Here is a 56,471-nt window from a genome sequence, read left to right as displayed (position 1 = left end):
TCGGGGAACGGCATCAACTCGGCCAGGTGGCCCCGCACTCCGTGCACCACGGGCACGGAGTCGGCGGGGGTGAACCGCAGTCGCGGATCGACCGCGAGGTACGCGGCCCATACGACGGCGACGGCGACCAGCGCCGCCCCCGCCGCGTGCGCAGCCCCGAGGGCGAGCCGCCCGCGCCGGGTGCCGCCGCGGGCGTGCCCCACCGACAGGACCGTCAGGGCGAGCAGCACCGGAACGGCGGGCAGGGTGCTCATCTTCGTCGCCAGCGCGGCCCCGAGCGCCAGTCCGGCGAGCGGCACATACCGTCCGGGCCGCCGACGGGCCCGCCACACCAGCCACACCGACGTCAGCAGGAAGCCCGCCGCCGGCACGTCGAGCGTCGCGAGTGAACCGTGGGCGATCAGGTCGGGGGAGCAGGCGTAGAGTGCGAGGGCGGCCAACCCCCTTGCGGTGCCCATGAGTTCACGGGCGAACGCGAAGGTGACCAGGCCGAACAGCAGGGTCAGGACGATGACCGGCAGCCGCGCCCAGAACATCAGCCGCCAGGGATCGTTCCCCGACTCGTAGAGCAGGTGCCGGCCCACCTCGCCCTGGTCGCCGTGGTACGAGGTGTCGTAGTGCGGGCGGGCGAGCGCGACCCCGGCGGCGATCACCAGCTTGCCCAGCGGCGGGTGTTCGGGGTTGTAGCGCAGGCTGTGCTCGCGGAGGTAGTCGGTGGCGGTGGCCACGTAGACGGGCTCGTCGATGGTGGGTGTCTGCTGGACGGCGGTGGTGACCATCGCGGCGGCCATCTGTGCCAGCAGTACGACCACGAGCAGCGGCGGCAGCCACCGGCGCCGGCCGCGCAGCCGGGCGGCGAGGCGCGCGGAGCGGCCCGTGTCCGCGGTCGGACGCGGCTGCCCCGCGCCGTCGAGCGTGCCGGGGTCGAGGACCGAGTGCTGTTCGCGCGCCATCATCCGCCCTGCGGTGCGCCCGGCCGTACGGCGACGGGAGCTGTCCGGGCCCGGGCATGGTCCCGCTGTCACTCGCTCCCGCCACCTGGGGCGTCACCGCTTCAGGAGTCGTACCGACAGACCTTCCGCCGTATACACCGGTACGGCCCGCAGCCGGTCGGAGTTCAGCTCCACGCGGTCGAACTGGCCGCGCAGGACCGGAGCGCCCAGGACCCGGACCGTGGAGCCCGCGGCCGGCGGCCGTGCCGTGTCGAGCCGCAGGGCGAGGACGCTGCCCCGGCCGAGGGCCGCCCGCCGCGTCACGTCGAGCGCGGGCCCGTGGCCCGAACGCAGCGTGACCTCCAGGGTGGCCGACTCGTGTGTGTACGCGCCGTGCACCTGGACCGACTCGGTCACCCGCAGCGTGCCACCCCCGACGCGCACGTCACCGTGGCCCAGGGCGTGCGCCGAACCCGCCACCAGGACACCGGAGTCGAGGACGGTGCCGCCGGTGTAGTCGTTGTGGCCCGTCAACGTGAGCGTGCCGGTGCCCCGCTTGGTCAGGGCGCCCCGGCCGCCGATGTCGTTGCGCCAGGCGTCGGCCGCGCCGAATCCGCCGGCCGCCGTGTCGAGGGTGACCTCGACGTCCGCGTCGAACGCGCCGTAACCGTCCGCCGCGGTGAACAGGTCGAGCCGGCCCCACTGTTCGTCGCCGTCCAGCAGGACGTATCCGGCAGGCAGCGCGGTGGTGCGCAGCACCTCGCGCCGCTGGGCGGCGGAGAGGTAGGGCTGCCGGGTCTCCAGCAGCACCTCGGCGCCCTTGGGCACGGTCAGCGGCTCGTCGCGGCCCTGCCGGGTCAGCACGTAGGTCAACCGGGGCCTCACGGCACGGGAGTTGGCGGCCCGGTCGGCGTAGGGGTCGGTGGCGGTGCCGGCCGAGTGGGCGTAGGCGTAGAGGGTGTCCGCCGTGGTGCCGGTCCGCGCCTCGAAGTAGGCGAGGGCCTGGGCGCGGGCGGCGGCCTTCAGCGCCGCGTTGGCCGGGTCGGCGAGCGTCGCGGCGGCCAGCGCCGTGGCCATGACGCGACCGCCGAGTACGTCGACGGTGGAGTGCATGCCGGCCATGATGCGGGTGTGGCTCAACTCCAGGGCCCGGGTGACCAGTTCCTGGAAGCGCTCGGGCACCGCGTAGGCGTACGCCAGGCCCGCCAGGTGGAAGGCGTTGGTGTGGCCGCTGGGGAAGCCGCCGTCGTCCACCGGTGACATGCTGCGCTGGCGCAGGAGTTGGGGGGCGACGAGCACCTCGGAGTCGTAGACGGGGTAGCCGAGGTCGTCGACCCCGCCGGTGTCGACGACCTGGCTCTCCTCGTTCATGCGCCACGGACGCGGGTACTGGTAGGCGTACTTGGAGGGGTTGCCCGAGGCGTAGGTGCCGCGCACGGTGTCGACCAGCTCGGCCACCTTGCCGAGCGCGGAGCCGTGCGAGCCCGCGCCGAGCGCGGAACCGGCGGGCGCGTCGGCGGGGACGGCGTCGCTGACGGTGGTGGCGGGGGTGCCGTCCGGGGCGCTGGTGATCGAAGTGACCGCCAGGGCGCCGGACTTGTAGAGGTCGGCCAGCGGGCCGAGGCCGGCGATCATCGCGTAGCTCTGGTGCTGCCGGTCGTAGAGGAAGGCTTCCTTGGCCTGCGCCGGGGTGCGGCCGGCGGTGAGGCGGGCGCAGTAGCGCATGTTGGCCCGTAGGAGGTCGGGCCGCAGCGGGGTGCCGGTGTTCCAGGCGGAGCCCGTCTTCCACACGTCGGCCATGCCGCCGAGGATCCGGACCACGGCGTTGGTCTCGGGCGTGAGGTTGGTGGAGATGTTCGTCCTGTAGTCGTCGACGAACGCGAGCGCGGCTGTGGCGGCCTTGGCGTCGGCGGCGGCCATCCAGCCGACCACGGTCGGCGCGGCGACCAGCGCGGCCGAGGCGCCCAGCGAGGTCCGGAGGAATCCACGTCTGTTCACGGCGAGTCGACCGGTGTGCGTGCGCTGCCCGGCGGGTGACGGCATGGGTGTGCCTCTTTCGGATTCTTCGGCCGTGCGGCCGGGGAGGTGGTGCGATCGGCGGTGTCCGGGGGTGCGCGTACGACACGGGAAAGCGCCCGCGTCGTGCGCCGCGAGTGAAGATCTACGGCCGGGCCGTGACCCCGCGGAGTGGGCCCGGCGTCCGTGACGTGACTCCCGGGTGAACGGGGGCCCCGCGGTTCACAGGAGCGTGCGGGCCAGTGCGAGCGCGCCCTCGACGGGCGGTACGCGCAGCGGCTGGGGCCGGGCCCCGGGGGTGCTTCCGGCGAGTGCTGTGGCGAAGGCGTCGTAGAGGCGCGGCTGGGCGAGGACGGTGGTGCCGGCGACGACCACGTCGTCCACGGGGACCCCGCGTTCGGCGAGCCGCCGCACGAGCGCGGCGAGTGACCGGCCGCCGTCGGCGATCACCTCGCGCGCGAGCGCGGAGCCCGCGTCGGCGGCGGCGAAGACGACCGGCGCGTGCCGCCCCCACTCCGCGGAGACGTCACCGGCCCGCTCCAACGCGTCGCCGAGCGCTGGTACTTCGGCCACGCCGAACGCCTCGACGAGTCCGCGGGCGAGCGCGTCCGGCGGCTCGCCCCGGTCGTGCGCGGCCCATATGGCGCGGGCCGCCTCGCGGACGAGCCCGGCCGCGGCGCCCTCGTCACCGAGTACGGCACCCCAGCCGCCGACCTGGAGCGGGCTGCCGTCGGCGAGCCGGCCCACCGCGACCGAGCCGGTGCCGGCCACCAGACCGACCCCGTCGGCCAACCCGGCGGCGGGGACGAGGAGTTCGGCGTCCCCCACCACCAGGACCCGGGTGTCGAGACGCGTCGCGAGCGCGGCGCTGATCCGCGCGCACTGCCGGGGTGTCTCGCAGGCGTGTCCGCCGACGGCGAGCGCGGCCGGCCGGGCCTCGGCGGGCAGTGCCTCCCGGACCAGTCGGGCCAGCCAGTCGGCGGCGGCCGCGGGGTCGTGCGGTCGCCAGCCCTCGCTCGCGCGGAGGTGTTCGGCGAGGCGGTCCGGGCCCGCGCAGGCACGCAGATGGGTCTTGGTGCCGCCCACGTCGATGCCGACCACGAGGGGTGCCGGGGCCGCGGAAGGCGCGGAGGATGCGAGGGATGCGGGAGACGCCGAGTCCTGCACGGAACCTCTTTCGTCGTTGCGCTCTGCTGCGACGGCGGGCGAACCGTGGGCGGGGTAAAGGGAGTTGATGCGCTAGGGAAGCCCCGGGACGGGCCTCTGGCGGGACACGGCAGGCGAGTACCGTGACGTTCGTTAGGAAGTTAACTAACGAAGTACAGTGCGTCAAGAGGTATCACGCACCCGGTGACGGGACGACTCCGCGGCCCCCGCTCGCCCGGAACGCGTGACGCCAGGACATCCCGTCGCCGCATCCGGACCCGCTCCGCGCGTGCGGCCAGCGAACCGTGGGGGAAGTGTGGAACACGTCGTGGCAGCGGCCCCGCGTCTGACCGAGAGCGCGAGCGCGGTGTTCGCCGTGCTCGCCGGGGCGGGCAGCGCGACCCGGCCGCAGCTCGCGAGTCTGGCGCGCCTGTCCAAGCCGACGGTGTCCTCCGCCGTCGCGGAGCTGGAGAGCGCCCGCCTCGCCGCCCACTCCGGCACCGCCTCCGGCGGCACGGGCCGCAACGCCGCCGTCTACCGGCTGGGCCCGGCCGCCGGAGCCGTACTCGCCGTCGATCTGGGCCCCGCCCTCACCCGGGTACGCGGCTGCGCCCTCGACGGCACCCTGCTCGCCCAGGCCACCGGCGACCGCGAGGACGCGGCCGGCGCCGTACGCGAGGCGCTCGCCGCGCTGCCCGCCGACACCCCGCTGCGTACCGTCGTCGTGGCCGTGGGCGATGTCACGGCGCGGGACCGGGAGGGCAGTGGCATGCGCCCCGCCACTGCCAAGGCGGGCCCGGTCTTCGACGCCATGACGGTCGCCCTGCCGCCCGGGGTCCCCGTCCACCTGGAGAACAACGTCAACTGCGCCGCCCTCGCCGAACTGCACGAGGGCGCGGCCCGGGGCCGCCACACCTTCGGCTATCTGCGGATCGGCGTGGGCATCGGCCTCGGCATCGTCGTCGGCAACCAGGTGCTGCGCGGGGCCAACGGCGCCGCCGGCGAACTGGCCCGGCTGCCCTACCCCTGGGATCACGGCGTCGAGCCGCGCCGCGAGGCCCTGGAGGAACACATCGGCGCCCGCTCACTGCTGCGCCGTACCGCGGCGGCCTGGCGGGAGGGGGACGGACCGTGCCCGGGCACCGCAGAGCGGCTCTTCGCGCTCGCCGCCGAGGGGCATCCCACGGCCGGCGCCCTCGTCGGCCGGCACGCCGCCGACGTGGGCCGGCTGGCCGCCGCGGTGGCCGCCGTCCTCGACCCCGGGGTGATCGTGCTGGGCGGCAGCACCGGCGCGGACCCGCAGCTCCTGCCCGGGGTGCGGGCCGAACTGGCGCGGCTGAGCTGGCCCACCGAGGTGGTCAGCAGCACGGTCGGCGAGCTGGGTACCGTGGTGGGCGCCGCCCGGCTCGGGGTGGCCCGAGGAGTCCAAACCGTGACCGATGCCGCGGGGATGAAGGATTGACGGCCTCCGACTCGGTCTGCCAATGTCCGGACAAGCGCTTTCTAAGCCGGTCGGGACGCCGGCTTGGGGTGAGCATTCCAGCCGTACGCCAGGTACGGCAGCCGCACGAGGGTGTGCTTGTGCGGTGACGGCCGAGGCGGCCGGGGAGCCCACCCGTGAGGACGGCTCGGCCGGGCGAGGCCGTGACCCCGGGAAGCGCGCATCCCAGCACATGGACCCGAGCCGCAGTGTTCGGCCGGGCATCCGTCACGCACATCCAGGGAGGACCCGGTGGGTCACCACATCTCGCGCAGGACCATCTTCCGCACCGCGGGCGGTCTCGCTGTCGCCGGCACGCTCGGCAGCGCGCTCAGCGCCTGCGGCGGCGGCACCGGAGCCGGCAGCAGCACCAGCAAGCTGACCATGACGTGGTGGGGCAGCGACGACCGGCACGCCGCGTACAAGAAGGCGCTCGCCACCTTCCAGACGAAGAACCCGAAGATCAAGATCCAGGAGACCTACTCCGGATACGACGGCTACTTCAACAAGTTCAACACGCAGATAGCCGGCGGCAGCGCCCCCGACCTGCTCCAGATGGACACCGCGCTGGTCGCCCAGTACGCCCGCAAGGGAGTCCTCGCCCCGATCGACTCCTACGTCGGCAAGACCCTCGACCTGACCGGCTTCTCCAAGACGCTCCTGGCCGCCGGCACCGTCGACGGCAAGCTGTACGGCGTCCCCTCCGGCATCGGCGTCAACCAGCTCACCGTCAACCGCAGCGGACTGGAGAAGCTCGGGCTGACCTTCCCCGACCCGGAGTGGACCTGGGCCGACCTGAAGAAGATCTCCGTCGACGTCCACAAGAAGAGCGGCGGCAAGATCTACGGCACCGACGACGTCGGCGGCGGCACCCTCCAGGCGTTCGAGGTCTTCGCCCGCGAGAAGGGCCAGCAGCTGTACGCCACGGGCGGCAAGAAGCTCGGCTTCACCTCGGACACCCTCCAGGAGTGGTGGGAGTACTGGGTGGAGATGCGCAAGGCCAACGCCTGTCCGCCGGCCGCCATCACCTCCGCCGCGCACAACGACCTCACCAAGAACGCCGTGGTCATCGGCAAGGCCCTGTTCACCTTCGACATCGGCGTCTACGGCGCGGGCGGCTCCATCACCTCCGCCACCCTCGACTTCCTGCCGAGCCCGCAGGGCGACTGGTCCGGCGCCCGCGAGGGCAACTACGTCAACGGCGGCGTGTTGCTGAGCGCCACCAAGGCCAGCAAGAAGATCGCCGACTCCGTGAAGATCATGTCGTTCTTCGCCCAGGACGCCACGGCGATCAAGGACATGGAGCTGTTGCGCGGCATCCCGCCGACCGACAAGGCCCGCTCGCTGATCTCCGCCGGCCTGAACGCCACGGACAAGCGGAACATGGCGTGCGCGGACTACATCTCCAAGCGGGTGGCCAAGGCCACCGACGTGCTGCCCGCCCCGCAGCCGCCCCCGCAGGGCGCCGACCAGATCGCGGACCTGCTCTTCCAGTCCAACCTCGCCATCGCCTTCGGCAAGAAGTCGGTCAAGGCGCAGCTCGGCTCGTTCTTCGACCAGGCGGCCGGAATCCTGGCCAAATAGGCCGCGCCGTACACCAGTTGCACCGGGAAAGGGCCAGGGAGATGAGTATGACCACCACCAAGACCGACGAGGTCGTGACGGAGCCGCCGGCTCCCGAGACCCCGTCCGACCTGCGCGAGCGCGAACGCATGCGCCGGCGCGCCGCGAGACGGCGCGGCGGAGGCTGGTGGCCGTTCCTCTTCCTGGCCCCCTGGTTCATCGGCCTGTTCGGGCTGACGATCTACCCGATGCTCGACTCGCTGTACCTCTCCTTCACCGACTTCGACCTGCTCACGGCGCCGAAGTGGGTCGGCACCCAGAACTACTCGACGATGTTCACCAAGGACCCCGTCTTCTGGGACTCGGTGCACGCCACCCTGCTCTACGTCGTCGTCTCGGTGCCGTTGAAGCTCGCCCTCGCGCTCGGGGTGGCGATGCTCCTCAACCGGCCGCTGAGGGGCATCGGTTTCTACCGGGCCGCCTTCTATCTGCCGTCGCTGCTCGGCGGTGCGGTGGCCGTCGCGATCGTGTGGCGGCAGGTGTTCGGCGGCGACGGCCTCTTCAACGACTTCCTCGGCTGGTTCGGTGTCGCGGGACAGGACTGGATCTCCAGTCCCGACACCTCGATCTACACGCTGGTCCTGCTCGCCGTCTGGCAGTTCGGCACCCCGATGGTCATCTTCCTGGCCGGACTGAAGCAGCTCCCGAGGGACGTGTACGAGGCGGCGGCGATCGACGGCGCCGGCCCGTTCACCCGGTTCTTCCGCATCACGCTGCCCCTGCTCACCCCCATCGTCTTCTTCAACGTGATCCTCCAGATCATCGACGCGTTCAAGACGTTCACCCCCGCCTACGTCGTCAGCAACGGCACCGGCGGACCCCTCAACTCGACCATGCTGTACTCGCTCTACCTGTACAAGAAGGGCTTCGCCGACCTGCAGATGGGGTACGCCTCCGCGCTCGCCTGGGTGCTGTTCCTGGTCATCGCCGGATTCACGGCCGTCAACTTCATCGCCAGCCGCTACTGGGTTCACTACGACGACTGACGCGTCGTCAGAGTCCACTTCGACGTCCGAGCGTCGGTGAGGAGCACGTCACACCATGTCCGTCATCAGCCCGGCCGTGAGCCCGCTGCGCAGACTGCGCGACGTCAAGGGCCCCCGCCGTATCCTCCTGCACACGCTGCTCATCGGCGTGGCGCTGTTCATGCTCTACCCGCTGCTGTGGATGCTCAGCAGCTCCCTCAAGCCCGACACCGAGATCTTCACCCACCCCGGGCTCGTCCCGCACGCGTTGCGCCCCGGCAACTACTCCGAGGGCTGGAGCGGCTCCGGCAACTCCTTCTCCCTCTACATCACCAACTCGCTGATCGTCTCGATCGGCGCGGTGATCGGCAACGTCATCTCCTGTTCGCTGGCCGCCTACGCCTTCGCGCGCTTCGAGTTCCGCGGCAAGAAGCTCTGGTTCGGCCTGATGCTCGGCACCCTGATGCTGCCGATGCAGGCCACGCTGATCCCGCAGTACACGATCTTCTACAACCTGACCTGGATCAACACGTTCCTGCCGCTGATCGTGCCGAAGTTCCTCGCCACGGACGCCTTCTTCATCTTCCTGATGGTGCAGTTCATCCGCTCCATCCCGCGCGAGCTGGACCAGGCGGCCATGATGGACGGCGCCAACCCTCTCCAGATCTACTGGAAGATCATCCTGCCCCTGATGCGGCCGGCCCTGGTCACCACCACCATCTTCACCTTCATCTGGACGTACGACGACTTCCTCAGCCAGCTCGTCTACCTCCAGCAGAACGCCCGCTTCACGGTGCCCCTCGGCCTGACCCTCTTTCTGGACAAGACCAGCGGCTCCTCCTACGGCGCGATGTTCGCCATGTCGACACTCGCCCTCCTGCCGACACTCGCCTGCTTCCTCGTCTTCCAGAAGAGGCTGGTCGAAGGGCTGGCGACCTCGGGCATGAAGGGCTGACCGGCACATGCACCTCCCGCACCAGCGCGGCCCGTTGCACAACCTCCCCGACACCCCGGACGCCTACGACGCCGTCCTCGCCGACGTCACCGAACAGGCCCTGGCCCGCCTCACCGAGGCCGGCAGCCTCGAACACCCCGACGCCGTCGACGACATGGGCGACACCTCACTCGGCATCACCTCCCTGCTGGCCCTCGCCTGGCAGCGCGGCAAGGACCCGCGACTGCCCGAGGCGGTCCGTCGCAGCCTCGCCTTCCACCTCCGGGAACGGGTCCACACCGAGGACAACCCCGGCTACCCGAACCTCACGGTGCGCGACTCGGGCCTGCCGTACGCCCGTTACGTCCTCGCGCCCGGCGCCCACCCCATCGGCGACTGGCCGAGCACGGTGTGGGCGCTGCTCCAGGCGGTCAACCTCCTCGACCTCGCCGACGGACTTGTCGAGGACGAACAGCGGGCCCGGCTGCTGGAGTTGGCGCACGGATACTGGCGCTGGCTCACCGAGGCCACCTTCTTCAACCCGCAGGAGGCCGGCAACCAGGCCATCGGCTGCGTCGTCGGCGGCCTGATGCTGGCCCGCCGACTCCCGCCCGGCGAGGGCGAGTCGGTGCGCGCCCGCGCGCTCGCCCTGTACGGCGAGAAGATCCGCGCCCACCGCGTACGGGACCGCGGCGCCCTGCTGCCGCCCGAGCACGGCGGTGCCTACGACAACAACTACGGCCCGATCTCACTCTCCTTCCTCGCGCAGGCCCACCGCGTCAGCGGGGAGCCGGTGTTCGCCGAGGACGGCGAGGCGCTCGCCCGCTACCTCGACGCACGCCTGACCAACGGCGGCTTCGACAACGGCGGCCCGCGCTACAGCGAACAGCACTCCGCCTTCGAATCGGTGCTGGGGCTGCGCTACTTCGGCGAGCGCGTCGGCGCCGACCTCGGCCGCTACCGGGGCGACTCCCGCTGGGCCCGGCACGCCGTCAAGGCGGACGGCGGGGTCGACGGCCACTTCGCGTGGATGCTGGTCTGGCAGATCCAGGACACCGCGCGCTGGCACCGCACCCCCTCGGCACGGACGGCCCGTCACCAACTCCGGTCCGGCACGGTCTCGGTGGCCTTCGACGACCGGATGACCCCGTCGGTGGTCGAGGCGGACGGCACCTACTACCTGCCCGCCGCCGTGCACCGCCAGCACGGCTTCGGCCCGGTGCTCGACGGCTTCCTGCTCTGCCGGCCAATGGGCGAGATACGCGTCCGCGACGTCCAAGTCGCGGGACTGACCGCCAAGTTGGTCACCAAGCCGGTCGTCGGCCGCGACCACGTCCTGCGCCATGTGCGGTCCCTGTACGTCACGGACGGCACCACCCTGTGGACCACCGTCGCCGTGCAGCGGCTCGACGGCACGCCCTACCTGCTGGCCGGACTGCCGTACGCGGCGGACGACGGCGACCGGGTCTGCCGGATCGCCGAGGGCGCGGTCGCCTCGGCGGGCACCCTGCGCCTCACCCATCCGCCCGAGCAGGGTCGCGACCACTTCGACGCCCGCTCCCGACTCACCCAGGAACAGGCCGCGTTCGCCCTCGCCGCCGACCCGCGCGGCTACGGCAACCCCGACGAAGGCTGGCGCCACCTGTTCTCCTCCACGGCGTACGAGGCCGGTCCGGCACCGGACGCGCCGGAGGACCTGCACGTCTTCGCCGTGCGGTACGGCCCCGGAGGCGCGTTCACGCCCACCTTCGTGAGCGGTGAGCGCGGACTCACCGTCCGCACCGAGGCCTTCACCGCGCTACTCGGCGACCCGGCGGGCGACACCCACGCGGAACCCGAACTCACCCTGCACGTCTGAACGTTGCCGACCAGGGCAGGCCGAGCGGCATCCTCCCGTACCGCTCGGCCGCGCCCCCCCGCCCGCGCCCGCCCTACGGCCGCGGCAGCGCCGACGCGGGGACCACCAGGTCGGCCAGGTCCCGGGTCGCCGCGACCAGGTCGGCGTTCCGCTGATCCGTCTCCGCCACCCAGGCCACGGCCGAGGCGTGCGACTTGCCGAACTCCTCGTGCCGGGCCACCAGTCGGCGTACCCGCTCCGCTTCGTCGATCTCGCAGAACCACACCTCGTCCAGGAAGCCGCGCACCCGCGCCCACGAACCGGCCCCCAGCAGAAGGTAGTTGCCTTCCGTCACCACCAGCCGGGCCGCCGGCTCCACCGGGATCGCGCCCGCGAGGGGCTGTTCGAGGTGCCGCTCGAAGCAGGGCGCGTAGACCACCTCGCCGCTCTCCTCGCGCAGCCGGCCCAGCAGCGCCGCGTACCCGCCCGCGTCGAACGTGTCGGGCGCCCCCTTGCGGTCGCGCCGGCCGAGCCGGTCCAGTTCCACGTCGGCGAGATGGAAACCGTCCATCGGGACATGCGCCGCCCGCCGCTCCCCGCCGGCGTTCAGCGCCCGCACCAGGTGCTCGGCGAGCGTCGTCTTGCCCGCGCCCGGACCGCCCGCCACCCCGAGCACGGCACGCCGGCCGGGACGGGTCAGGGCGGCGGCACGGCGCAGGAGGTCGTCGAAAGTCAGCGGCATCCGCCCGAGTGTGCCATCCGCCACTGATCCGCGGACGGAGTGATGATGCCGGAAGACCGGGGGAGCCGACTCGGAGCACGAGAACAGGAGCCGGCACCATGCCCGACGACACGACGCAGATCCGCACCCTGATCACCCGCTGGGCCGAGGCCGTCCACCGGGGCGACCTCGACGGCGTCCTGGCCCACCACGCGGAGGACCTCGTCATGTACGACGTCCCGCCGCCCCACGAGGGCATCCACGGCCTCGCCGCGTACGCGGCGAGCTGGCCGCCCTTCTTCGCGTGGCAGGCACAGGGCGCCCGCTTCGACATCGACTCCTTGGACGTCACCGCGGGCGCCGACGTCGCCTACGCCCACGCCCTGCTGCGCTGCGGCACCCCCGACGAGTACGCCGCCTGCCCCACCCTGCGGCTGCGGCTGACGTTCGGCCTGCGCAAGGAGGGGGACCGCTGGCTGGTCGCCCACGAACACCACTCGTTCCCCCACGACTGACCGCTGCCGCCCGCCCTGCCGCCGATTCTTGACCTTTCCTGTGGCGAGCGACACCCCGTGATTCCGCTTTCATGGGGCAGGGTGCTTGTATGACAGTGCTCGGTCTGCCCGACTCCATCACGGCCTGCCTCTTCGACCTCGACGGGGTGGTGACCAAGACGGCGGTGATCCACGCGGCCGCCTGGAAGGAGACCTTCGACTCCTTCCTCCAGGCCCGCGACGGCGCGTCGTACCGGCCCTTCGACAAGACCGCCGACTACGACGAGTACGTCGACGGACTGCCCCGGGCCGACGGAGTGCGCGGCTTCCTCAAGTCCCGCGGCATCGACCTGCCCGAAGGCACCCCCGAGGACCCGCCGGACGCCCAGACCGTCCAGGGCCTCGGCAACCGCAAGAACGACCTGGTCCTCGCCAAGATCCGCAGCGGCGGCGTGGAGGCCTACGACGGCACTCTGCGCTACATCGAGGCCGTCCGCGCCCAGGGGCTGCGCACCGCGATCGTCTCCTCCAGCGCCAACTGCCGTGACGTACTGCGCTCGATCGACGCCGAGGCACTCTTCGACGTACGGATCGACGGCGTGGTCGCCACCGAGCGGAAACTGCCGGGCAAGCCCCGCCCCGACACCTTCCTCGCCGCCGCCCGCGACCTCGGTGCCGAGGCCGCGCAGGCCGCCGTGTTCGAGGACGCGCTGGCCGGCATGGACGCGGGCCGGGCCGGGCGTTTCGGGTACGTCGTCGGCGTCGACCGCGTCGGCCAGACCGACGCGCTGTACGCGCACGGCGCCGACCGGGTCGTCAAGGACCTCGCCGAGCTGGGAGGCAACGCGTGATCCCGCAGCGGTCGTACACCGTCGAACCCTGGGCCGTGCGCGAGACCTCCCTCGACCTCGACCTCCTCGCGCAGAGCGAGTCCGTGTTCGCCCTCTCCAACGGCCATGTCGGCTGGCGTGGCAACCTCGACGAGGGCGAACCGCACGGCCTGCCCGGCTCCTACCTCAACGGCGTCCACGAGGTGCACCCGCTGCCGTACGCGGAAGCCGGCTACGGCTACCCCGAGTCCGGGCAGACGGTCATCAACGTCACCAACGGCAAGATCCTGCGGCTGCTCGTCGACGACGAACCGTTCGACCTGCGCTACGGCCGGCTCGTCTCCCACGAGCGCACGCTCGACCTGCGGCGGGGAGTCCTGGAGCGGACCTGCGAGTGGATCTCCCCGGCCGGTACGGCGATCAGGGTGCGGGCCACCCGGCTGGTCTCCCTCACCCAGCGGGCGATCGCCGCCGTCGCCTACGAGGTGGAGGCCGTCGGCAGCGAGACACGCGTGGTCATCCAGTCCGAACTCGTCGCCAACGAACAACTGCCGGGCCCCAACGGCGACCCGCGCGAGGCGGCGGCGCTGCACTCGGTGCTGGAACCCGAGCACCACTTCGCCTCCGGCCGCCGACTGCGCCTGGTGCACCGCACCCGCAACAGCGGACTGCGGGTCGGCGCGGCGGCCGACCACGTGGTCAGCGGCCCGGAGCGGACGACCACCGACAGCGAGAGCGACCGGGACATCGCCCGCCTCACCGTCACCTCCGTGCTCGCCCCCGGCGAGGTGCTGCGGGTGGAGAAACTGGTCGCCCACGGCTGGTCCGGCAACCGTTCACTGCCCGCGGTGGCCGACCAGGTCGACGCGGCGCTCGCGGCGGCCTCGGCGACCGGCTGGGCGGGCCTGGCCGAGGACCAGCGCACCTACCTGGACGACTTCTGGGGGCGCGCGGACGTCGAGGTGGACGGCGACGAGGAGATCCAACAGGCCGTCCGCTTCGCCCTGTTCCACGTGCTCCAGGCCGGCGCCCGCGCGGAGCAGCGGGCGATCCCCGCGAAGGGGCTCACCGGATCCGGCTACGACGGGCACGCCTTCTGGGACACCGAGATGTTCGTGCTGCCCCTGCTGACGTACACCTCGCCGGACGCGGTCGGTGAGGCCCTGCGCTGGCGGCAGAGCACCCTGCCCGCCGCCCGCGAGCGCGCCACCCAACTCGGCCTGCGCGGCGCCGCGTTCCCCTGGCGCACCATCGAGGGCTCGGAGGGCTCGGCGTACTGGCCGGCCGGCACCGCCGCCTTCCATGTGAACGCCGACATAGCGGACGCGGTCGTGCGGTACGTGTCGGCGACGGGCGACACGGACTTCGAGCGGGACACCGGGCTCGAACTGCTGGTGGAGACCGCCCGGTTGTGGCGTTCGCTGGGACACCACGACCACCACGGCGCGTTCCACATCGACGGCGTCACCGGGCCGGACGAGTACAGCGCGGTGGCGGACGACAACACGTACACCAACCTGATGGCCCGGGCGAACCTGCTGGCCGCCGCCGACGCCGCCGAACGCCACCCGCGGCAGGCGGTACTGCTCGGTGTCGACGAGGAGGAGAGCGCCGCCTGGCGGGACGCCGCCGAGGCGATGAACATCCCCTACAACGACGAACTCGGCGTCCACGAACAGCACTCCGGGTTCACCCGCTACCAGCGCTGGGACTTCGCCGCCACCCGCGCCGACCAGTACCCGCTGCTGCTGCACTTCCCCTACTTCGACCTCTACCGCAAACAGGTCGTCAAGCAGGCGGACCTCGTGCTCGCGATGTACACCTGCCCGGCCTTCTTCGAGGAGGACCAACTCGCCCGCAACTTCGCCTACTACGAGCCGCTGACCGTACGCGACTCCTCGCTCTCGGCCTGCTGTCAGGCGGTGATCGCCGCCCAGGCCGGCCATCTGCGGCTCGCCTACGACTACACGGCCGAGGCGGCGCTGATGGACCTGCACGACCTGGAGCACAACACCCGCGACGGACTGCACATCGCCTCCCTGGCCGGCACCTGGATGGCGCTGGTCGCCGGGTTCGGGGGCATGCGCCGGTCCGGCGACAGCCTGGCGTTCGCGCCGTGCCTGCCGGAGCGGTTCAGCCGGCTCGCCTTCACGCTCCAGATCCTGGGCCGCCGGCTGCGCGTACAGATCGAGCCCGGGAAGGCGACGTACTCGCTGCTGTCCGGGCCCGCCCTCACCATCCGGCACCACGGCAGCCCGGTGACGGTGCACACCGACGGCCCCGCCGTACGGGCCGTGCCGCCGCCGAAGCTGCGCCCCAGCCCCCAGCAGCCCCCGCACCGCAGCCCGGGCGGCGAGTGAGGGCCGGGCCGGGAGCGGTCAGCCGCGCTCGGCGTTCCGCTGCTTGATCCGCTCGGCTTCCTTGCGGACCTCGGCCTGAGTGGCCCGCTCCTTCTCCAGCCACTCGGGCCGTTCCTGCTTGAGGGCGTCGATCTGCTCCGTGGTCAGCGGCTCGGTGACTCCGCCGCGGGCGAGCCCCGCGATGGAGACGCCGAGCCTGGCCGCGACCACCGGGCGGGGGTGCGGACCCTTGGCGCGCAGTTCGCGCAGCCACTCGGGCGGACTGGCCTGGAGCTGGTCGAGCTCGGCACGCGAGACGACACCCTCCTGGAACTCGGCGGGGGTGGCCTCTAGGTACACACCCAGCTTCTTCGCCGCCGTGGCGGGCTTCATCGTCTGGGTGGTCTGCTGCGACTTCATGCCGTCCAGACTATCGACCGTGTACGGGGCCGCCGACCACGCCCGGTAACCTGGCGGGGTGACAGGCTCGGAAGCATCCCCCTCGTTCCGGCTGGCGTACGTCCCCGGGGTGACGCCCGCGAAGTGGGTGCGGATCTGGCACGAGCGCCTGCCCGACGTCCCCCTGACCCTCCTCGCGGTCCCGGCCGCCGACGCCTCCGGCGTGCTGAGCGGGGGCGGCGCGGACGCGGGGCTGGTGCGGCTGCCGGTCGACCGTACGGTCCTCAGCGCGATCCCCCTCTACACCGAGACCACGGTCGTGGTGGTCCCCAAGGACCATGTGGTGACGGCCGCGGACGAGGTGACCGTCGATGATCTCGCCGACGACGTGGTGTTCCATCCGCTGGACGACGTCCTCGACTGGGAGCGGCGGCCCGGCCGGCCGGCCGTGGAGCGGCCCGCCACCACGGAGGACGCCATCGACCTGGTCGCGGCCGGGGTGGGCCTCCTCGTCCTGCCCCAGTCCCTGGCCCGTCTGCACCACCGCAAGGATCTCACCTACCGGACCGTCGCGGACGCGCCCGCGTCGAGCGTCGTCCTGTCCTGGCCCGAGGAGGCGACGACCGACCTGGTCGAGGACTTCATCGGCATCGTCCGGGGCCGCACGGTGAACAGCACCCGGGGCCGTACGCAGCCCACCGCCGAGCCGAGCGCCGAGCGCAAGAAGGCGGCGCCGCCGCGCCGGCAGTCCCCGGCGGGCAGGTCGGCCGGCAAGAACCCGAGGAGCAGCGGCGGTGGCGGCGGTGCGAAGCGCGGCAGACCACGCCGTCGTTCCTGACCGTCACCGGATCACAGAGCGGCCGGGGGACCTTCAGGCCAGCAGCTCGCGCAGGGCCTTCTCCTCGTCGGCGCTGAGACCGGTCACGAACTGCTGGAGCGCGGCGATCGGGTCCGGCCCGCGGTCCAGGGCCTCGCGCATCGCGTCGGCGGTCAGTTCGGCCGCGTTCTTCACCGGCCGGTAGGCGCCGCGCCGCCCGTCCGCGTCCCGCAGCACGAGCCCCTTGTCGTAGAGCCGTCGCAGGATGGTGTGGACGGTGTTGTAGGCGAGTTCACCGCCGATACCGGTCTGCACCTCGGCCGGGGTGAGCGGTCCGTCAGCGGCCCAGAGCATGGCGAGAACCTCGCTCTCCAGCTCCCCGGCGCCGCGTCGCTCCACCCGTCTGTGCGGGCCCCTGCCAGCCATGCCCTCAACCTTACAGCGCGTAGGACGGTCAGTCGCCTGGCCGAATCAGGCACCGGCGCCGACCTCGGCGCGGGGTACTTTGTCATTGTTTCCGTGGTTTTTCTGCCTCTGCGGTTTTTAAGCTTTTCACCTTTTGTCCGGGCTTCCCCGGTTCCGCCCCACGACTCCGTGCGTTGTAGGGTGCCAGTGACCCTACAACGTGTAGGGGGAAAGGGGTGGACGGACGATGGCCGGCAGCGCGCACGTCACACTGGCCGGGACCCGACGGCTCCAACCTCCGGCGGCACCCGGCCGTCCGGGGCTCGCGCGTCCCGAAGTCCCGCTCGGCATCGTGGCGGTCGCCTTCACCCTGGCTCAACTCCTGTTCGTCCGACCGGGGTTGGGGCTCGGCTGGGACGAGACCGTCTACGTCAGCCAGGTCAGTTCGCACGCCCCCGCCGCCTTCTTCAGCGCGCCCCGCGCCCGCGGCATCTCGCTCCTGGTCGCCCCTGTCACCTCCTGGTCGTCGTCGACCGCGGTGCTGCGGACCTACCTCGCCGTCCTGTCCGGGCTCGCCCTCTTCCTGTCCCTGCGCGCCTGGCGCGGCCTCTTCCCGGCCCGCGTACTCGCCCTCGCCGGCGCCCTGTTCGCCTCCCTCTGGGTCACCCTCTACTACGCCCCGCAGGCCATGCCCAACTACTGGGTCGCCGTCGGCGCGCTGGCCGGCACGGCCTGCTTCCTGCGCGCGTGGGCCGACCGCTCCGACCGGGCCGCCCTGTGGGGCCTGACGGCGAGCGCCTGCCTGATGGCGTGGATGCGCCCCACCGACGCCGTCTGGGCCACCCTTCCCCTCCTCGTCCTCTGCGTGGCCGTCCGCCAGTGGCGCCCCCTCGCCGCCCTCCTCGCCGGACTCGCCGCCGGCGCCGCCGAGTGGGTCATCGAGGCCTACGTCGCCTACGGCGGCCTGGGGCAGCGGCTCTCCGACGCCTCCGGCATCGAGGGCGGCCTCGGCTGGCACGTCGCCGTCGTCAACCAGTTGCGCGCCCTGGGCGGACGCACCCTGTGCCGGCCCTGCACCGGGGCGGTGCCCCATCCGTGGGACACCGCCTGGTGGTTCGCGCTGCCGGTGCTCGCGGTCCTCGGGCTGGTCGTCGCGGTCCGCGCCGGGCGCACCACGGCCACCTTCGTACCCCTGGTGTGCGGAGCCTCCGCGGCCTTCCCCTACCTGTTCATGATCGGCTACGCGGCTCCCCGCTTCCTGCTGCCCGCCTACGCGCTGCTCGCGATCCCGGTCGCCGACGGCCTGGTCCACCTGGTCACCGGACCGGGCGGGGCCCGGCGGCCGGCGGCCGTGTGCCTGCTGGCGCTCGGACTCACCGGGCATCTCGCGGTGCAGTACGTCGTCCTGGAGCACACCGTGAGCCGCAACACCGCCGCCCACCGCGACTGGTCCCGCACCGCCACCGAACTGCACCGCCTGGGCGTGCGGAGCCCCTGTCTGCTCATCGGGGAGAACGCCGTCCCGATCGGCTTCTACGCGGGCTGCGCCTCCGCCGCCACCGACGGCCACAACGCCGACACCACCCCGGCCGACATCGAACGGGCCGCCCACCACCTCCCGGTCGCCGCCCTCGTCCCGGCCGGCGGCAGACCGCCCGCCTACGCCCGCGCCTGGCCCGCCCACCGCTACGGCGGCCTCGACCTGCGGGTCGGCCCCACCGTGCGGACAGGCGGAGCCTCATGACGGCACCGCCCGTCCTCACCCCCACGACCACCACCGCCCGGACCCGCAGGCGGGTCTGCTGGCAGACCGCGCTGACGCTCGGCGTCCTGGTGGCGGCGGCCTGTCTGACCCGCCGGCAGTGGCCCGTCGTCGTCACCGGGGCCGGGCGGCTCGCGGTCGCGGACGAGGGCTGGCTGCTGGTGGGTGCCGTGGCCGCGCTCGCGACCTGGGTGAGTGCGGCGCTCGCCCAGCAGGGCGCGGTCGCCGAACGGCTGCCGTCGGCGCGGCTGTTGGCGGCGCAGTTCGCCGCGTCCGCCGCCAACCATGTGCTGCCGGCCGGGCTCGGCGCGGGCGCGGTCAACGTGCGGTTCCTGATGCGCTGCGGGCTGCCGGTCGGCCGCTCGGCCGGCGCCCTCGCGGTCAAGGCGACCGTGGGCGCGGCCGTCCGGATCGTCCTCATCGCCGGGCTGGCCGCGACCTGCCCGGGCGTGCTGCGCGTCCCGCACGTCCCGGCGGGCGTGGTGGCCGTCCTGGTCGCCGCCGCCATGCTGGTCGCCGCGTTGCCGCGCACCCGGCTCTGGCCCAGGCTGCGGCGCGGGTCGGCGGCGGTGGCGGCCGACATCCGGACGGTGCACGCCCGGCCGTCCCGGGCGGCGGCGCTGTGGGGCGGGTCGCTGGCCTTCGCGGCGGCGCACTCCCTGGTGCTGATCTGCGTCACCCAGGCCGTCGAACTGCCGCTCTCCCCGGCCCGGGTGGCGCTGCTGTATCTGGCCGCCAGCAGTGCGGCCGCGCTGCTGCCCACCCCGGGCGGTATCGGCTCGCTCGACGCGGCCCTCGCCTTCGCCCTCACCGCCTCCGGGGCACCCGGGGCGACCGCCGCCTCCGTCGTCCTCGGCTACCGGCTCCTGACCGTCTGGCTCCCGCTCGTTCCCGGCCTGTTGGTGCTCGGCGTACTGATCCGCCGCAAGGCACTCTGACCCCGGGGGCCGGGTCGCCGACCCAAGTGCGGTGCAACGCTGGTGAACTGAGCGGGTGTTGGGTGGCGGAGGCCGGGATTTCTGCCGAACTCCCGTTGTATGAGGCAGAGTTGCGGCCCGGGCGTCAGTGCGGGTGCTGCTTCGGACCGCGACGCGGCGACGGGGGCGGCTCCGTGCGATCCGTGCCGTCCGAGCCGTCCGTGCCGTTCGTGCGGTCAGGGTGGTCGGCGGCTCGGTCGGCGCGGGCCGTGTCCCCGCTGTCTCCGCCGTCCGCGCCTTCGCCGCGGGCCGTGCCGTCCGTGCCGTCACCGTCGGCGGTGACCAGTCGGGGCGGGAGCCACCAAGCCGCCGCGCAGAGGCAGAGGCCGAGCCAGCCGGTGGCGAACAGCCAGCCGCCGATGACATCGGTGAACCAGTGCACGCCCAGGTAGATGCGGGTCAGACCGACGAGCGCGCCCCAGCAGCCGACGACCGCGCACAGCGGGTTTCTCCCGCGAGGCGCGCGCAGGCAGATCGCGAGAATCACCAGCCCGGCGGCGAGGGCGGCCGTGGTGGTGTGGCCGGAGGGGAACGCCCACCCCGAGGGGTGGCCGGCCCAGTCCGCGCGGGGCGGGCGGGGCCGGGCGATCAGCGACATCACGCCGTAGCGCACCCCCTGTCCGGCCGCGAGACAGCCGGCGCCCAGGACAGCGGCGAGCAGCCGCTTCCGTATCCGCACCCCCCTGCCCACGAGGAGTCCGGCCAGGAGGACCAGGGCGTACGGGACGACTCCCGTACCGGTCGCGGTCAGGCCACGGGCCACGGCCAGGCTCAGCTCCGGACGATGGGCGACGGACCAGTTCAGGAAGGCGCGGTCCAGGAAGAGCGGGGAGCCGTCGCCGTAGACGACCAGGCCCAGTACGCCGAACGCCGTCCATGCGCCGAGGCCCACGCTGCCGGACAGTTCGGCGATGTCCTGGCGCTTCCCGAGCCGTGGACTGTCCCGGTGTGCGACGCCGTTCATGACACCAGGAGGGGGCGCAAGGGCGTGGCCGTGATCCGGGCGGCCAGGTCCCCCGGCCACCGTCGCGGCAGGGCCGCCGCGCCGAAGGCGACGAGTGTGCCGACCAGCAGGCCCGCCAGGACGTCGTGCGGATAGTGGACCCCCACCCAGACCCGCGACGCCGCCATCGCCGGCGCGGCCACGGCTGCCACGGCGCCCAGCCGGCGGGAGACGAAGAACAGGGCGACGGCGGCCGCCGCGGCGATGGTCGCGTGGTTGCTCGGGAACGACCAGTCGCCCGTCGCGGGACATGTCTCCAGCGTGGCCACGCGCAGGGTCTGGCAGGGCCTGGCCTCCCGCACCGCCGACTTGAGCAGGGTGTCGATGCCGTAGGCGACCACGACGACCACCGGCACGGCCAGCGCCGTCAACGCCGCCGCGGGGCCGACCCGGCGCGCCCGCCACCAGCCGATCAGCATCAGGACGGCGAACAGCGCGAGCCCGTACGCCGACCAGGCCGCGACCACGTCGTTCAGCCAGCCGGGGGTGTGGCCAGCCGACCGGACCACGTCACGGTAGGCGGCGCCGTCGATCGACGGACCGTCAAGGGCGAGCATCATCCGCGCGCCTCCCGGGACTTGGCGCTCTCCGCGCTCCCGGCGGACTCGACCGGCTCGGCGCTTCCCGACGTCTTCCGGGTCCGGCCGCCCTTGCGGGAGCGGTACAGCTCGGCGGCGAGCGGGAGCAGGGAGACGACCACGATCAGGGCCACGATGGGAAGCAGATACCTGTCGACGTTCGGGATCGACGAGCCCAGCGCGTACCCGGCGAGGGTGAGGCCCAGGCTCCACACCAGGCCACCGACCACCTGCCAGAGCGTGAACGTGCGGACGGGTACGCCGAGCGTGCCCGCCAGCGGATTCAGCACCGTGCGTACCACCGGCACGAAGCGGGCCAGCACGATCGCCTTGGCGTGGCCGTATCTGTCCAGCAGTTCCTCCGCGTGGAGCGCGCCCTCCTTCAGCCGCGCGGAACGGCTGCGAGCGAGCAGCGCCCCGCCCGCCTTCCGGCCCAGGAGATAGCCGCACTGCGCACCGGCCAGCGCGCCCACCGCCGCCGCGACGAGCAGCGCCGGCAGGGAGAGCTTCAGCCCCCGGTCGGCGGATCCCGTGCACAGCAGTCCCGCCGTGAACAGCAGGGAGTCGCCGGGAAGGAAGAACCCGAGCAGCAGCCCGGTCTCGGCGAACATCACCACGCCGACGCCGAGCACACCGAAGGCGGCCAGCAGGGACCTGGCGTCCAGCACGTTGACGGCGAGTTGCGCCGCCAGGTCCGTGGTCGTGGTCATCGTCGCGAGCCTTCCCTCCGGTCGCCGGGGGCGCGTCGGACAGGCCCCCGGGGCAACCGACTACATAGGTGTAGACGGTCTACTGAACTGTAGACGAGGGAGGGCGGTCGATCGTTCCCGCCACGACGTCGGTCGGGCGCGGATCACCCGATCCAGCGCGTCTTTTACCGCGCCGTTGCCGATTCATGACTGTCCGACTACATGCATGTAGTCATGATGGTCGACGTACGTCGTGGTTAGGCATGCCTTCGCTAACCAGCATCAAGAAGGCCGGTCACGGCCGGGGAGGGTCGCACCGCATGTGGGACGACGCGTTTCCAAGCTTTCTGATCGGCCTGAGGGAAGGGCTCGAAGGAGGGCTCATCGTCTCCATCCTGGTCGCCACCCTGGTGCGGGCCGACGCCAGGTCGAGGCTGGCGCAGGTGTGGACCGGTGTCCTGGCCGCGATCGCGCTCTCGCTGAGCTTCGGGGCGGTCCTCACCTTCACGGCGGCCGACCTCCCCGCCACGGCACAGGAGGCCTTCGGCGGCACGCTCAGCGTGATCGCCGTCGCGTTCGTCACCGCGATGGTGTTCTGGATGCGCCGCTCGGCCCGCAACCTCTCCGGCGAGATCCGGGAGAAGGTGACCGGAGCGCTCACCACCGGTGCCGGGGTGCTGATCCTCACCTCCTTCCTCGCGGTGGGCCGCGAGGGACTGGAGACCGCCCTGTTCCTGTGGACCACCGCCCGCGCGGCCGGTGAGTCCGCGGGCCCGATGGCGGGCGCCGGCATCGGACTCGTCCTGGCGGCCGGCCTCTGCTGGGGCCTCTACCGCCGGGTGCTGAAGATCAACCTCACCAGGTTCTTCACGGCCACCGGCGCCGTCCTCATCGTGATCGCGGCCGGCGTCCTCGGCTACGGTCTGCGCGACCTCCAGGAGGGCGGGGTCCTGCCCGGCCGCGCCGCCTACGCCGTCGACCTCGGCTCCCACATCGACGCCGGCGCCTGGTACAGCACCCTCGTGCAGGGCGTCCTCAATCTCTCCCCGACGATGACCTGGCTCCAGGTCACGGGCTACGCCGCGTACCTCGCCGTAGTGATGACCCTGTTCGTACGGGGAGTGCGGACCAGGGAACCGGAGCGGCCCGCCGTACGAACGGAACCGCCCGCCCAGCCGCAGCCCTCCCAGCCTTCTCCGTCCTCCCAGCCCTCCCCGTCGGCCCCGCGCTCCCCCTCCTCTCCGCGTCGTCGGCCCGGCTGGGTGGTGCCCGTCGCGGTGGTCGCCGTCCCCGCCGTGCTGGCCGGACTCGTCGTGGCCCTCTCGCGCCCCAAGCCCGCGGGTGCCGCGACCGTGGCCGTCTCCGAGAGCGACTGCGGCAAGGGCTTCACCGCACCCGCCCCGGGCCGGCGCACCTTCCAGATGCACAACACCGGGGACAGGACCGCCGAGGTCTATCTGATCGACCCGGACACCGACGCGGTCTACGGCGAGATCGAGGGCCTCGCTCCGGGGACCACCCGGGCCCTGGTCGCCACCGTCGGGGGAGGCTCGTACGCCTGGCGCTGTGTGCCCGCCGGGGCGGGGGCCGTCACCTCGGCCACGGTCCACGTCGGCGGCGGGGGAGGGGCGGGTGCGGTGGTGCCCGTCTCCGCGAACGACCTCGCCGCGCCCCTCAAGGCGTACAAGGCGTACGTCGAACAGGGGCTGGCGACCCTGGTCACCCAGACCCGCACGCTCGACGCCGACCTCGACCGCGGCCGTCTCGGCAAAGCCCGCGCGGACTGGCTGACCGCGCATCGCACCTACGCCTCCCTCGGCGCCGCGTACGGCACCTTCGAGGACTTCGACCAGAAGATCAACGGCAGGGCCGACGGTCTGCCGGGCGGAGTGCGCGACAAGGACTTCGCGGGCTTCCACCGGATCGAGTACGGACTCTGGCACGGCCAGTCGGCGAGTCAACTGAAGGCGCCCGGAAGGCAGTTGGTCGCCGCCGTGGCCGGACTGCAAAAGGCGTTCCCCACCCAGGACTTCGACCCGGGCGACCTGCCGCTGCGGACCCACGAGATCCTGGAGAACACCCTCCAGTTCGAACTGACCGGTGACACCGACGAAGGCAGCGGCACCAACCTCGCCACCGCCGACGCCAACCTCGCCGGCACCCGTGAACTCCTCACCGTACTGCGGCCGTTGCTGACCACCCGCGCGCCGAAGCTGCTCCCCACGATCGACGCCGCTGTCACCCGGCTGCAGAAGCTGCTCGACTCGGCGCACCACGGCTCCGGTTGGACCCCCGTCGAACGGCTCGACACGACGACCCGGGCCCGTGTCGACGGCGCCACCGGACAGCTGCTGGAGGATCTGGCCCCGGTGCCGGACCTGCTGGAGATCAGGAAGTCGGCCTGATGAGCGACGCGAACACCCCACGCGACACACCTACCGAAGGGAACCGGCCGATGCCGTCCGCCGAGATCCAGGGCTGCCCGGCCGGGGCCGGCCGCCGCTCCTTCGTGCGGACGGCGGTCGGCGCCGGAGCCGCCGGTGCCGTGCTGGCCGGCGGCGGGTTCGCGCTCGCCGGGACCGGTGGCACGGCCGGGGCGCGGACCGCCGACAGCGCCGACGCCGCGAAGGTGCCCTTCCACGGCACCCACCAGGCGGGCATCGTCACCCCCGCACCGGCCGCCGCGGCCTTCGTCTCGTTCGACGTGATCGCCGACGACCGCGCCCAACTGGCGCGGCTGCTGCGGACGATCACCGAACGGGCCCGCTTCCTCACCGCCGGCGGCACCCCCGCCGACGCGGGCGTGGGCGCGCCCCCGTCCGACAACGGCATCCTCGGCCCCGACGTCCCCGCCGACGCCCTCACCGTCACCGTCGGCGTAGGCGCCTCCCTCTTCGACGACCGCTACGGACTGGCGAAGGCGAAGCCGCGCCGGCTGACCCCCATGAGGACCTTCCCCAACGACGATCTGCGCGCGGCCGAGTGCCACGGAGACCTGTCGCTGCAACTCTGTGCGGCCCGTCAGGACACGGTGCTGCACGCGCTGCGCGACATCACCCGCCACACCCGGGGCGCGATGCGGATCAAGTGGCGCGTGGACGGCTTCCAGAACACCCCGCGCCCCACCGGCGCCCAGCGCAACCTGCTCGGTTTCAAGGACGGCACGGTCAACCCGGACGTGCGATCGGCCCGTGAGACCGGCCGGCTGATCTGGGTGGGCGACGGCACGGGCGAGCCCGCGTGGGCGAGGGGCGGCAGCTACCAGGTGATCCGGGTCATCCGCATGCTGGTCGAGTTCTGGGACCGGGTGTCGCTGGCCGAGCAGGAGAAGATGTTCGGCCGCCGCAAGGACACGGGGGCGCCGCTGGACGGCGCGAAGGAGACGGACATCCCCAACTACGCCAAGGATCCCAAGGGTTCGGCGATCCCGCTGGACGCCCACATCCGCCTCGCCAACCCGCGCACCGCCGCCACCGACACCTCGCGCATCCTGCGCCGCGGCTACAACTACGACCGGGGCATCGACGACGTCGGCAACCTCGACATGGGTCTGGTCTTCTGCTGCTACCAGCAGGACGTGCGGCGGCAGTTCGAGGCCACCCAGACGCGGCTGATCGACGAGCCCCTCGTCGACTACATCTCGCCGACGGGCGGCGGCTACTTCTTCGCGCTGCCCGGCGTCCGGGACGCCGGGGACTGGCTGGGCCGGGAACTGCTGGCTACCTGAGCGCTTTGCCTTTCCATGGGTAAGACCTTCCCTGCCCTTTGCTGTACGTTACTGCACATGAGTTGCAAGTACGGGAGGATGGCACAAGGTTGCAGGCCGCAGCCGCCCACCCGGAAAGGAAGACCCTCCTCGATGACGTCCGCTCCCGGCACCGCTCCGACCCTCCCCGCCCCGGCCGAGGCGAAGCTCTCGGCCTGGCAGCGCGTCCGTGGCTCCATGACGCGCCAGGAGTGGACCAGAGTCGGCGGGATGGCCGCCTTCGTGCTGGCCCTGCACGTGATCGGATGGTTCACGCTCGTCTGGATCGTCGCGCCCGAGCACTACAGCGTCGGCGAGAAGTCCTTCGGGATCGGCATGGGCGTGACCGCGTACACGCTCGGCATGCGGCACGCCTTCGACGCGGACCACATCGCGGCGATCGACAACACCACCCGCAAGCTGATGAGCGAGGGGCAGCGACCGCTGTCGGTCGGCTTCTGGTTCTCGCTCGGCCACTCCAGCGTCGTCTTCGGTCTGACGCTGCTGCTCTCCCTCGGCATCAAGGCACTGGCGGGCCCGGTCCGCGACGACGGCTCCGAACTCCACGACATCACCGGCCTCATCGGCACGACCGTCTCCGGGACCTTCCTCTACGTCATCGCCGGCATCAACCTCGTCATCCTGGCCGGGATCTGGAAGGTGTTCCGCCAGATGCGCTCCGGCCACTACGACGAGGCCGCGCTGGAGGAGCAGCTCAACAACCGGGGCTTCATGAACCGCCTCCTGGGCCGCTTCATGAAGTCGATCACCAAGTCCTGGCAGATGTACCCGCTGGGCCTGCTCTTCGGCCTCGGCTTCGACACCGCGACCGAGATCGCGCTCCTGGTGCTGGCGGGTTCGGGAGCGGCGTCCGGGCTGCCCTGGTACGCGATCCTGTGCCTGCCGGTCCTGTTCGCGGCCGGCATGTCGCTGCTCGACACGATCGACGGCACGTTCATGAACTTCGCCTACGGGTGGGCGTTCTCCAAGCCGGTCCGCAAGGTCTACTACAACCTCACGATCACGGGCCTGTCCGTCGCCGTCGCCCTCATCATCGGCACGGTCGAACTGCTCGGCCTCTTCGCCACCAAGCTGCACCTGCACGGCGCCTTCTGGGACGGGGTGGCCGGCCTCGACCTCAACATGATCGGCTTCGTCATCGTCGGACTCTTCTTCGCGACCTGGATCCTCGCCCTGCTGGTGTGGAAGCTCGGCCGCATCGAGGACAAGTGGACGGCCGGCCTGGCCCGGCCGGCCGAGCGGACCGGCGACTGAGGCACGCGGCACGGACCCGACGCGGGTGCCCGCGGAGCGTGACTCCGCGGGCACCCGCGTCAGGTACGTACGACCGACGGTGATTCCCACCTCACGGCGGGCCGCGGGGAGTTGTCGCCCGTGCCGTACCGACACCGTTCGGGCGGGCCCCAACCGCCCCCCGTCGCGCGGCGGTTCGGTTCCCGGGTCAGTCCCCGAGCTGGTCGATCTGGCGCAGTTTGTTGGTCGCGTCCAGGGCGGCGACCTTGTAGGACTCCGCCAGCGTCGGGTAGTTGAAGACGGCGTCGACGAGATAGTCGACCGTGCCGCCGCAGCCCATCACGGACTGGCCGATGTGGATGAGTTCGGTGGCGCCGGTGCCGAAGCAGTGCACACCGAGCAGTGTGCGGTCCTCGGGCGAGACCAGCAGTTTGAGCATGCCGTGCGAGTCGCCGATGATCTGCCCGCGGGCCAGTTCGCGGTAGCGGGAGATCCCGACCTCGAAGGGCACACAGTCCTCGGTGAGCTGGTCCTCCGTGCGGCCGACGAAGCTGATCTCCGGGATGGTGTAGATCCCGATCGGCTGGAGGTGGCTCATCTGCCGGACCGGCTCGCCGAAGGCGTGGTACGCCGCCGCGCGGCCCTGCTCCATCGAGGTCGCGGCGAGCGCGGGGAAGCCGATGACATCGCCGACGGCGTAGATGTGCGGCACCGCGGTCCGGTAGAACTCGTCCACGTCGATCCGGCCGCGCCGGTCCGCGGACAGGCCGGCCTTGTCGAGTTCCAGGTCGTCGGTGAGACCCTGCCGCCCCGCCGAGTACATGACCGCGTCGGCGGGGATCTTCTTGCCGCTCTCCAGGACGGTCAGCGTGCCGTGGGCATGCCGTTCGACGGCGGCCACGGTCTCCCCGAAGCGGAAGGTGACCGCCAGGTCCCGCAGGTGGTACTTGAGCGACTCGATGACCTCGACGTCGCACATGTCGAGCATCCCGGCGCGCTTCTCCACCACGGTGACCTTGCTGCCCAGCGCGGCGAACATGGAGGCGTACTCCATGCCGATGACCCCCGCGCCCACGATGACCATGGACCGGGGCACCCGCTCCAGCGCGAGGACGTTGTCCGAGTCCATGATCGTGCGGCCGTCGAACTCGACGCTGTCCGGCCTGGCCGGCCGGGTGCCGGTGGCGATGACGATGTGGTCGGCGCTGAGCAGCTGTTCGTGGCCGCCCGCCTCGCGCAGGGCGACGGTGTGCGGGTCGACGAAGCGGCCCGTGCCGGCGAGGAGCGAGACGTGGTTGCGGGAGAGTTGGTTGCGGATGACGTCGACCTCACGGCTGACCACGTGCTGGGTTCGCGCGGTCAGGTCGCCGACGGTGATGTCGTCCTTGAGGCGGTAGCTCTGCCCGTACAGATCGCGCTGGGTGAGGCCGGTGAGGTACAGCACCGCCTCGCGCAGGGTCTTGGAGGGGATGGTGCCGGTGTGGATGGAGACCCCGCCGACCATGTCGGGGCGGTCCACCACGGCTACCCGGCGGCCGAGCTTCGCCGCGGCGATGGCGGCCTTCTGGCCGCCCGGTCCGGATCCGATGACAATCATGTCGAAGTCGCGCACGTCCGGAGTCTGTCAGCCCGGGGGCCTCCTCCGGAAGGGCGAACCGGCGGACAACCGCTTACCCCGTCCGACCGGTGAACTCCGCGCCGCGCACTGCCGGTTGGCTCACCTCCGTGGTGGGGGTCAGGGCAGCAGCTTGTCGAGGGCGGCCGGGCCGTCCGCCTCTATCCTGCGGCGGGCCCAGTCGAGGTTCTCGGGGCTGAGGTCGCGGCCCGCCGCCAGCACCAGATCCTCCGGCGCGACCTCGGTGCCGGTGCGGGCGTGGAGCAGCGCGTCCGGTGTGGCACGGTCCTCGGGCTGACGGGACGCGTCGGATGGTGACGTCGACATGGTGCCTCCTCCTCGGGGCCGGCCCCCGCGACCGGGTTCGCACGGCCGCGTCCCGGCCCCTCCTCCCACGATTCACCCCCGGGCCGTACCCCGCACCCCGAGCGGGCGGGAGCGCCCCCGCCTCCGGTGACGTGCCCGCCCCCAAGGGAAGCAGCCGCCGGCCCCGTACGGGGAGACTGTCCCGATGGCCGCAAGGCGGCGTGACCGGAACTCCTTCGGTGTACCCGGTCCCCGTACAGCGGAGCGTGCCCCCCAACCGGCCGTCCTACAGGGCCTGTTCGGCCCAGATGACCTTGCCGGCCGGGGTGTAGCGGGTTCCCCAGCGTTCGGAGAGCTGGGCGACGAGGAAGAGACCGCGACCGCCCTCGTCGGTCATCGCCGCGTAGCGCAGATGGGGCGAGGTGGTGCTGCCGTCGGAGACCTCGCAGATCAGGACACGGTCGCGCAGCACCCGGACCCGGATCGGACCGCTGCCGTAGCGGATCGCGTTGGTGACCAGTTCGCTGAGGATCAGTTCGGTGGTGAACGTCAGCTCGTCCAGGCCCCATTGGGACAGCTGCCGGGTGACCGAGGCGCGCACGGAGCCGACGGCCGCCGGGTCGGACGGCACCAGCCACTCCGCGATCCGGTCCGCGCCGAGGGTGCGGGTGCGGGCGACGATCAGGGCGATGTCGTCGGTGTGCCGGGTGGTGAGCCGGGAGTCGAGCACCGCGTGGCAGATCTCCTCCGGCGAGTCGCCGGCTCCGCTCAGGGCGGTGCGCAGCAGGTCGAGTCCGGCGTCGATGTCCCGGTCGCGGTCCTCCACCAGCCCGTCCGTGTAGAGCACCAGCCGGCTGCCCTCCGGCAGCTCCAACTCGGCCGTCTCGTACGGCAGTCCGCCCAGACCCAGCGGGGGACCGGCGGGCACCTCGGGGAAGCTCACCGCGCCGTCCGGCCCGATCAGGGCGGGCGGCGGATGGCCCGCGCGGGCGATGCTGCAGTTGCGGGAGACCGGGTCGTAGATGGCGTACAGACAGGTGGCGCCGGTCACCGCGGCGTCGCTCTCCTCGGTCGTCTCGTCCTGGTCGATGCGGCCGACCAACTCATCGAGCAGGCCCAGGAGTTCGTCCGGGGGCAGGTCCAGCGCCGAGAAGTTGTGCACCGCCGTGCGCAGCCTTCCCATCGTGGCCGCCGCGTGCAGCCCGTGGCCGACGACGTCGCCGACGACCAGCGCGACCCGGGCGCCCGACAGCGGCAGGACGTCGAACCAGTCGCCGCCCACGCCCGCCTGCGCCGGCAGATAGCGGTAGGCGACCTCCAGGGCCGTCTGCTCGGGCAGCCTGCGGGGCAGCAGACTGCGCTGGAGCGTGACCGCCATGCCGTGCTCACGGGTGTAGCGGCGCGCGTTGTCGATGGAGACCGCGGCGCGGGCGACCAGCTCCTCGGCCAGGGCCAGCTCCTCCGCGTCGAACGGCTCGGGCTTCTGCGAGCGCCAGAAGTTGACCACGCCCAGGACCAGCGCCCCGGCCCGCAGCGGCACGGTGATCAGGGAGTGGATGCCGTACTCCACGATCTGCGCGGTGCGCTCCAGATCCTGGGTGAGCCAGCCCGGGGCCTCGCTAAGCCGGGGCTCCACCACCGCGTCCCCGGTGCTGAGACTGCGTGCCTGCGGCGAGGAGGGCACGAACTGGATCTGCTTGCCCACCGGGTACAGCGGCGCGTCGTCCCGGACGCCGACGACCGCCGTACGGCGCAGCTCGGTGCCCTGCCGGGGCTCCTCGCCGTTCAGTACGGCGTCGAAGAGATCGACCGTGGCGAAGTCCGCGAAGCGCGGCACGACCAGCTCCGCGAGCTCCTCGGTGGTGCGGGTGACGTCCAGGCTGGTGCCGATGCCCACACCGGCGTCGTAGAGCATGTTCAGGCGTTCGCGGGCCACCTCGGCGCGGCCGGACAGGGCGCGCAGTTCCGTGGAGTCGCGCAGGGTGGTGACGCTGCCGGGGGGCCCGCCCGCCAGGTCGGTGGGGCGCTGGTTGATGGCGAGCAGCCGGTCGCCGACCCGGTGCACCTCGTCCGTGGCGATCCGCCCGGAGGCGAGCAGGGCCGCGGTGCCCTCGTCGAGTCCGAGGTCGCGCACGGAGCGTCGCTCGGCGTCCTCGGGCAGGTCCAGGAGGCGGTGCGCCTCGTCGTTGGCGAGCAGCAGCCGGCCCTCGCCGCCGATGATGATCACACCCTCGCGCACGGAGTGCAGCACGGCGTCGTGATGCTCGTACATGCGCGTCATCTCGTACGGGCCGAGGTTGTGGGTCTGGTGCCGGAGGCGTCTGCTGACCAGCGCGGTGCCCGCGGTGGCGAGCGCGAGGGCCAGCGCCGCGGCGATGAGGAGCAGGGGCAGCTGCTGGTCGGCGGCGCCGCCGACGTTCGCGGTGGTGATGCCCGCCGAGACCAGGCCGACGATCCTCCCGTCGGCCGCCCGGACCGGAACCACCGCCTGCACCAGGGGGCCGAGGGTGCCGTCGACGTCCTCGGTGACGACCTGCCCGGCCAGCGCGGGCGCGATGGTGCCGATGAACTTCTTGCCGATGCGGTCCGGTTTGGGATGGGTGTAGCGGATCCCCTGGGTGTTCATCACCACGATGAAGTCGACCTCGGACGCCTTGCGGGCGGCCTCGGCGCGCGGCTGGAGGATCGCCGTGGGATGGGCGGTGCGCAGGGCCGCGGCGGTGCCCGGCGCGTTGGCGAAGGTCTGGGCGACGGCCACCGAGCGGTTGCGCGCCTCCTGGTTGCTGTCGTGCCGTACCTGGATGAACTGGGCCACCACGGCCGCGACGACCAGCAGGAGGACGATCACCACCTGGAGGACGAAGACCTGTCCGGCGACGCTGCGTCCGCCCAGCGCCGACCGCAGCCGCCCCTGCGCGAGTTCGCCCCCGTCGCCGGGGGCGGGTCCCACCGCGGTCCGGTCTCCGCGCACCCCGCGGGGACGGTCGTACGTGCGCCGGGCACGCGGGCCGTCGGGGTGGCGGGTCGACCGGGCACCGGGCCGACCCGGGAGGCGGGCCATGAGCCCATGTCTACACTGCCCGCTCCCAGGAGGCGAGGGGCGGGAGAGGCGGGGCGCGGGCGGCCGGTGCTTCACGAGCGCCGGGGTCTGCCCGGGCGCCGGGCGGCGAGCAGCAGCGCGATGTCGTCGGGACGGTCGGCGGTGTGCCGCGCCTTCGCGGTGAGCCGGTCCGCGACGTCCCCCAGGGAGCGTCCGCCGGGCCGGGCGGCGGCGGCACCGAACTTCGCCAGGGCGACGCGCAGCGCGGCGATCCCGTCGTCGATGTCGTGACCGGGCCGCTCCACCAGTCCGTCCGTGTAGAGCGCGAGGATCGCGTCCGGCTCCAGCCGCAGCTCCGCGACGGGGTACCGGGCGTGCGGGTCGACCCCGAGCACCACACCGCCGGGGATGTCCCAGACGTGGGTGCGGCCGTCGGGGGAGCGGATCAGGGGAGGCAGATGCCCGGCGCGGGCGACCCGGGCCAGGCCACCGACCGGGTCGAGGCGGATGTAGCAGCAGCTCGCGAAGAGGCCGGGGTCGAGGTCGATGAGGAGACGGTTGGTGCCGCTCATCACCTCGTCGGGCGGCCGGTCCCCGAGCGCGAACGCCCTTACCGCACTGCGGAGTTGACCCATGGTGGCGGCTGCCTGCACCCCGTGTCCCTGGACGTCGCCGATGACCAGGGCCAGTCCGTTGCCGGCCTCCACGACGTCGTACCAGTCGCCGCCCACCTCCATGCCCTGGGTGCCCGGCAGATAGCGCCCCGCGGTCTCCACCTCGGGGTGGGCGGAGAGGCGTCGGGGGAGCAGCGCCTGCTGGAGGCCGCGCGCGAGGGCGGCCTCGGTGTCGTAGCGGTGGGCCCTCTCCATGGCGTGCGCGATCAGCCCGGCGAGGGCGGTCAGCACCGCGCGTTCCTCGGTGCCGAAGCCGCGGGAGCGGTCGAAACCGAGGATGCAGGAGCCGACCGGGCGCCCGGAGGCGATCAGCGGCAGGAAGGCGCGGGCCCCCTCCTCCGCGTCCAGGGGGATGCCCGGGTAGGCGCTCGCCAGCTGCTGCATCGAGTCGAAGAAGAGCGGACGGCCGCTGGTGAGGGTCTCGACACCGGGCAGCCGGACGTCCAGCCCGAGCCCCTCGAAGGAGGTGAGGAACCCTGGCGGGAAGCCGGTCTCCCAGGCCAGATAGAGATGCCGGTCCTGGAGCAGGTAGATCGCTAGCCGCCGGCCGCCGAACGCGGGCAGCAGCTCCTTCACCACCACCGCGGAGACCTGACGGGCGGTGACCGCTTCGGTGAGCGCGATGGCCAGCACGATCGGGCGGTAGAGCGGAGCCATCGGCGTGTCCCTGTCCCCCGCGGTGCCGGACGGCGGGCCGACGGGGGCGTCCGCCACCCGGTTCGTGGGGACGACCGTGCAGGTCAGCAGGGAATGGCTCGGGTGGACGGAGAGCGCGAGCCAGTCGCTCTCGCGGGACCGCTGGTCCTCGGTGTCGGGCCGTCTGACGTGGAAGTGCATCGGCTCGTGGGAGAGCAGGGCGCCGCGCAACTGGTCGTCGCCGCCCGCCTGTTCCAGCCACGGCACGGACTCCCAGAGCGGCTGCCCGAGGAGGTCGGCGCGCGAGCGGCCCAGGAGGAGGGCGGCGCGGTCGTTGACGTAGGCCACCAGTCCCAGCCGGTCCAGGCAGAAGACGCCCTGCGGGAGCTGGTCGGCCGCGCCGTCGGCCGCCGGGGCGGGGCTCGGGTCGACGACGATGCCGCTGACCGGGTACGCGCCGGACGAAGGGGCGGACCCGGCGTCGGGTGTCCAGAGGTCCATCACCCGCGAGGCGCCGTCGGCGGTGCGTATGCGCAGCGGCAGCGGCGGCGGCCGGCCGACGGAGGTCGACCGCAGCGCGGACAGGACCTGGTGCGTGTCGGCCGGGGACACGGCGTCCGCGATCGCCTGGACGGTCCCGGAGAACTCCGCCGGGGCCACCCCCAGCAGCGCGGCCAGCGAGTCGTCGCAAGTGACGACCGCCGTCGCCGGATCCCACACGAACCGGCCCATGCGCCCCTCGAAGCCGTGCACGCCGGGCGGCCGGACACAGAGGGGCTCGCCGTCCCAGGCGACCGACGGATCGTCCGCGTCCAACTCGGCCAGGGCCGCGCCCAGCTCCCCCGCGATGCGGGTCATACGGTCCACCCCGGGGAGCACCTCGGCGGCGTCCGCGGCCGAGGGGCCCAGCACGGTCAGGACGCCGAACGTCTTCGACCCGCCCACGACGGGGACGTAGAGGGAGCCGAACTGGAAGGGGAGGCCGGCCGCGAACTGGGGGTAGCGCCGCATGGACTCCGTGGCGTTCGGCAGGACCACCTGGACGCCGAGCCGGTAGGCGTCGGCGACCGGGAACCGGCTGTCGACATGCAGCCGCCACCAGGACCGGAACAGCGGCCCGGGCAGTCCGCAGAGGACCGCGAGCCGGAGCAGTCCGGGCGTGCCGGAGCGCAGGTAGACGCCCCCGGAGTGGCCGCCGGCCGCCGCGATCGCCTCGATCGAGGCGTCGGTCAGCAGCGCGGCCAGCCCTTCGGGCGTCCCGTTCTCGTGCGCGGCACTGCCAGTCATCGAGCCTTTCCTCGTCCCTGCGGCGCCGGTGGGTGACACAGCAAGAATGCGCCACGACGTGGCCGGATCGCACCTGGGCGGACGGGACGAGATGTGCGGAGGGCGACCGGCGAGCCCCGGTGGGCCGGGCCCTCGCGCGCCTCCGACCGTGCCGACTGCCCCGGACACGGGCGGCGGACACAAGGCGTCACGGGTCGCTACCGGTCGCAGCGGTGCGCGGGTGTTGGGATGGGGGCGGCAACAGGGCTGGTGTGGAAGGCGGCGGGGTGAGCGGACGTACGACGGACTCGGTGGACCGTTTCGATCTGGCACAGCGGGCGGTCGCGGTGATCGGGACGACACTCGACGAACGCAGGACGGCCGCGGAGTGCGCCGCCTTCCTGGTCGGGGAGTTGTGCGACGCGGCGGCGGTGGACCTCTTCGCGGAGGACGAGGAGCGCCGCACCCACCGCGGCGCGCTGCGCGCGGCGGCGGCCGCGGGCCGGCCCGACCTCCTGGACGGCCTGCGGCACGCCCCGCGCGGCGACGTCCTGGTGCGCGCCCTGGACGCGGGCCATCCGATCACCGCCTCCCTCACCACCGACGATCAGTCCGTGGTGGCCGCCCTCTCCGTGCCGCTGCTGGCCTGGGACAGCGCCTACGGAGCGCTCCTGGCCGTCCGCACCGACCGGCCGTTCACCGACGGCGAGGCCGCCGCGGTGCACTACGCGGCCCGGCTCACCGCCGCGCACCTGCACCACGCCCTCGAACACGAGCGGCTGCGCAGCACGGCGTTCCACCTGCAACAGGTGCTGCTCGCCGAGCCCAGCCGCCCGCACCCCAACGTGGAGTTGGCCACCCGCTACCTGCCCGTCGGCAACGGCACCCTGGTCGGCGGCGACTGGTTCGAGGCCGTGCGGCTGCACTACGGCCGTACGCTCCTCGTCATCGGTGACGTCATGGGGCACGGCCTGGACGCGGCGGTCGACATGAACGCCTACCGTTCGATGCTGCGGTACATCGCCTCCACCGATCTGCCGCCCCACCGGATCCTGCACCGGATGGACACCGCCATGTCCCAGGAGCACAACCGCAGGCCCGCCACGTGTCTGCTCGCCCTCCTGGACCCGGCCCGCGCCACGGTCGCGCTCGCCGGCGCCGGCCATCTGCCGCCCGCCCTCCTGCACGGCGACGGGACCGTCGAGCTGATCCCCGTACCGGTCGGCCCGCCGCTCGGCACGGGCCTCTCCGCGTACGACATGACCGCCCTCACCGTGGCCCCCGAGGACACCCTGCTGATGTTCACGGACGGACTGGTGGAGCGGCGCGGCGAGGACATCGACGCCTCGCTCGCCCGGCTGACCGGCCTCCGGCTGCCCCCCGGCCAGGACGTCGGCCGGCTCCTGGACGAGGTCCTGCTCCGGCTGGACGTCCAGGACGCGGAGGACGACGTGGCCGCCCTCACCGCCCGCCTGCGCGGCGGCGGTTAGCCGGCTACGGCGCCGGCCGCGCACCAAGGGAAGGCAACGCCGTGGCAACGTCCCGAGGACGTCGGTCACGGCTTGGCCAACCCCTTAACACACGTTGTCCACCTGTTCACCGACTGCCTCTGACGCACCCGGCCGGGCCGGGCGGAGAGTGTTCGACGGTCCGCCACGCACCGGGCCGACCGTCACTCCGGAGCGCTTCTCGCTCAAGAAGGGGCAATCATGGCCGAGTTGACACGTCGCAGACTCCTGGGTTCCGCCGTGGGCGCTCTGAGCGGTGCCGCGGCTCTCTCCCTCCTCCCGCCGAGCGTCCAGAAGGCCGTGGCGGCCGAACCGCCCCGGCACAGTTCGCTGCGCGACATCGAACACGTCGTCATGCTGATGCAGGAGAACCGGTCGTTCGACCACTACTTCGGCACCCTGTCCGGCGTCCGGGGCTTCGCCGACCCGCACGCCCTGCGCCTCGACACCGGTCGCTCCGTCTTCTACCAGCCCGACACCGTGAACCCGAAGGGCTACCTCCTCCCCTTCCACCTGGACACCCACACCTCCAGCGCCCAGGCCATCCCGTCCACCAGCCACGCCTGGTCGGTGCAGCACCGGGCCTGGAACGGCGGCAAGATGGACCAGTGGCTGCCCGCCCACCGCGCGGCCGACGGCGTCAACGGCCCCTACGTGATGGGCTATTACACGCGCGACGACATTCCGTTCCAGTTCGCCCTCGCCGAGACGTTCACCATCTGCGACAACTACTTCTGCTCGGTGTTCGGCCCGACCTGGCCCAACCGGCTGATGTGGATGACCGGTTCGATCGACCCGGGCGGCACCCAGGGCGGCCCGATCACCAGCAACGTCGCGCCGACGCCCTACCGGTGGACGACGTACGCCGAGCGCCTCCAGGCCGCCGGGGTCAGCTGGAAGGTGTACCAGGAGGAGGACGACTACGGCACCAACATGCTGGAGCAGTTCGCCACCTTCAGGAACGCCCAGCCCGGCTCCGACCTCTACGAGCGCGGCATGCGCCCGCAGCCGCACGGCACCTTCGAGGACGACGCCCGCAACGACCGGCTCCCGGCCGTGTCGTGGATCTGCCCCACGAGCTACCAGTCGGAGCACCCGGACTACCTCCCGGCCGCCGGCGCCGACTACGTGGCGTCGAAGATCGAGGCGATCGCCGCCAACCCCAAGGTGTGGCGCAAGACCGCGTTCATCCTCAACTACGACGAGAACGACGGCCTGTTCGACCACGTGGCCCCGCCGACCCCGCCCGCCGGAACCCCGGGCGAGTTCATCCAGGGGCTGCCGATCGGCGGCGGCTTCCGGGTACCGGCCGTCATCATCTCGCCCTGGACGGTGGGTGGTTGGGTGGCCTCCGAGGCGTTCGACCACACCTCGGCCCTTCAGTTCCTGGAGCGCTTCACCGGCGTCAAGGAGCCGAACGTCACCGACTGGCGCCGCTCAACCTTCGGCGACTTCACCTCCGCGTTCCGCTTCTCCTCCGGCGCTCCCACCCCGCCCCGGCTGCCGGACGACACCGCGAAGCAGCTCGCCAAGGCGAAGGAGGAAGTGGCGACGTTGCCCAAGCCGACACTGCCCGGCGCCGACCAGAGGTTCCCGGTCCAGGAGAAGGGACGCCGACGGCACGTCTGACCGGCGGCCCGTGAGCGTGGCTCCGCCCGGCCTCACCCGGTCAGGGCCGCCCGCGCCGCCGCGACCGTCCGCTCGGCGTACCCCCGGCCGAACAGCACCGTGTGCACCAGCAGCGGGAACAGCTGGTGCAGTGCCACGCGTCCGGCCCACCCCGCGGCGAGCGGCGCGGCCCGCTGGTAGGCGTCCAGCACCTCGTCCAGATACGGGCAGCCGAACAGCGCGAGCATCGCCAGGTCGGTCTCCCGGTGGCCGCCGTGCGCGGCCGGGTCGATCAGCCACACCTGCCCGTCGGCGCCCCACAGCACGTTGCCGTTCCACAGGTCGCCGTGGAGCCGGGCGGGCGGTTCCGCCGGCCCGGCGAGCAGCGGCAGCCGCTCGCAGACCCGCTCGACCAGGGCCGTCTCGGCGGGCCGCAGGGTACCCGCGTCGGCCGCGCGCCGCAGATAGGGCAGCACCCGCCACCGCGCGTACCAGCGTGGCCAGTCGTCGCCGGGTTCGTTGCGCAGCGGAGCGCGTCCGATGAACGCGTCGGCCGGCCCGCCGGGCGGCGGGGCGCCGAACGCGGGCGCGCCCGCGCGGTGCAGAGCGGCCAGGTCACGCCCGAACCGGGTCGCCGCGCCCGCGCTCGGCAGCCCCGCCGGGACGAGGCCGGTCACCAGCCAGTGCGCGTCCTGGCCGCGTACGGTGGCCACCCGGACGGCAGCGGCGGCGGCCAGCCAGCGCAGCCCCGCCGCCTCGGCGGCCACCGAGCCGGGCGGGTCGCTCTCCTTCACCATCACCGACTGCCCGTCGTCCAGGGCGACCTCGGTGAGCGCTCCGGCCGACGGACGTCCGCCCACCGCCGCCCGCCCGGTCAGCCGCGCCGCGACGGCGCGCGGGTTCTCCTGGTTCTCCTGAGTGATCACAGCCTCCAGGTGCCCTGGCCGACGGCGCCGGTCCAACCGGCGCCGCGCGGCGCGTACTTGAGGCCGCCGCCCGTCACCCGGCCGTTCGCGGCCACGGAGGAACCGGCCGGGTGGACGACGGTGAGGGAGCAGCCGGAACCCCGCCGGGCGGCCGTCGAAGCGGACGGCGACGAGGACGCCGACACGGCGTGCGCGCCGCCGGGTCGAGCGGCGGCGACCGTCGCGGGACCGGACGGGAGTGCGGCACTTCCACGCCTGCGACGCACGGTGGTGAGGCCTCCCCTGTGACGGGCGGCGGACCCGGCCGCCGGAGGTGCGATACCCGCGCCCCAGACGGCTCGATGCCCGCGACGCCCGTACTTCTTAGCACGCGGGGGCCACCCGGAAGCGGCGAACAAGGTCGCCCTTGGCCGAGTTGCGACATGGGGAACGCCTTCCGGCACCCGGCAGCAGGCATCGCCCTCGGTGACCGGATGAACACCTTCCGTTCTCCGTATAACGTAGGAAACTGGTTGCATACCTGCGATGGGTGGCGGCGCCATGACGGACACGGTGATCGACTACGCGGCGGTGTTCCAGGCGCTGCCGGGGATGGTGTGTTTGCTCACCCCCGAGCTGTCCTACGCGGACGCCAGCGCGGAGTATCTGCGGCTGACCGGCCGCACCCGGGAGCAGGTGGTGGGCCGCTTCCTCTTCGACGTCTTCCCCGACAACCCCTCCGACCCGTCCGCCACCGGCAGGCACAACCTGGAGGTCTCCCTCCGACGGGTCCTGGCCACCAGGGAACGCGAGGCGATGGCGCTCCAGCGCTACGACGTCGAGTCGGCGGACCGCCCGGGCGAGTGGGAGGAACGCTACTGGAGCCCGGTCAACGCGCCGGTGCTCGGCCCGGACGGGCGGGTGGTGTTCGTGGTGCACCGGGTCGAGGAGGTCACCGAGCTGATCCGGGCGCGCGGCGGCTCGGCCGCCGGCCGGCCCCGCGTCCTGGAGGCCGAGCTGTACACCCGCGCCCGTGAACTCCAGGAACTCAACGAACGCCTCCGCGGCGCCCACGCCCGCGAACGCGAGGTGGCGCTCGTCCTCCAGGAGGCGATGCTGCCGACCCGCCGGCAGAGCGGCGGCCACCGGATCGCCGTCCGCTACCGGCCGGCGGTCGGCGCGCTGAACGTCTGCGGCGACTGGTACGACGTGGTCGACCTGGTCGGCGGCAACCGCATCGGGGTGTCGGCCGGTGACGTCGTCGGCCACGGTCTGGCGGCGGCCGGCGTCATGGGCCAGCTGCGCAGCGCCCTCAGCGCCGCCTCCCGGGTGGCCGGCGGTCCCGCCCAGGCGCTGGACGTGCTGGGGCGGTACGCGCACGTGGTCGACGGGGCCGAGTCCGCCACGGTGGTCACGACCTTCGTCGACTTCGACCACCACACCATCACCTACAGCAGCGCCGGCCACCTGCCGCCCGTGCTGCTCCACCGCGGCGACCGGGTGGAGTTCCTCGACCAGGCCACCGACCCGCCGCTCGACGCGCGGCCCGACCCCATACCCAGACCCCAGGCCGAGACCACGTTCGCCGCCGGCGACACCCTCCTCCTCTACACCGACGGCCTGGTCGAACGGCGCCACGAGGACATCGACCGGGGTCTCGCCCGGCTCTCCGAGGCGCTCGTCCGCCACCAGGGCCGCGACCCCGAGGGCCTCGCGGACGCCGTACTGCTGGATCTGCTGCCGCACGGGGGCGCCACCGACGACACGGCCCTGATCGTCGTCCGGCTGTGAGCGGAGCCGGTGCCGGTGCGGACTCAGGGCGCCACGGTGAGCCGGAATCCCTGTGCGGCGGAGCCGTCGCAGGTCCGCTGGGTGAGCTGGACGCCGTCCGTCGCCGCCGTGGCCGCGGTCAGGCACCGGCCGCTGTGCCGGGCGACGAAGTGGTAGCGCCCGCTGCTCTCGCGTACGGGCTGCCACTGCTGGTTGGTGCCGCCGGAGTAGGACCACAGCTGCAACGGCGCGTTCTCCGCCGTGGAGCGGTCGACGACGTCGACGGCCTGCTGCGGATTGCCGCGCGCGGTGATCCGCAGGTACCCGCTGTCGGTGGAGCGGAACTGGTACTGCTGTGCCGCCGTGCCGTTGCAGGTGTACTGCTGGATCGCCGTCCCGTTGGCGGTGGCCGCCGCGCGGGCGTCCACGCAGGTGCCGTTGGAGTCGTTGCGGACGGAGTACCAGGCGGTCTCGGAGATCGGGTCGTCCGTCGGCGGGGTGGAGGTGTCGCCCCCGCCCAGCCAATTGAGCCCGTCGAGCAGGAACCGGTTCTGGGTCTCACTCGCGAACGTCGACGACAGACGGGTGTTGGTCGTGTAGTTCATCGCGTTGTGGCCGAAGTTGGCGTACAGCATCCGGTACTTGGTGTTGGTCCACAGGATCGGGTAGTAGCCGCTGTACCAGGACTGGTCGGGGTCGGTGCCGACCGGGAAGCTGCTCGGGTCGATCGATGCCAGGATCTTGATGTCCGGGTTCTGCCGCAGGTCGTTGGACCAGCTGTACCACTCGCTGACCGACGAACCGAACGTGGCGGGCAGGTTCTTGGTGGCGGCGTGGGTCCGGTCCTCCACCTTCAGGGTCACCGCGGTCGGGCCCCAGGTGTTGGAGACGAAGTTCCCCGAGCCGAGGAACTGGTTGTGGTACCAGGACCAGCTCGCGGCATCGGTGGTGAACGCCGAGACATGGAAGCCCATCCAGGCGCCGCCACCCCTCATGTATGTCTCGAATCCAGCCCGTTGGGCCGCGGTCTGCGGCAAGTCGTCGAGGAACAGGACGACTTGGTAGGCGTTGACCCCGCCGTTGGCGAGCAGGTCCCAGTTGGTGCTGGCCGTGTAGGTGAACCCGTTCGCCGCGGCCTGCTGCGGGAACCAGACGTTGGCCTCCTTGTCGAAGTCGATGTGCGCCGCGTCGTAGGTGCCGCTGTAGAGCGCCAAGATCTTGAACGGGGCCGCGGCGCTGCTCGCGTGGGCCGCCGGCGGTGCCGTGGCCGGGCCCAGCACTGTCGCCAGCAGCAGGAGGACCCGCAGTACCGCGCGGGCTGAACCGGATCTGATGGTGTGCATCTCCGCTCGGTCCTTCCTTGTGGTCCGCGCGTGGTCTACGGGTAGCTGGTGAGGTCGGCCACGTTGGAGCCCGAGTTGGAGGGCCCGCCGGTGGTGTTGATGACGTGGCTGATGGTGCCGGTGCCGCCCAGCGAGACGGTCACCATGTCGTGGAACCTGACCCCGGAGACGCTCGGCACCTCGAAGGCGTGATCGGCGACCACGCTCGGATCGGTGCTGAAGTAGCAGTAACTGCCGAGCCCCCACGCCTCGTGCGAGGTGACGGAGGCGGCGACCTTGTAGGCGGGGTAGCCCTTGGCGCCGCCGTTCGTCCAGGCGGCCTGGTTCGGCGGGTCGTAGGGCATCTCGTTCTGGAAGAAGTACGTCCTGCCGCCGTTGCCGTTCCAGACGACCTGTGTCTTCTGGAAGTGCTCGACGAACAGGCCGTACGCCGTCACGTCGGTGCCGTTGACCACGAGACCGGTGTCCGCGGTGTTGGTGGTCCAGCCCACGGTGCCGCTGTTGCCGTGGTCGGCCCGCCAGATCCAGGTGTGGTCGATGATGGTGTCGGCGCTGTTGACCACCAGGGAGGTGGTGGCCTTGCCGACGGTGGCGCCGCCGATCCGGACGAAGACGTCCGAGAGCTGTGTCGGGTCGGCCGCGTGGCGCGCGGACGAGCCGGTGGCGCCGATCCGCACCAGGGTCGGGGAGTTGGTGGTGCCCGCGTCGATCAGCAGGCCCGCCAGCTGGACGCCGTCCACGTCGGCGGTGCTGATCGCGGTGATCCCGCCGTCCGGCACGAAGGTGGCCAGGCCCAGGCCGAGCACCACCGTGTCCGGGCGCGTGATGTCGAGCGTCTGGGCGAGGTGGTAGACGCCCGGAGTGACCAGCAGGTTCTTGCCCGCCGCGAGCGCCGCGTTGATGTCGCCCGCGGTGGCGCCGGGCTTGACGATGAAGAACTGGTCGATCGGCAGTGACGTGCCCGCCGGTGTCCTTCCGCTCCAGGTGGTGCCGACGGCGTTGGACCGGAGCCCGGGCACGAACACCCGGTAGGCGCCCGCGCTGTCGACGTAGAGGAAGGGCTTCTCGCGGATCGTCGGGGAGTTGGCGACGGTGGTGTACGTCGGGAAGGACTGGGCGGGCGCGCCCTGGTCGCCGACGAAGACCATGTTCCAGTTGGAGCCGGACCAACTGCCCATCTGGGTGTCGCGGGTGAGGAACTGCTGCTGGGAGCCGGACCGGATCTGCCCGTCGACCTTGGTGTCGGCGATGAAGCCGCCGCTCGACCAGCCGCCGTCGTCCAGGGCGAGGTTGCCGCGCACGTGCATGCGCCGGTACGGGGCGGCCTGCGAGACGGCCCAACGGTCGGTGCCGCCGGTCGGGTTGACCGACAGGTTCTCGGCGTCGCGCCAGAAGTTCTGCGTGGCGTTGCCCTGGAACCAGTCCGCCTCCGCGTGCACCGCGCCGTTGATCGTCACGTCGTCCGGGGAGAGACCGAGGCCGGCGACCTGTGTGTAGAAGCCCACGTTGGCGTCGGCGGTGTACGTGCCCGGCTTGAACAGCAGGGCCTGACGGGCCGAGCCGAACTGGTTGGTCTCCTGCTGGGCGAAGGCCGAGTTCAGCTTCGACTGGACGGCGGAGGCGGGCATCGACGGGTCGAAGACCGTCACGTTGGGACCGAAGTCCGGGGTACCGGGCGGGTTCTGGGTGCCGCTGCCGCCAAGGGTGAAGGACTGCGCGGCGGTGCCGTTGCAGGTGTACTGCGCCAGTTGGACGCTGTCAGCGGTGGAGGCGCTCGGTACGTCCAGGCACTTCCCGCTGTTGCGGTTGACGAAGTGGTAGGCGCCGTCGGCCTCGGCGACCGGCAGCCACTGCTGGTTGCCGCCGCCGGAGTACGTCCAGAGCTGGACGGGCGCGGAGTCGGCGGTGGAGACGTCGGTGACGTCCCAGGCCTTCGTGGCGTCCAGGCCGCTGCTGACGCGGTAGTAGCCGCCGCTGGTAGCAGCCAACTGCCAGTTCTGCGCGGTACTTCCGTTGCACGCGTACTGCTGGACCACGGTGCCGTCGGCGCTCGCGGCCGACCGGGCGTCGACGCACCTGCCGCTGCCCTTGTTGACGACGGTGGTGTACCCGGTCGGCAGCGCGGCGGCCGTCGTGTTCGGCGCGGCGTCGGCCGACCCCTGCGCGGCGAAGCCGACGCCGGTCACGGTGGTCGCGACGAGAGCCACCGCGGCCAGCGCTCCCGGTATCCGGTGACGGCCGGACCGTCTCCCGCGTCGGGGCATGGACGAGGGCGACGAGGGCGGGGACGGGTGCACGACTCTGGGCACAAATCTCTCCTGGGGGTGAGTCCTGGGGGGTGAGGGGAGGTGCGCGTCCGTCAGCCCGTGTACTTGGCGAGGATGCCGGTGAACTGCCAGTCGCTCTGGGCCACACCCGAGCAGGTGTCGTCGTTGGGGTAGCCGCCGGCGCAGGCCCGGTCACGGTTGGCCGACCAGAACGTCAGCCGGGCGAGATGGTGCTGCTGCGCGTAGCCGAGGATGGTCCGGAAGTCGGCGGTGGTGACGGTCTCGTTGTCGTCGGTGATGCCGTTCATGGAGGAGATGCCCATGTCCCGGTAAGCCTGGTCGTCGCTGTAGCCGTACGCGTTCTTCAGCGCGGTCTTCAGGCCCTCGGCCGCGCGCTGGGTGAGCGTGCCCATGTTCTGTCCGGCGCCGCCGAAGTCGAACGGCATGATCGTCCAGGCGTCCACGGTCAGCCCGGACGACGCGGCACGGTTGATCAGGCTGGTGTCGGGCCCGCTCTGGCCGGTGCCGATGGTGACGTACACCTTCAGGCCCGGGTTGGCGGCCTTGACGGTCTTGAGCGCGTCGACCGTGCGCTGCTGCACGGTCCCGTTGCTGTAGGCGTCGGCCTCGATGTCGATGTCGATGGCCTTGAGCCCGTAGGCGTTGATGACCTTTTGGTACGCGGCGGCGAGCGCGCCAGCGCCGGCGCAGGAGCTTTCCAGCTTGTTGCCGCTGTAGCCGCCGAAGGACGGGACGATGTCACCGCCGTTGGCGCGCACGGTGTTCACGGTCTGCTGGTCGACCCCGCCGGTCAGCGCCCGGCTGCCGTCCCACTGCGGGTCGCAGGAGCCGTTGCTCAGCACGAACGCGAGCGTGAACCACTTCACTCCGGTCGCGTTCATGACAGTCGTGGGGCTGGGCGGACTGCCCCACCCGTTGTAGAGGTACGGCGCCACGGCCATCGGCGCGGACGAGGGCGGGGTCGTGCCGCCGCCGGCCGGCGCGGTCCACTTCTGGTTGGCGGCGCCGGTACAGGTCCACAGCTGGATACGGGTGCCGTTGGCCGAGGTGTTGCCGGTGACGTCGAGGCACTTGTCGGCGGCCGGGTCGACGATGTCGTGCGCGGCGCTGACCGTCCACTTCTGGTTGGCGCCGCCGCCGCACGACCAGAGCTGCAGCTGCGCGCCGTTCGCGGTCGAACCGCCGGTGACGTCAAGGCACTTGCCGAGTGCCCGGATCGTTCCGTCGGAGCCGACCGTCCACTGCTGGGCCGCGGTGCCGTTGCAGTCGTAGAGCTGAACGGGGGCGCCGTCGGCGGAGCTCGCCCCGGCGACGTCGAGGCACTTGCCGGCGAGGCCGGTGATCGTGCCGGTGGCGGCGGAGGCGGACGGGGCGGCGAGCGTCCCGACGGCGGTGGCGCAGGCGGACATCATGATGGCGCAGCGCAGGGCGAGGCGTTGCATGGCGGGGGGCCTTCCGGTCCTGGGGTGGGGGGTGAGGGTGGGGGGTGCCGTGCGGAAGCGTTCATGTATGTGAGCGATGAATGCATCCGTGAGCGGTCTGTTGGCTGGTGAACCTAAAGGTCTGCACCAAAGCCGTCAAGAGGTGCGACCGGAGAACTCCCGCACACGCCGCCCGAGTTGAGAAGTTGTAGCCAACGCCGTGGTCGACCCCGGGCCGCTGCCGGCCGATCCGCACGTTTCCGTTACCCGAGGCACTCTTGACAGCGTGCGTACTGTTTCGCGACGTTTGAGCCCCGCCGTGGCGTATCCGGTGCGGAACAGGGGACAGGCAGGGAAGTGGCCGGGCGCGGGCAGCGCGTCCTGGGGGGAAATTGGGGGGCGGTCGCTCATGCGATCCGTGAACAGTGGTCCGCGCGCCCTGCGGGCCGGGACCGCGACCGGTACATCCTTCGCGGTGCCCGCGGAAGGGCGGTCGAGCTGAGTGGACATCTCGATCCACAGACCCGAGGAGCTGAGCACCCCGCTCCGCGGCGCCTGGCACCGGGCGATGGACGACTCGCCCGACTACGGCAACCCCTTCCTGGCCCCGGAGTTCGCGGCCGGCGTCGGCAGGCACCGCGGCGGGGCGCGGGTCGCGGTCCTGCGCGAGCACGGGGAACCGGTGGGCTTCTTCCCGTACGAGCGCAACTCCCTGGGGGTCGGCCGGGCGATCGGGCTCGGGCTCTCGGACTGCCAGGCGCTGGTTCACCGCCCCGGCGTCACCTGGGAGACCCGGCAGCTGCTCAAGGCCTGCGGGCTGTCGGTCTTCGAGTTCGACCATCTGGTCGAGGAGCAGAAGCCGTTCGGCCGCCATGTGACGGGGACCTTCGCCTCCCCGGCGATCGAACTCAAGGACGGTGACGGCACCTACCCGGAGTGGCTGCGCGGCGCCTACCCCGGCCTGGCCAAGACGACGTTGAAGAAGGAACGCCGGCTCGGCCGCGACCTGGGCGGGATGCGCTTCGTCTACGACGAGCGCGACCCGGGCCCCCTGCGCACGCTGATGCGGTGGAAGTCGGCCCAGTACCGGCGCACGGGGCGGATGGACCGGTTCGCGCGGCCGTGGATAGTGGACCTGGTGGACCAGCTGTTCCAGGTCCGCGAGGAGCACTTCAAGGGCGTCCTGTCCGTGCTCTACGCCGGTGACCGGCCGGTCGCCGCGCACTTCGGGCCGACCTCGCGCACGGTCTTCGCCGCCTGGTTCACCGCGTACGACCCCGAACTGCGTTACTACTCGCCCGGGTTGATCATGCATCTGCGGATGGCGGAGGCCGCGGGCCGGGAGGGGGTGCGGCTGATGGACCTGGGGCGGGGCGACAAGGAGTGGAAGGACTGGCTGAAGACCCGCGAGCTGCGGGTCGGCGAGGGGTTCGCGAGCCGGCCGCATCCAGTGGCGGCGGCGCACCGGCTGTGGCGCCGGCCCGTGCGCGGCCTGCGCAACACGGTCCTGGCCCATCCGGCGCTGCGGCAGCCCGCCGACCGTCTGCTGAAGACGGTCGGCGGCCTGCGCACCTCGGGCGCCCCGGGCTCCCACGGGACGCGGCCGAAGACGTGACCGGGAATCCCGGCCGGGACGCCCGGACGGCGCTCCGCGCGCCGGCCGGGTGTCAGGCGTTCGGGTCGAAGGGGATGCCGGACGGCTTGGCGATGCCCAGGGCGTACGCGAAGTCGCTCTCCCGGATCTTCAGCGTGGCCGAGCCGAAGTCGGCGCCCAGCAACTTCTCCTTGAGCCCGTCGGGATAGCCGTTCCAGCCCACCAGGCGCGGGTAGAACCAGCCGCCGGTGGCGTTCTCGGGGGGCTCGTCGTTGGTGTTGGCGAACCGGAAGTCGTGCGAGCCGATGCCGTCCTTGTGATAGACGATCTTGGGGTGCGTGCCGTCGAAACGCACCGCCGAGGCCGCCGCCACCTGGTAGCCGCCGTGCTGGGAGACCGACACGTACTGCACGGTGTTGTCGTAGATCCACACCACCACGTGCTCCCAGTCGTGGGTGTGCCCGATCGCGGCGGGGCCCAGCGTGACCTGGTCCTTCTCGAAGTAGCTGGCGTACATCACGGCGCACCAGCCGTTGTTGCACTTCTCCCGCGAGTAGGTGTTGGAGTCGGCCAGCTGGGCGTAGTCGTGGCAGTGGCCGTTGACGTCACCGCCGAGCTTCAGCCCCGGGTTGAGGGTGCCGTCGGTGCCGATGGCGGCCGTGGCGTAGCAGCCGTCCTTGTCGTAGTCGTAGGCGGGGGAGAAGGTCTGCTCCAGCCCGTCGGCGTTCTGCGGCAGCGAACGCAGTACGGCGGCGCCGGCACTGTTCGGCGCCGCGACGACCAGGGCCAGCGCGCCGAGCACGGTGGCGAGGGCCGACAGCCGTAGCCGGGACTTCGTCCGGGCCGCCGGTCTGCCGGGGGTGTGCGTGGGGGGTGTCTTCTGGCGCACGGGTACTCCCTGTTCGCTACGGGGACGAGACCGGTCGGCGGTACGGGTCGGCGCCGGGAGCGGCGCCGAGGACGGCGCTGAGCGCCTGCGTACACGCTCACCGCACACCGCACCGCTCCCGGGCGCGACTGGTCCAGACCATCGCAGGCGGGGTGCGACGAGGTCAACTACCGTACGGCAAACAGTTGTTGACCCCGACGAGGACCGCCCCGGTCGGCTGGGCGGAGCGGCTCGGCGACCACCGGCCGGCCGCCACCGAGCCGCGGCCCGGCGCGCGAGCCCGTCAGCCCATCTGCCCGGTACGCGCCTCCCGCCACAGGTCGACACCGCCGTCGGCCGCGTGGGTGTCGATCTCGGCCAGCTCCTCGGCGGTGAAGTCCAGGTTCTCCAGCGCGGCCACGTTCTGCTCCAGCTGTCCCGGACGGGACGCGCCGATCACCAGCGAGGTCACCCGCTCGTCGCGCAGCGCCCAGGCGAGCGCCAGCTGCGCCAGGGTCTGCCCGCGCCGGGCCGCGAGGTCGTTGAGGGCGCGCAGCCGCCGCACCATCTCCTCCGACAGCCACTCCGTGTCGAACGTCGTGCCCTGCGCGGCCCGCGAGTCCTCCGGGATCCCGTCGAGGTAGCGCCCGGTCAGCAGCCCCTGCGCGAGCGCGGTGAAGCCGATGACCCCGAAGCCCTCCTCGGCCGCCACGTCGAGCAGCCCGTCGGTCTCGATCCAGCGGTTCACCATGCTGTACGACGGCTGGTGGATGAGCAGCGGCGTCCCCAGCTCGCGCAGGATGCCGGCGGCCTCCCGGGTGCGGTCGGCGTCGTAGGAGGAGATGCCGACGTAGAGGGCCTTGCCCTGGCGGACGGCGGTGTCCAGGGCACCCATCGTCTCTTCGAGGGGGGTGCTCGCGTCGAGCCGGTGGGAGTAGAAGATGTCGACGTACTCCAGCCCCGTGCGCCGCAGGGACTGGTCGAGGGAGGCCAGCAGGTACTTGCGGGAGCCGCCGCCCTGTCCGTAGGGGCCGGGCCACATGTCCCAGCCGGCCTTGGTGGAGACGATCAGCTCGTCCCGGTACGGCGCCAGGTCCCGCTTCAGCAGCCGCCCGAAGTTCACCTCCGCGGAGCCGTACGGCGGGCCGTAGTTGTTGGCGAGGTCGTGGTGGGTGATCCCGAGGTCGAAGGCGCGCAGCGCGATGTCCCGCTGGCTCTCGAAGGACCGGTCGTCACCGAAGTTGTGCCAGTAGCCCAGCGACAGGACCGGCAGGTCGAGTCCGGAGCGCCCGGTGCGCCGGTAGCGCATGGTGCCGTTGTACCGCTCGGGGTCCGCGACGTGGTTCATGGGGCTTTCTCCGCAGGTGAGAGTGGTTTCGTGCCGCTCGGGGCGACGGGCGTGCCCACTGTGCACCCGCTCGAATCGCAAGTCCAACAGCCCGCCCGCGTCGGATGAGACGGCGCCCGTCCGAAGGACATGAGCCACGGCCCCGGTGCCGCACCGACTCATACCCCTGTGCTAAGAACCTGCCCTATGGAGATCGAGCCGATCACCCTGGACACACCGCGCCCCGTCGGACGGTCCACGTTCGTGCAGAAGTGGCAGCAACTGACCTTCCTGCACTGGCCGGTGGCCCCCGAGCGCGTGGCCCCCCTGCTGCCGCCCGGCACCCGCCCGGACACCCTCGACGGCGTCACCTACGTCGGACTGGTGCCGTTCCTGATGCGTCAGGTCGGGCTGGGCCCGGGCCCCGGCCTGCCCTACCTCGGCACCTTCGCCGAGACGAACGTGCGCCTGTACTCGGTGGACGACGCCGGCCGGCGCGGCGTCGTCTTCCGCTCGCTCGACGCCGCCCGGCTCTTCCCCGTCCTGCTCGGCCGGATCGGTGTCGGGCTGCCCTACATATGGTCGGCGATGAGTCTGCGGCACGAAGGGGACGTGATCACCTACTCCTGCAACCGACGGGGCCCGGCCGGCCGGCGGGAGACCAGCCGTGCCGTCGTGCGGCCCGGCCGGCCGATCACGGAGCCCACCCCGCTGCACCGCTTCCTCACCGCCCGGTGGGGGCTGCACGTCGAGTGGCACGGCCGCACCCTTCACCTTCCGAACGAACACGAGCACTGGCCGCTGCACGAGGCCGAACTGCTCGACCTCGACGACACCCTCGTCCGCGCCGCCGGACTGCCGCACCCCGCCGAACCGCCGGTCAGTGTCCTCTACTCGCCCGGAGTCTCGGTCCGCTTCGGCATGCCCACGGTGCTGCCCCGGCACCCCGCCAACCGGTTTACGTAGACTCCCCGATGACGCGGGCCACCGCCTCCGCGAGGATCACCGGCCCTGCCGACGTGACACAGGAGGACGGCGTGACAGCACCGCCGAGACCCGAACGCACCGCAACCGCCCGCCTGTTGACCGCCTCGACCCGGCGCACGGCCGACCGCCCGCACGGCGGGACAGCCGACACGTCCGCCAACGACCCGTCGTCGGGGTTCCGTTCGCGCCGACGACGGACAGGGGCCGGCGGCAGCCATGGGTGACACACGGGTACGGTGCGCGACCTTCAACGTGCTGCACGGCCGGCGGATCCAGGGCGACGGCCGGCCCGCGCCCGGGCCCGCCGACGCCGCGCTCCCTCTCGCCGAGGCGGTGGCGTCCCTGGACGCCGACGTGATCGCCCTTCAGGAGGTCGACCGTCTGCTGGAGCGGTCCGGGAGCCTCGACCAGGCGGCGGTCGCCGCCGCCGCGGCGGGCGCGGACCAGTGGCGCTACGCGTCGGCGCTGCACTGCCGCTCGGTACCGGGCGGCGGCTGGGTCCGCGACCCGGCCGAACCGGGACTGCGTGTCTACGGGCCGCTGGACACGGTGCCGCAAGGCCAAGTCCCCTCCCACGGCGTCGCGTTGCTCACCCGCCTCCCGGTCCGGGAGTGGCGGGCGCTACGGCTCTCCCCGGCCCCCTTCGGCCTGCCGCTGCGGGTCGCCGGCCGGCGTGCGCCGGTCCTGGCCAGGGACCAGCCGAGGGCCGCGCTCGCCGCCGTACTGGAGGGGCGGCGGGGGCCGTTCACGGCGGTGGCGCTCCATCTCTCGTTCGTCCCCGGCTGGAGCGTCGGCCAACTCCTCGCCGTACGGCGCTGGATCGCCGCCCTGCCCGCTCCCCACGTGCTGCTCGGCGACTTCAACCTGATCGGCGCGATTCCCCGTCTCACCCTCAACACCGCCGAACGAGCCGGTACTTGGCCCCTGCGTGCGCCCGCGGCGGAGGGATCGGCGGCGCGCGTCTGGCGGACCCCGGAACCCGTACGGACCTTTCCCTCGCACCGTCCCCTCGTGCAGCTGGACCACATCCTGACGGCCGGCCTGGGCCACGAGGGCCTCGGCCCGGCACGCGCGCCGAGGACGCCGATCTCCGACCACCGGCCCCTGATCGCCGAGTTGGCGCTCTGAGCCGCCGCTCAGGCCCCCGGTGAGGCGTCCCGCGCGGACTGTCCGGGACGGGTGACGACGAGCATCGTGACGCCGTCGTCGGAGATCCAGGGGCCGTGCGGCATGCCCGGCGGCCGGCAGGCGTACATGCCGGCGGTGAAGGTCTCGTCGAGCGTCAGGTCACGCATCGTCCCCTCCAGGAGGTAGACCTCCTCCCAGAAGTCGGGGTGGCGCGTGACCCCTTGGGCCGAGGTGTCCGTCCCCGGCGCCCACCGCACCAGGACGGTACGGTGCGCACCCGCGGGGTCCTGCGCGAGCACCCGTTCCTCGACCCCCGCTACGGCTCCCCGCGGCGGCGTCCACGCACCGCTCGGCAGATGGAATTCGAGTCCGGGTCCGTCCATGACCGCATCGCCGCCGTATCTCCGCTCGTGCTGGTGCCTGCACCGGCGCCGAAGCCGCGGAAACGGGCTCCGGCGCCGGTGCAGGCCCGGCCACCATCGTCTCCCGTGGACGACGCGGACCTGTGCCGCCCCCCGGTTACTCCCTGAACACGACCGGCAGCGCGGTCAGCTTGCTGCCCTGGGTGCCGCCGATGTCGGTCTGGCGCAGTTCGGCGTACGGGACGCCGAGCCGGGCGCCCGCGTGGTTCTCGGCGAACACCTCGGCGAGCGCGCGCATCTCGAACATGGCGAGCTGGGCCCCGATGCAGTAGTGGGGGCCCGCGCCGAACACCAGGTCCGGCCCCTCCGGGCGGTCCGGGGCGACGGTGATGCCGAACAGGTCGACGAGGACGGGGGTGCGCTCGGGCAGCGTGACCCCGGCCACCTCGACCTCGGTCGCGGTGAACCGCCACAGCGTGAACGGGGCCGGGGGCTGCCGGCGCAGGGCGGTCTGGACGAAGTCCTCCAGGACCTTGCGCTCGGTGCCGGGCACCCCGTTCTCCAGGAGACCGGCCAGTAGGTAGCCGAGCGAGGAGTCCATCGTCGGCTGTCCGGCGAAGATGATGAGGAAGATGAAGTAGCGCAGATCCTCCTGGCTGGTGTCGGCGGGCAGCCGGTCGCGCAATTCGGCGGCGACCCCGTCACCCGCCTCCAGCGCGGCGTCGGCGAGTTCGGCGAAGGTGGCGAAGGCGGCGCCGAACGCGGCCGGATCGGGGTTGAACATGTCGCGGCAGGCTTGCATCGTCCGGTCGACGTTCTCGGGCGGTATGCCGAGCACGTCGCAGACCACGGCCACCGGGTACCGGGTGGTGAAGTCGAGGGTGAGATCGACCGGGGTGCCCGCGGGCACCGACTCGGCGGCGTCCGCGAGGAGTTGGCGGGCGATGACGAGCATGCGGTCGTAGTAGCGGCTGATGCCGCGCGCGGAGAAGAGCGGGGCGTGGGCCTTGCGCAACTGCGCGTGGTCCGGCCCGTCGGCTGTGGTCAGCGACGCCTGCTCGGCGGCCGGCCGCTCCAGGCCCGCCATCTGCCGGTCCCAGTCCAGGGGGGCCATGGCCGGGTCCTTGACGAACCGGGGGTCGGTGAGCACCTGCCGGGCGAGGGCGTCCTCGGTGACGATCCAGGCCGAGCCGCCGGCCGGCGCGTCCACACGGACCAGGGGACCGGCCGCGCGTAAGTCGGAGTGGGATTGCTTGTACTCGGTGATATTGCGTTCGGTCGGATCGAACGGGGCGATCGCGTCGGACACTGACCCTCCAAAAGGCGTCGAGAGCGAACACCTACGATCATCCCCGCCACCCGCCTCCACCGCTGGTGTTCGAGGAAGTCCTCGGCGGACAACTGGCCAGTGAAGTCAGGGCAGTTGATAAACGGTTGTCCTGCCGGAAAACGGGGAGCGGGTCAGTGGCCGGCGCCGCGGGCGGGCGCGACGGGCCGGGCCGCGGGGCCCGGACGGACGGTGACGTCGGCCGGGGTGAGCGCCGCGTGCGGGCCGGAGCACTCGACGACGACCCGCACCGGTGCGTCGCACTCGGTGTGCCGGATCTCGATGACCGGACCCTCCGGATCGGCGACGTAGGTCTCGCCCCACTCCCGCAGGGCCAGGAGGACGGGCCAGAGATCGCGGCCCTTCCGCGTCAGCCGGTACTCGTTCCGGGTCCGGCTGCCCGCCTCCTGATAGGGGACGGTCCGCAGGATCCCGGCGGCGACCAGCTTCCGCAGCCGGTCCGACAGCACCGCGTCGGAGAGCCCCACATGGCGCTTGAAGTCGTCGAACCGCCGCACGCGGTTCAGGGCGTCGCGCAGGATCAGCAGGGTCCACTTCTCGCCTACCAGCTCCAGCGTGCGCTGGACCGTGCAGTTCTCCGTACTCACGTCGAGCCACTCCATGGACCCATCGTAGCCATCTGGCTCTGTCATTGACAGTCAGCTGCCCACCCATCTAACTTCGTTCGTGGAAGCCAGCCGATGGACGACAGTCGAGAGGGGTCAGCCGCATGGGACGCTCGCGGACGTACGACTGGGAGGACCTGACGGTCTCCGCGGCCGCGGTGGGACACACGACCGGGCTGGAGTTCCTGCGGGAGCTGACCGGCGGACGACTCCCCGGGCCCCCGATCGGCGCCACCCTGAACTTCACCCTCGACGAGGTGGACCACGGCCACGCGGTGTTCTCGCTGGTGCCGGGGGAGGAGCACTACAACCCCATCGGCAGCGTGCACGGAGGGGTCTACGCCACCCTCCTCGACTCGGCGGCCGGCTGCGCGGTGCAGTCGACCCTGCCGCGGGGCATGGGCTACACGTCACTCGACCTGACCGTGAAGTTCCTGCGCCCCGTCACGGTCGGCACCGGCAGGGTGCGGGCCGTCGGCACCGTACTCAGCGCCGGCCGCCGCACCGCCCTCGCCCAGGCCCGGCTGCTCGACTCGGCGGACCGCCTGCTCGCTCACGCCACCAGCACCTGCATGCTCTTCCCACTCGAAGTCCCGTAGGCGAACGGGGAGTTCAGTTCCACAGGGGGAACGTCACCTCGCGCGGGAAGCCGGCCGGCCTGGCGCCCGTGTACTCCAGGGTCATCCGTGTGAAGTGCTGGACCTGCGGCTGCTTCTTCCAGGACTGCGGGCTGTCGAGCCGGACGACGACGGGATAGTCGTGGAACCTGCCGGCCGCGCAGTACGGCCTACAGTCGTTCACCGCGTTGACGCCGGTCGCCGTGGCCGAGTCCGAGCCCCAACTGGACCAGTGCAGCGAGGTGAGACGGCTGTTGCCGTCCCCGCACGCCAGCACGTAGTCGGCGGGGCGCACGACCTGATGCCAGAGGCAGTCCACGAGGACGGGTCCCGCACTCTGTCTCGCGGCGACCGGGGCCGCCGGCGGGGCGGCGACGGACGTACTCGCCGTCGCCGCCGGAAGGGCGGCTGCGGCGCAGAACGCGATCGTCAGAGTCACTGTGTGTACACGCATATCGGCTCCCGGCCGGCTGTCGCCACATCCGTGCCCGGCGCCCGCCCCGCCGGGTCCACCCGAGGGCCGAGGCGCCCTTGTCACAGTCCCGACGCTACGACGGACTCGGCGACCGCACCACTCGTACGGCCCAACACCACCCCGTGGTGTCTCGCGCGCCCCTTCAGTCGGCGTCGCGCGCCGCCCGCAGCGCGGCGGCCGTCGAGGCCGGGTCGTAACCGGGGGCCACACCGTCGACGAGCAGGATGTCGCCCTCGACGTGCCGGGTGCGCAGCGGCAGCAGCTCCTGGTAGGCGGGGGAGTCGTACCAGGCCCGCGCGTCGGCCAGCGAGGGGAAGGCGATCACGACGAGGGCGTCCGGCCATCTGCCCTCCCGTACCTCCCGGTCGGGCGCCCCGTGGACGAGGAACCGACCGCCGAAGGGGTCCAGGGTCGCCTGGATGCCCTCGATGTAGGCGAGGACGTCGTCGTGGACCCGGGCGCCGGGCCGGAGGTTTCCGAGGGCGTACGCGGGCATGGGTGCCTCCTGCGGTCTCGTGGGGTGCGCCGGCCGCTGCCGTGGGACCACCCTGCGGGAGAGACCGCGCCCGGGTCGATTACCCGCGGGGTAAGGGCGGGTGACCGCTCGGCCCCGTGACCGCTCAACTCGCGCTGCCGGCCGCCTCGTTCGCCTCTCGGCGGTAGCCGGCGTTGATGCGCTGCGCTTCCTCCAGCTGGTCCTCGAGGATGACGATGCGGCAGGCGGCGTCGATCGGCGTGCCCTTGTCGACGAGTTCCCGCGCGCGAGCGGCGATGCGCAACTGGTAGCGGGAGTACCGGCGGTGGCCCCCCTCCGAGCGGAGCGGGGTGATCAGCCGGGCCTCACCGATGGCTCGCAGGAAGCCGGGTGTGGTCCCGAGCATCTCGGCCGCCCGTCCCATGGTGTACGCCGGGTAGTTGTCGTCGTCCAGACGATCGCCGAGCGGAGTGTCTGCTGCTGTCATGTCACCTCGTTGTGCGGAACGCGTCGAGGGGCCCCGGTGCCTGACGGCACCAGGGCCCCGAAGGAAATTCAACACCATCTGTCGGCCGTGTCACCGCGCCGACCTGGGTCTTCGCTGCCCGGTCCGCCGACGGAGCGGGCACGCGAAGTTCGCGACTGCGTGACCGGGGACCACCTGCCCTTCCGGGGTTCTGCGGCGCCCGGGCCGGAACGCTCCCGGACCGGACGGTCCTGATGGCGCTCGCTCCTCCGTCCCTCGACCGGGACCTGAGTATGTCTACAGAAGAAACCGTACTCGCGCCGCCGGGGCAATGTCTATCGTTGCCAGAGCAGATTTGGATGGCCTTGAGGTGCAGGTATTCTGTGACCTGCGAGGAGTCGGTCGATCTCGTCGGCGCGCCGAATAGAATCGGCTCTCATGTCGAACCCTGACGAGCTGCTCGTAGCGATCTGCACCATGGTGGAGTCCGAGCACAGCAACCAGATGTCACTGACAGTGGTCGTCGGCGGTGCTGTGATCACCGGACGACTGGCTCCCGAATCCGTATGGCGGAGGCGGGTGTCGGAGGTCCTGAAGGATTCGGACCGGCTCGGTCCGTTCTCCGAGGTGTTCACCGCGGCCCCGCCCGAGTACCTCCCCGACAGCGGGGAGCCGCCCACTCATCTGCACTTCCATCTCGCCCGGATCCTCCAGGGCACGGTGGGGATTCCCGAGACCGGCGGGATGTACCGCGTCGCGATCCGTGACGTCAGCGCCTGGACCGTGGGCGACTTCAGCTACTCCGACCAGTGAGAAACGTCATAGGGGCCCTGCCGACGCGCGTCTGGAGGTGAGATGACCCTTGGCGCCGCTGATCGTGTCGTAGACCCACT

Annotated in this window: 48 protein-coding genes (1 of these 48 running past the window's edge); 22 read left to right on the top strand and 26 right to left on the bottom strand. The window is 72.3% G+C overall.

Translation table 11 applies throughout. From position 1 onward, the window contains the following. The 3 genes from ABZT12_RS31035 to ABZT12_RS31025 all read right to left on the bottom strand — a co-directional run. On the bottom strand, positions 1 to 956 hold the 5' portion of the coding sequence (locus ABZT12_RS31035; RefSeq protein WP_356390720.1) for a phospholipid carrier-dependent glycosyltransferase. 754 nt of this gene lie to the left of the window's left edge; only the first 956 of its 1,710 coding nucleotides appear in the window; the start codon lies at positions 954 to 956; the stop codon falls past the left edge of the window. A 90-nt stretch (positions 957 to 1,046) separates the two neighbouring features. Continuing rightward, a complete protein-coding gene (locus tag ABZT12_RS31030) occupies positions 1,047 to 2,975 on the bottom strand; it encodes a phosphatase PAP2 family protein (RefSeq protein ID WP_356390670.1) in 1,929 nt (642 codons plus the stop codon). A 195-nt stretch (positions 2,976 to 3,170) separates the two neighbouring features. Further along, positions 3,171 to 4,115 carry a BadF/BadG/BcrA/BcrD ATPase family protein gene (locus ABZT12_RS31025; protein WP_356390668.1) on the bottom strand — a complete coding sequence of 315 codons (945 nt, stop codon included), beginning with the start codon at positions 4,113 to 4,115 and terminating at the stop codon, positions 3,171 to 3,173. 307 nt (positions 4,116 to 4,422) lie between these two features. Between ABZT12_RS31025 and ABZT12_RS31020 the strand changes: the two genes are divergently transcribed. From ABZT12_RS31020 to ABZT12_RS31000, 5 genes are all read left to right on the top strand, one after another. Continuing rightward, positions 4,423 to 5,556, top strand: coding sequence for an ROK family transcriptional regulator (locus ABZT12_RS31020; protein ID WP_356390666.1), 1,134 nt, complete (start codon positions 4,423 to 4,425; stop codon positions 5,554 to 5,556). A 270-nt stretch (positions 5,557 to 5,826) separates the two neighbouring features. Then, positions 5,827 to 7,158, top strand: coding sequence for an extracellular solute-binding protein (locus tag ABZT12_RS31015; RefSeq protein ID WP_356390664.1), 1,332 nt, complete (start codon positions 5,827 to 5,829; stop codon positions 7,156 to 7,158). 47 nt (positions 7,159 to 7,205) lie between these two features. After that, entirely contained in the window at positions 7,206 to 8,183 is a 978-nt protein-coding gene (locus tag ABZT12_RS31010) for a sugar ABC transporter permease (protein WP_356390662.1), read from the top strand. Positions 8,184 to 8,238: 55 nt separating this feature from the next. After that, positions 8,239 to 9,117, top strand: coding sequence for a carbohydrate ABC transporter permease (locus ABZT12_RS31005; protein ID WP_356390659.1), 879 nt, complete (start codon positions 8,239 to 8,241; stop codon positions 9,115 to 9,117). Between the two features lie 7 nt (positions 9,118 to 9,124). Further along, positions 9,125 to 10,954, top strand: a complete 1,830-nt coding sequence (locus ABZT12_RS31000; RefSeq protein WP_356390657.1) for a hypothetical protein — start codon at positions 9,125 to 9,127, stop codon at positions 10,952 to 10,954. A 73-nt stretch (positions 10,955 to 11,027) separates the two neighbouring features. On the opposite strand, the gene ABZT12_RS30995 is transcribed toward ABZT12_RS31000, so the two are convergent. Further along, complete coding sequence (locus tag ABZT12_RS30995; RefSeq protein ID WP_356390655.1) at positions 11,028 to 11,675, bottom strand: nucleoside/nucleotide kinase family protein; 648 nt, start codon at positions 11,673 to 11,675, stop codon at positions 11,028 to 11,030. A gap of 98 nt (positions 11,676 to 11,773) precedes the next feature. Between ABZT12_RS30995 and ABZT12_RS30990 the strand changes: the two genes are divergently transcribed. The 3 genes from ABZT12_RS30990 (at position 11,774) to ABZT12_RS30980 (ending at position 15,338) form a co-directional block, all read left to right on the top strand. Continuing rightward, positions 11,774 to 12,169, top strand: coding sequence for an SgcJ/EcaC family oxidoreductase (locus tag ABZT12_RS30990; RefSeq protein WP_356390653.1), 396 nt, complete (start codon positions 11,774 to 11,776; stop codon positions 12,167 to 12,169). Between the two features lie 89 nt (positions 12,170 to 12,258). Beyond that, positions 12,259 to 12,999: a beta-phosphoglucomutase family hydrolase gene (locus tag ABZT12_RS30985; protein ID WP_356390651.1), complete on the top strand. Its 741-nt coding sequence runs from the start codon at positions 12,259 to 12,261 to the stop codon at positions 12,997 to 12,999. Next, positions 12,996 to 15,338: a glycosyl hydrolase family 65 protein gene (locus tag ABZT12_RS30980; protein WP_356390649.1), complete on the top strand. Its 2,343-nt coding sequence runs from the start codon at positions 12,996 to 12,998 to the stop codon at positions 15,336 to 15,338. Before ABZT12_RS30985 ends, ABZT12_RS30980 begins: the two co-directional genes overlap by 4 nt. A gap of 18 nt (positions 15,339 to 15,356) precedes the next feature. Here the strand turns inward: ABZT12_RS30980 and ABZT12_RS30975 are convergent, their stop codons facing one another. Beyond that, positions 15,357 to 15,737, bottom strand: a complete 381-nt coding sequence (locus tag ABZT12_RS30975; protein WP_356390647.1) for a DUF5997 family protein — start codon at positions 15,735 to 15,737, stop codon at positions 15,357 to 15,359. 58 nt (positions 15,738 to 15,795) lie between these two features. Here ABZT12_RS30975 and ABZT12_RS30970 point away from each other — a divergent pair, with 58 nt between their 5' ends. Further along, the gene (locus ABZT12_RS30970; protein ID WP_356390645.1) at positions 15,796 to 16,554 is read left to right on the top strand and encodes a LysR substrate-binding domain-containing protein; all 759 of its coding nucleotides are present in this window, start codon (positions 15,796 to 15,798) and stop codon (positions 16,552 to 16,554) included. Positions 16,555 to 16,587: 33 nt separating this feature from the next. Here ABZT12_RS30970 and ABZT12_RS30965 read toward each other — a convergent pair whose 3' ends face one another. Beyond that, a complete protein-coding gene (locus ABZT12_RS30965; protein ID WP_356390643.1) occupies positions 16,588 to 16,959 on the bottom strand; it encodes a BlaI/MecI/CopY family transcriptional regulator in 372 nt (123 codons plus the stop codon). A 226-nt stretch (positions 16,960 to 17,185) separates the two neighbouring features. Here ABZT12_RS30965 and ABZT12_RS30960 point away from each other — a divergent pair, with 226 nt between their 5' ends. Continuing rightward, the gene (locus ABZT12_RS30960) at positions 17,186 to 18,682 is read left to right on the top strand and encodes a hypothetical protein (RefSeq protein WP_356390641.1); all 1,497 of its coding nucleotides are present in this window, start codon (positions 17,186 to 17,188) and stop codon (positions 18,680 to 18,682) included. Beyond that, positions 18,679 to 19,638, top strand: coding sequence for a lysylphosphatidylglycerol synthase domain-containing protein (locus ABZT12_RS30955; RefSeq protein WP_356390639.1), 960 nt, complete (start codon positions 18,679 to 18,681; stop codon positions 19,636 to 19,638). The genes ABZT12_RS30960 and ABZT12_RS30955 overlap by 4 nt, the downstream gene beginning before the upstream one ends. A gap of 124 nt (positions 19,639 to 19,762) precedes the next feature. On the opposite strand, the gene ABZT12_RS30950 is transcribed toward ABZT12_RS30955, so the two are convergent. Genes ABZT12_RS30950 through ABZT12_RS30940 form a run of 3 tightly spaced genes read right to left on the bottom strand, consistent with a single transcriptional unit; the run spans position 19,763 to position 21,968 of the window. Then, positions 19,763 to 20,641, bottom strand: a complete 879-nt coding sequence (locus ABZT12_RS30950) for a phosphatase PAP2 family protein (protein ID WP_356390637.1) — start codon at positions 20,639 to 20,641, stop codon at positions 19,763 to 19,765. After that, positions 20,638 to 21,240 carry a phosphatase PAP2 family protein gene (locus ABZT12_RS30945; protein ID WP_356390635.1) on the bottom strand — a complete coding sequence of 201 codons (603 nt, stop codon included), beginning with the start codon at positions 21,238 to 21,240 and terminating at the stop codon, positions 20,638 to 20,640. The genes ABZT12_RS30950 and ABZT12_RS30945 overlap by 4 nt, the downstream gene beginning before the upstream one ends. Further along, on the bottom strand, positions 21,237 to 21,968 hold the full coding sequence (locus ABZT12_RS30940) for a DedA family protein (protein WP_356390633.1): 732 nt from the start codon (positions 21,966 to 21,968) through the stop codon (positions 21,237 to 21,239). Before ABZT12_RS30940 ends, ABZT12_RS30945 begins: the two co-directional genes overlap by 4 nt. Before the next feature lie 299 nt (positions 21,969 to 22,267). On the opposite strand from ABZT12_RS30940, the gene efeU reads away from it, so the two are divergent. The 3 genes from efeU (at position 22,268) to ABZT12_RS30925 (ending at position 26,967) form a co-directional block, all read left to right on the top strand. Next, positions 22,268 to 24,352, top strand: coding sequence for an iron uptake transporter permease EfeU (gene efeU / locus ABZT12_RS30935; RefSeq protein ID WP_356390631.1), 2,085 nt, complete (start codon positions 22,268 to 22,270; stop codon positions 24,350 to 24,352). 50 nt (positions 24,353 to 24,402) lie between these two features. Continuing rightward, positions 24,403 to 25,674 (top strand): iron uptake transporter deferrochelatase/peroxidase subunit, encoded by a 1,272-nt coding sequence (efeB, locus tag ABZT12_RS30930; RefSeq protein WP_356390718.1) that lies wholly within the window; start codon positions 24,403 to 24,405, stop codon positions 25,672 to 25,674. A gap of 132 nt (positions 25,675 to 25,806) precedes the next feature. Next, entirely contained in the window at positions 25,807 to 26,967 is a 1,161-nt protein-coding gene (locus ABZT12_RS30925; protein WP_356390629.1) for a HoxN/HupN/NixA family nickel/cobalt transporter, read from the top strand. Positions 26,968 to 27,154: 187 nt separating this feature from the next. Here the strand turns inward: ABZT12_RS30925 and sthA are convergent, their stop codons facing one another. The 4 genes from sthA to ABZT12_RS30905 all read right to left on the bottom strand — a co-directional run bounded on the left by sthA (position 27,155) and on the right by ABZT12_RS30905 (position 34,504). Continuing rightward, entirely contained in the window at positions 27,155 to 28,558 is a 1,404-nt protein-coding gene (gene sthA / locus ABZT12_RS30920; RefSeq protein ID WP_356390627.1) for a Si-specific NAD(P)(+) transhydrogenase, read from the bottom strand. Positions 28,559 to 28,681: 123 nt separating this feature from the next. After that, on the bottom strand, positions 28,682 to 28,888 hold the full coding sequence (locus ABZT12_RS30915; protein ID WP_356390625.1) for a hypothetical protein: 207 nt from the start codon (positions 28,886 to 28,888) through the stop codon (positions 28,682 to 28,684). Between the two features lie 265 nt (positions 28,889 to 29,153). Further along, positions 29,154 to 31,928 (bottom strand): SpoIIE family protein phosphatase, encoded by a 2,775-nt coding sequence (locus tag ABZT12_RS30910; protein WP_356390623.1) that lies wholly within the window; start codon positions 31,926 to 31,928, stop codon positions 29,154 to 29,156. 71 nt (positions 31,929 to 31,999) lie between these two features. Next, positions 32,000 to 34,504 (bottom strand): SpoIIE family protein phosphatase, encoded by a 2,505-nt coding sequence (locus tag ABZT12_RS30905; protein WP_356390621.1) that lies wholly within the window; start codon positions 34,502 to 34,504, stop codon positions 32,000 to 32,002. Between the two features lie 266 nt (positions 34,505 to 34,770). Between ABZT12_RS30905 and ABZT12_RS30900 the strand changes: the two genes are divergently transcribed. Then, on the top strand, positions 34,771 to 35,973 hold the full coding sequence (locus ABZT12_RS30900) for a PP2C family protein-serine/threonine phosphatase (RefSeq protein ID WP_356390619.1): 1,203 nt from the start codon (positions 34,771 to 34,773) through the stop codon (positions 35,971 to 35,973). Positions 35,974 to 36,192: 219 nt separating this feature from the next. Next, positions 36,193 to 37,620 (top strand): alkaline phosphatase family protein, encoded by a 1,428-nt coding sequence (locus ABZT12_RS30895; protein WP_356390617.1) that lies wholly within the window; start codon positions 36,193 to 36,195, stop codon positions 37,618 to 37,620. A gap of 32 nt (positions 37,621 to 37,652) precedes the next feature. On the opposite strand, the gene ABZT12_RS30890 is transcribed toward ABZT12_RS30895, so the two are convergent. Both ABZT12_RS30890 and ABZT12_RS30885 read right to left on the bottom strand, forming a co-directional pair. Next, positions 37,653 to 38,525, bottom strand: coding sequence for a fructosamine kinase family protein (locus ABZT12_RS30890; RefSeq protein WP_356390615.1), 873 nt, complete (start codon positions 38,523 to 38,525; stop codon positions 37,653 to 37,655). Next, positions 38,522 to 38,791: a hypothetical protein gene (locus ABZT12_RS30885; RefSeq protein WP_356390613.1), complete on the bottom strand. Its 270-nt coding sequence runs from the start codon at positions 38,789 to 38,791 to the stop codon at positions 38,522 to 38,524. Before ABZT12_RS30885 ends, ABZT12_RS30890 begins: the two co-directional genes overlap by 4 nt. Positions 38,792 to 39,065: 274 nt before the next feature. Here ABZT12_RS30885 and ABZT12_RS30880 point away from each other — a divergent pair, with 274 nt between their 5' ends. Continuing rightward, on the top strand, positions 39,066 to 40,295 hold the full coding sequence (locus tag ABZT12_RS30880; RefSeq protein ID WP_356390611.1) for a SpoIIE family protein phosphatase: 1,230 nt from the start codon (positions 39,066 to 39,068) through the stop codon (positions 40,293 to 40,295). 23 nt (positions 40,296 to 40,318) lie between these two features. Here ABZT12_RS30880 and ABZT12_RS30875 read toward each other — a convergent pair whose 3' ends face one another. The 3 genes from ABZT12_RS30875 to ABZT12_RS30865 all read right to left on the bottom strand — a co-directional run bounded on the left by ABZT12_RS30875 (position 40,319) and on the right by ABZT12_RS30865 (position 45,347). Beyond that, positions 40,319 to 41,617 (bottom strand): ThuA domain-containing protein, encoded by a 1,299-nt coding sequence (locus tag ABZT12_RS30875; protein WP_356390609.1) that lies wholly within the window; start codon positions 41,615 to 41,617, stop codon positions 40,319 to 40,321. A 35-nt stretch (positions 41,618 to 41,652) separates the two neighbouring features. Continuing rightward, complete coding sequence (locus ABZT12_RS30870; RefSeq protein ID WP_356390716.1) at positions 41,653 to 43,881, bottom strand: RICIN domain-containing protein; 2,229 nt, start codon at positions 43,879 to 43,881, stop codon at positions 41,653 to 41,655. Between the two features lie 95 nt (positions 43,882 to 43,976). Next, positions 43,977 to 45,347: a ricin-type beta-trefoil lectin domain protein gene (locus ABZT12_RS30865; RefSeq protein WP_356390607.1), complete on the bottom strand. Its 1,371-nt coding sequence runs from the start codon at positions 45,345 to 45,347 to the stop codon at positions 43,977 to 43,979. A 481-nt stretch (positions 45,348 to 45,828) separates the two neighbouring features. Here ABZT12_RS30865 and ABZT12_RS30860 point away from each other — a divergent pair, with 481 nt between their 5' ends. Then, positions 45,829 to 46,941: a GNAT family N-acetyltransferase gene (locus ABZT12_RS30860; RefSeq protein ID WP_356390605.1), complete on the top strand. Its 1,113-nt coding sequence runs from the start codon at positions 45,829 to 45,831 to the stop codon at positions 46,939 to 46,941. 52 nt (positions 46,942 to 46,993) lie between these two features. Here the strand turns inward: ABZT12_RS30860 and ABZT12_RS30855 are convergent, their stop codons facing one another. Both ABZT12_RS30855 and mgrA read right to left on the bottom strand, forming a co-directional pair. Then, positions 46,994 to 47,740 carry an NPP1 family protein gene (locus ABZT12_RS30855; RefSeq protein WP_356390714.1) on the bottom strand — a complete coding sequence of 249 codons (747 nt, stop codon included), beginning with the start codon at positions 47,738 to 47,740 and terminating at the stop codon, positions 46,994 to 46,996. A 352-nt stretch (positions 47,741 to 48,092) separates the two neighbouring features. Beyond that, positions 48,093 to 49,136: an L-glyceraldehyde 3-phosphate reductase gene (gene mgrA, locus ABZT12_RS30850; RefSeq protein WP_356390603.1), complete on the bottom strand. Its 1,044-nt coding sequence runs from the start codon at positions 49,134 to 49,136 to the stop codon at positions 48,093 to 48,095. A 186-nt stretch (positions 49,137 to 49,322) separates the two neighbouring features. Here mgrA and ABZT12_RS30845 point away from each other — a divergent pair, with 186 nt between their 5' ends. After that, positions 49,323 to 50,081, top strand: a complete 759-nt coding sequence (locus ABZT12_RS30845; RefSeq protein WP_356390601.1) for a DUF2071 domain-containing protein — start codon at positions 49,323 to 49,325, stop codon at positions 50,079 to 50,081. Positions 50,082 to 50,318: 237 nt separating this feature from the next. After that, positions 50,319 to 51,230 (top strand): endonuclease/exonuclease/phosphatase family protein, encoded by a 912-nt coding sequence (locus ABZT12_RS30840; RefSeq protein ID WP_356390600.1) that lies wholly within the window; start codon positions 50,319 to 50,321, stop codon positions 51,228 to 51,230. An 8-nt stretch (positions 51,231 to 51,238) separates the two neighbouring features. Here the strand turns inward: ABZT12_RS30840 and ABZT12_RS30835 are convergent, their stop codons facing one another. The 3 genes from ABZT12_RS30835 to ABZT12_RS30825 all read right to left on the bottom strand — a co-directional run bounded on the left by ABZT12_RS30835 (position 51,239) and on the right by ABZT12_RS30825 (position 53,542). Continuing rightward, positions 51,239 to 51,613, bottom strand: coding sequence for a cupin domain-containing protein (locus ABZT12_RS30835; RefSeq protein ID WP_356390599.1), 375 nt, complete (start codon positions 51,611 to 51,613; stop codon positions 51,239 to 51,241). A 136-nt stretch (positions 51,614 to 51,749) separates the two neighbouring features. Next, on the bottom strand, positions 51,750 to 52,901 hold the full coding sequence (locus ABZT12_RS30830; protein ID WP_356390598.1) for a cytochrome P450: 1,152 nt from the start codon (positions 52,899 to 52,901) through the stop codon (positions 51,750 to 51,752). A gap of 152 nt (positions 52,902 to 53,053) precedes the next feature. Further along, positions 53,054 to 53,542: a helix-turn-helix domain-containing protein gene (locus tag ABZT12_RS30825; protein WP_356390597.1), complete on the bottom strand. Its 489-nt coding sequence runs from the start codon at positions 53,540 to 53,542 to the stop codon at positions 53,054 to 53,056. Positions 53,543 to 53,649: 107 nt separating this feature from the next. On the opposite strand from ABZT12_RS30825, the gene ABZT12_RS30820 reads away from it, so the two are divergent. Beyond that, entirely contained in the window at positions 53,650 to 54,144 is a 495-nt protein-coding gene (locus ABZT12_RS30820; RefSeq protein WP_356390596.1) for a PaaI family thioesterase, read from the top strand. Between the two features lie 13 nt (positions 54,145 to 54,157). Here ABZT12_RS30820 and ABZT12_RS30815 read toward each other — a convergent pair whose 3' ends face one another. The 3 genes from ABZT12_RS30815 to ABZT12_RS30805 all read right to left on the bottom strand — a co-directional run bounded on the left by ABZT12_RS30815 (position 54,158) and on the right by ABZT12_RS30805 (position 55,599). Next, positions 54,158 to 54,616, bottom strand: a complete 459-nt coding sequence (locus tag ABZT12_RS30815; protein ID WP_356390594.1) for a hypothetical protein — start codon at positions 54,614 to 54,616, stop codon at positions 54,158 to 54,160. Positions 54,617 to 54,779: 163 nt separating this feature from the next. Further along, positions 54,780 to 55,133, bottom strand: a complete 354-nt coding sequence (locus tag ABZT12_RS30810; RefSeq protein WP_356390592.1) for a DUF1330 domain-containing protein — start codon at positions 55,131 to 55,133, stop codon at positions 54,780 to 54,782. Between the two features lie 124 nt (positions 55,134 to 55,257). Further along, positions 55,258 to 55,599 (bottom strand): MerR family transcriptional regulator, encoded by a 342-nt coding sequence (locus ABZT12_RS30805; RefSeq protein WP_356390590.1) that lies wholly within the window; start codon positions 55,597 to 55,599, stop codon positions 55,258 to 55,260. Positions 55,600 to 56,016: 417 nt separating this feature from the next. Here ABZT12_RS30805 and ABZT12_RS30800 point away from each other — a divergent pair, with 417 nt between their 5' ends. Beyond that, positions 56,017 to 56,391, top strand: coding sequence for a hypothetical protein (locus tag ABZT12_RS30800; protein ID WP_356390588.1), 375 nt, complete (start codon positions 56,017 to 56,019; stop codon positions 56,389 to 56,391). Positions 56,392 to 56,471 lie beyond the last annotated feature (80 nt).

This window comes from Streptomyces sp. NPDC005423 (assembly GCF_040606415.1).
GTDB lineage: Bacteria > Actinomycetota > Actinomycetes > Streptomycetales > Streptomycetaceae > Streptomyces.
This window is presented reverse-complemented; position numbering and strand designations above follow the sequence as displayed.

Bases quoted from the DNA above. Each gene is read 5' to 3' on its own strand.
- ABZT12_RS30985 (WP_356390651.1), top strand. From the start codon at position 12,259: ATGACAGTGCTCGGTCTGCCCGACTCCATCACGGCCTGCCTCTTCGAC.
- ABZT12_RS30870 (WP_356390716.1), bottom strand. From the start codon at position 43,881: ATGCCCCGACGCGGGAGACGGTCCGGCCGTCACCGGATACCGGGAGCG.
- ABZT12_RS30945 (WP_356390635.1), bottom strand. From the start codon at position 21,240: ATGATGCTCGCCCTTGACGGTCCGTCGATCGACGGCGCCGCCTACCGT.
- ABZT12_RS30910 (WP_356390623.1), bottom strand. From the start codon at position 31,928: ATGGCCCGCCTCCCGGGTCGGCCCGGTGCCCGGTCGACCCGCCACCCC.
- ABZT12_RS30880 (WP_356390611.1), top strand. From the start codon at position 39,066: ATGACGGACACGGTGATCGACTACGCGGCGGTGTTCCAGGCGCTGCCG.
- ABZT12_RS30995 (WP_356390655.1), bottom strand. From the start codon at position 11,675: ATGCCGCTGACTTTCGACGACCTCCTGCGCCGTGCCGCCGCCCTGACC.
- ABZT12_RS30990 (WP_356390653.1), top strand. From the start codon at position 11,774: ATGCCCGACGACACGACGCAGATCCGCACCCTGATCACCCGCTGGGCC.
- ABZT12_RS30875 (WP_356390609.1), bottom strand. From the start codon at position 41,617: ATGCACACCATCAGATCCGGTTCAGCCCGCGCGGTACTGCGGGTCCTC.
- ABZT12_RS30820 (WP_356390596.1), top strand. From the start codon at position 53,650: ATGGGACGCTCGCGGACGTACGACTGGGAGGACCTGACGGTCTCCGCG.
- ABZT12_RS30950 (WP_356390637.1), bottom strand. From the start codon at position 20,641: ATGAACGGCGTCGCACACCGGGACAGTCCACGGCTCGGGAAGCGCCAG.
- ABZT12_RS31030 (WP_356390670.1), bottom strand. From the start codon at position 2,975: ATGCCGTCACCCGCCGGGCAGCGCACGCACACCGGTCGACTCGCCGTG.
- ABZT12_RS30805 (WP_356390590.1), bottom strand. From the start codon at position 55,599: ATGACAGCAGCAGACACTCCGCTCGGCGATCGTCTGGACGACGACAAC.
- ABZT12_RS30810 (WP_356390592.1), bottom strand. From the start codon at position 55,133: ATGCCCGCGTACGCCCTCGGAAACCTCCGGCCCGGCGCCCGGGTCCAC.
- ABZT12_RS30915 (WP_356390625.1), bottom strand. From the start codon at position 28,888: ATGTCGACGTCACCATCCGACGCGTCCCGTCAGCCCGAGGACCGTGCC.
- ABZT12_RS30840 (WP_356390600.1), top strand. From the start codon at position 50,319: ATGGGTGACACACGGGTACGGTGCGCGACCTTCAACGTGCTGCACGGC.
- efeU (WP_356390631.1), top strand. From the start codon at position 22,268: ATGTGGGACGACGCGTTTCCAAGCTTTCTGATCGGCCTGAGGGAAGGG.
- ABZT12_RS30845 (WP_356390601.1), top strand. From the start codon at position 49,323: ATGGAGATCGAGCCGATCACCCTGGACACACCGCGCCCCGTCGGACGG.
- ABZT12_RS30940 (WP_356390633.1), bottom strand. From the start codon at position 21,968: ATGACCACGACCACGGACCTGGCGGCGCAACTCGCCGTCAACGTGCTG.
- ABZT12_RS30905 (WP_356390621.1), bottom strand. From the start codon at position 34,504: ATGACTGGCAGTGCCGCGCACGAGAACGGGACGCCCGAAGGGCTGGCC.
- ABZT12_RS31010 (WP_356390662.1), top strand. From the start codon at position 7,206: ATGACCACCACCAAGACCGACGAGGTCGTGACGGAGCCGCCGGCTCCC.
- ABZT12_RS30925 (WP_356390629.1), top strand. From the start codon at position 25,807: ATGACGTCCGCTCCCGGCACCGCTCCGACCCTCCCCGCCCCGGCCGAG.
- mgrA (WP_356390603.1), bottom strand. From the start codon at position 49,136: ATGAACCACGTCGCGGACCCCGAGCGGTACAACGGCACCATGCGCTAC.
- ABZT12_RS30815 (WP_356390594.1), bottom strand. From the start codon at position 54,616: ATGCGTGTACACACAGTGACTCTGACGATCGCGTTCTGCGCCGCAGCC.
- ABZT12_RS30895 (WP_356390617.1), top strand. From the start codon at position 36,193: ATGGCCGAGTTGACACGTCGCAGACTCCTGGGTTCCGCCGTGGGCGCT.
- ABZT12_RS31005 (WP_356390659.1), top strand. From the start codon at position 8,239: ATGTCCGTCATCAGCCCGGCCGTGAGCCCGCTGCGCAGACTGCGCGAC.
- ABZT12_RS30960 (WP_356390641.1), top strand. From the start codon at position 17,186: ATGGCCGGCAGCGCGCACGTCACACTGGCCGGGACCCGACGGCTCCAA.
- ABZT12_RS30865 (WP_356390607.1), bottom strand. From the start codon at position 45,347: ATGCAACGCCTCGCCCTGCGCTGCGCCATCATGATGTCCGCCTGCGCC.
- ABZT12_RS31000 (WP_356390657.1), top strand. From the start codon at position 9,125: ATGCACCTCCCGCACCAGCGCGGCCCGTTGCACAACCTCCCCGACACC.
- ABZT12_RS30955 (WP_356390639.1), top strand. From the start codon at position 18,679: ATGACGGCACCGCCCGTCCTCACCCCCACGACCACCACCGCCCGGACC.
- ABZT12_RS30835 (WP_356390599.1), bottom strand. From the start codon at position 51,613: ATGGACGGACCCGGACTCGAATTCCATCTGCCGAGCGGTGCGTGGACG.
- efeB (WP_356390718.1), top strand. From the start codon at position 24,403: ATGCCGTCCGCCGAGATCCAGGGCTGCCCGGCCGGGGCCGGCCGCCGC.
- ABZT12_RS30975 (WP_356390647.1), bottom strand. From the start codon at position 15,737: ATGAAGTCGCAGCAGACCACCCAGACGATGAAGCCCGCCACGGCGGCG.
- ABZT12_RS30825 (WP_356390597.1), bottom strand. From the start codon at position 53,542: ATGGAGTGGCTCGACGTGAGTACGGAGAACTGCACGGTCCAGCGCACG.
- ABZT12_RS30965 (WP_356390643.1), bottom strand. From the start codon at position 16,959: ATGGCTGGCAGGGGCCCGCACAGACGGGTGGAGCGACGCGGCGCCGGG.
- ABZT12_RS30800 (WP_356390588.1), top strand. From the start codon at position 56,017: ATGTCGAACCCTGACGAGCTGCTCGTAGCGATCTGCACCATGGTGGAG.